50 protein-coding genes (1 of these 50 running past the window's edge) are annotated in these 57,671 nt (G+C 56.4%); 31 read left to right on the forward strand and 19 right to left on the reverse strand.

The genetic code is table 11. The features are described 5' to 3' along the window. The 3 genes from E8E78_RS17770 to E8E78_RS17780 all read right to left on the reverse strand — a co-directional run. The coding region (locus E8E78_RS17770) for an aldehyde dehydrogenase (protein WP_280313868.1) at positions 1-1,217 on the reverse strand (1,217 nt) is incomplete at its 3' end. A gap of 5 nt (positions 1,218-1,222) precedes the next feature. Then, positions 1,223-1,987: a fumarylacetoacetate hydrolase family protein gene (locus tag E8E78_RS17775; RefSeq protein ID WP_179027728.1), complete on the reverse strand. Its 765-nt coding sequence runs from the start codon at positions 1,985-1,987 to the stop codon at positions 1,223-1,225. 10 nt (positions 1,988-1,997) lie between these two features. Next, on the reverse strand, positions 1,998-2,657 hold the full coding sequence (locus tag E8E78_RS17780) for a fumarylacetoacetate hydrolase family protein (RefSeq protein ID WP_179027727.1): 660 nt from the start codon (positions 2,655-2,657) through the stop codon (positions 1,998-2,000). 317 nt (positions 2,658-2,974) lie between these two features. Here E8E78_RS17780 and hpaR point away from each other — a divergent pair, with 317 nt between their 5' ends. Continuing rightward, on the forward strand, positions 2,975-3,397 hold the full coding sequence (gene hpaR / locus E8E78_RS17785) for a homoprotocatechuate degradation operon regulator HpaR (RefSeq protein WP_159266359.1): 423 nt from the start codon (positions 2,975-2,977) through the stop codon (positions 3,395-3,397). A 198-nt stretch (positions 3,398-3,595) separates the two neighbouring features. Here the strand turns inward: hpaR and E8E78_RS17790 are convergent, their stop codons facing one another. From E8E78_RS17790 to E8E78_RS17800, 3 genes are all read right to left on the reverse strand, one after another. Further along, positions 3,596-4,447 carry a transporter gene (locus tag E8E78_RS17790; RefSeq protein WP_179027726.1) on the reverse strand — a complete coding sequence of 284 codons (852 nt, stop codon included), beginning with the start codon at positions 4,445-4,447 and terminating at the stop codon, positions 3,596-3,598. Positions 4,448-4,585: 138 nt separating this feature from the next. Continuing rightward, on the reverse strand, positions 4,586-5,098 hold the full coding sequence (locus tag E8E78_RS17795; RefSeq protein WP_179027725.1) for a 2,4'-dihydroxyacetophenone dioxygenase family protein: 513 nt from the start codon (positions 5,096-5,098) through the stop codon (positions 4,586-4,588). A gap of 43 nt (positions 5,099-5,141) precedes the next feature. Next, the gene (locus tag E8E78_RS17800) at positions 5,142-5,933 is read right to left on the reverse strand and encodes an SDR family NAD(P)-dependent oxidoreductase (RefSeq protein ID WP_159266356.1); all 792 of its coding nucleotides are present in this window, start codon (positions 5,931-5,933) and stop codon (positions 5,142-5,144) included. A 305-nt stretch (positions 5,934-6,238) separates the two neighbouring features. Between E8E78_RS17800 and E8E78_RS17805 the strand changes: the two genes are divergently transcribed. Further along, entirely contained in the window at positions 6,239-6,985 is a 747-nt protein-coding gene (locus E8E78_RS17805; protein ID WP_159266355.1) for an AraC family transcriptional regulator, read from the forward strand. On the opposite strand, the gene E8E78_RS17810 is transcribed toward E8E78_RS17805, so the two are convergent. Continuing rightward, positions 6,975-7,895, reverse strand: a complete 921-nt coding sequence (locus E8E78_RS17810) for a LysR family transcriptional regulator (protein ID WP_159266354.1) — start codon at positions 7,893-7,895, stop codon at positions 6,975-6,977. The genes E8E78_RS17805 and E8E78_RS17810 overlap by 11 nt on opposite strands. A gap of 113 nt (positions 7,896-8,008) precedes the next feature. On the opposite strand from E8E78_RS17810, the gene E8E78_RS17815 reads away from it, so the two are divergent. The 3 genes from E8E78_RS17815 to E8E78_RS17825 are packed head-to-tail and all read left to right on the forward strand — an operon-like array spanning position 8,009 to position 10,967. Beyond that, positions 8,009-9,070 carry an aromatic ring-hydroxylating dioxygenase subunit alpha gene (locus tag E8E78_RS17815; protein ID WP_179027724.1) on the forward strand — a complete coding sequence of 354 codons (1,062 nt, stop codon included), beginning with the start codon at positions 8,009-8,011 and terminating at the stop codon, positions 9,068-9,070. Further along, on the forward strand, positions 9,063-10,022 hold the full coding sequence (locus E8E78_RS17820) for a PDR/VanB family oxidoreductase (RefSeq protein WP_280313877.1): 960 nt from the start codon (positions 9,063-9,065) through the stop codon (positions 10,020-10,022). Before E8E78_RS17815 ends, E8E78_RS17820 begins: the two co-directional genes overlap by 8 nt. A 45-nt stretch (positions 10,023-10,067) precedes the next feature. Beyond that, entirely contained in the window at positions 10,068-10,967 is a 900-nt protein-coding gene (locus E8E78_RS17825; protein ID WP_159266351.1) for an alpha/beta hydrolase, read from the forward strand. An 896-nt stretch (positions 10,968-11,863) separates the two neighbouring features. Here the strand turns inward: E8E78_RS17825 and E8E78_RS17830 are convergent. Both E8E78_RS17830 and E8E78_RS17835 read right to left on the reverse strand, forming a co-directional pair. Next, complete coding sequence (locus E8E78_RS17830) at positions 11,864-12,631, reverse strand: class II aldolase/adducin family protein (protein WP_179027722.1); 768 nt, start codon at positions 12,629-12,631, stop codon at positions 11,864-11,866. Positions 12,632-12,765: 134 nt separating this feature from the next. Next, positions 12,766-13,827, reverse strand: coding sequence for an AraC family transcriptional regulator (locus tag E8E78_RS17835; RefSeq protein WP_159266348.1), 1,062 nt, complete (start codon positions 13,825-13,827; stop codon positions 12,766-12,768). A 604-nt stretch (positions 13,828-14,431) separates the two neighbouring features. Here E8E78_RS17835 and E8E78_RS17840 point away from each other — a divergent pair. Continuing rightward, positions 14,432-15,655: an OprD family porin gene (locus E8E78_RS17840; protein WP_244965072.1), complete on the forward strand. Its 1,224-nt coding sequence runs from the start codon at positions 14,432-14,434 to the stop codon at positions 15,653-15,655. A gap of 75 nt (positions 15,656-15,730) precedes the next feature. Here E8E78_RS17840 and E8E78_RS17845 read toward each other — a convergent pair whose 3' ends face one another. Next, positions 15,731-16,330, reverse strand: a complete 600-nt coding sequence (locus E8E78_RS17845) for a phosphohydrolase (protein WP_280313880.1) — start codon at positions 16,328-16,330, stop codon at positions 15,731-15,733. A gap of 122 nt (positions 16,331-16,452) precedes the next feature. Here E8E78_RS17845 and E8E78_RS17850 point away from each other — a divergent pair, with 122 nt between their 5' ends. Continuing rightward, complete coding sequence (locus tag E8E78_RS17850; protein ID WP_280313883.1) at positions 16,453-17,484, forward strand: AraC family transcriptional regulator; 1,032 nt, start codon at positions 16,453-16,455, stop codon at positions 17,482-17,484. A gap of 362 nt (positions 17,485-17,846) precedes the next feature. Next, complete coding sequence (locus tag E8E78_RS17855; RefSeq protein ID WP_159266344.1) at positions 17,847-19,181, forward strand: MFS transporter; 1,335 nt, start codon at positions 17,847-17,849, stop codon at positions 19,179-19,181. A gap of 117 nt (positions 19,182-19,298) precedes the next feature. Here E8E78_RS17855 and E8E78_RS17860 read toward each other — a convergent pair whose 3' ends face one another. Both E8E78_RS17860 and E8E78_RS17865 read right to left on the reverse strand, forming a co-directional pair. Beyond that, on the reverse strand, positions 19,299-20,213 hold the full coding sequence (locus tag E8E78_RS17860; protein WP_179027718.1) for a LysR family transcriptional regulator: 915 nt from the start codon (positions 20,211-20,213) through the stop codon (positions 19,299-19,301). 129 nt (positions 20,214-20,342) lie between these two features. Continuing rightward, positions 20,343-21,500, reverse strand: a complete 1,158-nt coding sequence (locus E8E78_RS17865; RefSeq protein WP_159266342.1) for a TonB-dependent receptor — start codon at positions 21,498-21,500, stop codon at positions 20,343-20,345. Positions 21,501-22,137: 637 nt separating this feature from the next. Here E8E78_RS17865 and dmpE point away from each other — a divergent pair. The 11 genes from dmpE (at position 22,138) to E8E78_RS17920 (ending at position 33,897) form a co-directional block, all read left to right on the forward strand. After that, on the forward strand, positions 22,138-22,929 hold the full coding sequence (gene dmpE / locus E8E78_RS17870; RefSeq protein WP_179027867.1) for a 2-oxopent-4-enoate hydratase: 792 nt from the start codon (positions 22,138-22,140) through the stop codon (positions 22,927-22,929). Continuing rightward, entirely contained in the window at positions 22,926-23,714 is a 789-nt protein-coding gene (gene dmpH / locus E8E78_RS17875; RefSeq protein WP_179027717.1) for a 2-oxo-3-hexenedioate decarboxylase, read from the forward strand. The genes dmpE and dmpH overlap by 4 nt, the downstream gene beginning before the upstream one ends. Before the next feature lie 25 nt (positions 23,715-23,739). Further along, on the forward strand, positions 23,740-24,993 hold the full coding sequence (locus E8E78_RS17880; protein ID WP_179027716.1) for an acyl-CoA dehydrogenase family protein: 1,254 nt from the start codon (positions 23,740-23,742) through the stop codon (positions 24,991-24,993). Between the two features lie 3 nt (positions 24,994-24,996). Continuing rightward, positions 24,997-25,254 carry a tautomerase family protein gene (locus E8E78_RS17885; protein ID WP_159266338.1) on the forward strand — a complete coding sequence of 86 codons (258 nt, stop codon included), beginning with the start codon at positions 24,997-24,999 and terminating at the stop codon, positions 25,252-25,254. Then, the gene (locus E8E78_RS17890; protein ID WP_159266337.1) at positions 25,251-26,168 is read left to right on the forward strand and encodes an acetaldehyde dehydrogenase (acetylating); all 918 of its coding nucleotides are present in this window, start codon (positions 25,251-25,253) and stop codon (positions 26,166-26,168) included. Before E8E78_RS17885 ends, E8E78_RS17890 begins: the two co-directional genes overlap by 4 nt. After that, a complete protein-coding gene (gene dmpG / locus E8E78_RS17895; protein ID WP_179027715.1) occupies positions 26,165-27,262 on the forward strand; it encodes a 4-hydroxy-2-oxovalerate aldolase in 1,098 nt (365 codons plus the stop codon). Before E8E78_RS17890 ends, dmpG begins: the two co-directional genes overlap by 4 nt. 365 nt (positions 27,263-27,627) lie before the next feature. Next, positions 27,628-27,909 carry a 2Fe-2S iron-sulfur cluster binding domain-containing protein gene (locus tag E8E78_RS17900; protein ID WP_233454345.1) on the forward strand — a complete coding sequence of 94 codons (282 nt, stop codon included), beginning with the start codon at positions 27,628-27,630 and terminating at the stop codon, positions 27,907-27,909. After that, on the forward strand, positions 27,906-28,382 hold the full coding sequence (locus tag E8E78_RS17905) for a heme-binding protein (RefSeq protein ID WP_159266335.1): 477 nt from the start codon (positions 27,906-27,908) through the stop codon (positions 28,380-28,382). The genes E8E78_RS17900 and E8E78_RS17905 overlap by 4 nt, the downstream gene beginning before the upstream one ends. Next, positions 28,375-29,865 carry a 2-hydroxymuconic semialdehyde dehydrogenase gene (locus E8E78_RS17910; RefSeq protein ID WP_179027714.1) on the forward strand — a complete coding sequence of 497 codons (1,491 nt, stop codon included), beginning with the start codon at positions 28,375-28,377 and terminating at the stop codon, positions 29,863-29,865. Before E8E78_RS17905 ends, E8E78_RS17910 begins: the two co-directional genes overlap by 8 nt. Before the next feature lie 114 nt (positions 29,866-29,979). After that, the gene (locus tag E8E78_RS17915) at positions 29,980-30,912 is read left to right on the forward strand and encodes a catechol 2,3-dioxygenase (RefSeq protein WP_159266333.1); all 933 of its coding nucleotides are present in this window, start codon (positions 29,980-29,982) and stop codon (positions 30,910-30,912) included. Between the two features lie 390 nt (positions 30,913-31,302). Next, a complete protein-coding gene (locus tag E8E78_RS17920; protein WP_179027713.1) occupies positions 31,303-33,897 on the forward strand; it encodes a LuxR C-terminal-related transcriptional regulator in 2,595 nt (864 codons plus the stop codon). Here E8E78_RS17920 and E8E78_RS17925 read toward each other — a convergent pair whose 3' ends face one another. From E8E78_RS17925 to E8E78_RS17935, 3 genes are all read right to left on the reverse strand, one after another. Continuing rightward, positions 33,898-34,845, reverse strand: coding sequence for a PDR/VanB family oxidoreductase (locus E8E78_RS17925; protein WP_179027712.1), 948 nt, complete (start codon positions 34,843-34,845; stop codon positions 33,898-33,900). Between the two features lie 62 nt (positions 34,846-34,907). Further along, a complete protein-coding gene (locus E8E78_RS17930) occupies positions 34,908-35,969 on the reverse strand; it encodes an aromatic ring-hydroxylating dioxygenase subunit alpha (RefSeq protein ID WP_159266330.1) in 1,062 nt (353 codons plus the stop codon). Between the two features lie 150 nt (positions 35,970-36,119). Further along, positions 36,120-37,199 carry an SGNH/GDSL hydrolase family protein gene (locus tag E8E78_RS17935; RefSeq protein WP_179027711.1) on the reverse strand — a complete coding sequence of 360 codons (1,080 nt, stop codon included), beginning with the start codon at positions 37,197-37,199 and terminating at the stop codon, positions 36,120-36,122. 47 nt (positions 37,200-37,246) lie between these two features. Between E8E78_RS17935 and E8E78_RS17940 the strand changes: the two genes are divergently transcribed. From E8E78_RS17940 to E8E78_RS17950, 3 genes are all read left to right on the forward strand, one after another. Then, positions 37,247-38,293 (forward strand): helix-turn-helix domain-containing protein, encoded by a 1,047-nt coding sequence (locus E8E78_RS17940; RefSeq protein ID WP_233454277.1) that lies wholly within the window; start codon positions 37,247-37,249, stop codon positions 38,291-38,293. A 99-nt stretch (positions 38,294-38,392) separates the two neighbouring features. After that, positions 38,393-39,091 (forward strand): NAD(P)H-dependent oxidoreductase, encoded by a 699-nt coding sequence (locus E8E78_RS17945; protein ID WP_179027710.1) that lies wholly within the window; start codon positions 38,393-38,395, stop codon positions 39,089-39,091. 53 nt (positions 39,092-39,144) lie between these two features. After that, the gene (locus E8E78_RS17950) at positions 39,145-40,710 is read left to right on the forward strand and encodes a methyl-accepting chemotaxis protein (RefSeq protein WP_218647993.1); all 1,566 of its coding nucleotides are present in this window, start codon (positions 39,145-39,147) and stop codon (positions 40,708-40,710) included. Positions 40,711-41,230: 520 nt separating this feature from the next. Here E8E78_RS17950 and E8E78_RS17955 read toward each other — a convergent pair. Both E8E78_RS17955 and E8E78_RS17960 read right to left on the reverse strand, forming a co-directional pair. Next, positions 41,231-42,502 (reverse strand): integrase arm-type DNA-binding domain-containing protein, encoded by a 1,272-nt coding sequence (locus E8E78_RS17955; protein WP_179027709.1) that lies wholly within the window; start codon positions 42,500-42,502, stop codon positions 41,231-41,233. 151 nt (positions 42,503-42,653) lie between these two features. Next, the gene (locus tag E8E78_RS17960; RefSeq protein ID WP_016500054.1) at positions 42,654-43,568 is read right to left on the reverse strand and encodes a LysR family transcriptional regulator; all 915 of its coding nucleotides are present in this window, start codon (positions 43,566-43,568) and stop codon (positions 42,654-42,656) included. A 206-nt stretch (positions 43,569-43,774) separates the two neighbouring features. Between E8E78_RS17960 and E8E78_RS17965 the strand changes: the two genes are divergently transcribed. The 3 genes from E8E78_RS17965 (at position 43,775) to E8E78_RS17975 (ending at position 48,047) form a co-directional block, all read left to right on the forward strand. Continuing rightward, positions 43,775-44,797 (forward strand): zinc-dependent alcohol dehydrogenase family protein, encoded by a 1,023-nt coding sequence (locus tag E8E78_RS17965; protein ID WP_059395590.1) that lies wholly within the window; start codon positions 43,775-43,777, stop codon positions 44,795-44,797. A gap of 515 nt (positions 44,798-45,312) precedes the next feature. Further along, complete coding sequence (locus E8E78_RS17970) at positions 45,313-46,698, forward strand: hypothetical protein (RefSeq protein WP_059395589.1); 1,386 nt, start codon at positions 45,313-45,315, stop codon at positions 46,696-46,698. Further along, entirely contained in the window at positions 46,698-48,047 is a 1,350-nt protein-coding gene (locus E8E78_RS17975; protein ID WP_059395588.1) for an aminotransferase class I/II-fold pyridoxal phosphate-dependent enzyme, read from the forward strand. The genes E8E78_RS17970 and E8E78_RS17975 overlap by 1 nt, the downstream gene beginning before the upstream one ends. On the opposite strand, the gene E8E78_RS17980 is transcribed toward E8E78_RS17975, so the two are convergent. Further along, positions 48,048-49,349, reverse strand: a complete 1,302-nt coding sequence (locus E8E78_RS17980; RefSeq protein ID WP_059395587.1) for an MFS transporter — start codon at positions 49,347-49,349, stop codon at positions 48,048-48,050. It lies immediately after the preceding gene. 66 nt (positions 49,350-49,415) lie between these two features. Next, on the reverse strand, positions 49,416-50,729 hold the full coding sequence (locus tag E8E78_RS17985; RefSeq protein ID WP_059395586.1) for an L-fuconate dehydratase: 1,314 nt from the start codon (positions 50,727-50,729) through the stop codon (positions 49,416-49,418). 101 nt (positions 50,730-50,830) lie between these two features. On the opposite strand from E8E78_RS17985, the gene E8E78_RS17990 reads away from it, so the two are divergent. From E8E78_RS17990 to E8E78_RS18015, 6 genes are all read left to right on the forward strand, one after another. Next, positions 50,831-51,778, forward strand: coding sequence for a LysR family transcriptional regulator (locus tag E8E78_RS17990; protein WP_049273231.1), 948 nt, complete (start codon positions 50,831-50,833; stop codon positions 51,776-51,778). Between the two features lie 34 nt (positions 51,779-51,812). Further along, positions 51,813-52,790: a LysR family transcriptional regulator gene (locus E8E78_RS17995; RefSeq protein ID WP_016500047.1), complete on the forward strand. Its 978-nt coding sequence runs from the start codon at positions 51,813-51,815 to the stop codon at positions 52,788-52,790. Positions 52,791-53,077: 287 nt separating this feature from the next. Then, entirely contained in the window at positions 53,078-54,619 is a 1,542-nt protein-coding gene (locus tag E8E78_RS18000) for an altronate dehydratase family protein (protein WP_016500046.1), read from the forward strand. Positions 54,620-54,654: 35 nt separating this feature from the next. Next, a complete protein-coding gene (locus E8E78_RS18005; RefSeq protein WP_280313891.1) occupies positions 54,655-55,713 on the forward strand; it encodes an Ldh family oxidoreductase in 1,059 nt (352 codons plus the stop codon). A gap of 20 nt (positions 55,714-55,733) precedes the next feature. Then, on the forward strand, positions 55,734-56,951 hold the full coding sequence (locus E8E78_RS18010; protein WP_059395508.1) for a fumarylacetoacetate hydrolase family protein: 1,218 nt from the start codon (positions 55,734-55,736) through the stop codon (positions 56,949-56,951). Between the two features lie 99 nt (positions 56,952-57,050). After that, on the forward strand, positions 57,051-57,671 hold the start of the coding sequence (locus E8E78_RS18015) for an MFS transporter (protein ID WP_049273226.1). It continues 687 nt past the right edge of the window; only the first 621 of its 1,308 coding nucleotides appear in the window; it begins with the start codon at positions 57,051-57,053; its stop codon lies off the right edge, out of view.

The following is a 57,671-nucleotide window of genomic DNA, read 5'->3' on the forward strand; positions in this document are numbered from 1 at the left end:
TACTCGGTGTCGTTGGCCAGTTGCAGCGCCTCGGCTTCGTCCTTGAACGGGATCAGGCACACCACCGGGCCAAAGATTTCTTCCTGGGCAATGCGCATCTTGTTGTTCACGTCGGCGAATACGGTGGGCTGGATGAACTGCCCCTTGGCCAGGTGCGCAGGCAGGTTGGCCGGGCGCTCCAGGCCCCCGGCGACCAGGCGTGCACCTTCTTCGATGCCAATGCGGATGTACCCGGTGACCTTGTCATAGTGCTGCTGGGTGATCATCGAACCGACCTGGGTTTTCGGGTCGGTCGGGTCACCTACGATCAGGCGCTTGGCGCGCGCCGCAAACTCTGCGACAAACTGCGGGTACACGCTTTCCTGGATGAAGATGCGGCTGCCGGCGGTGCAGCGCTCGCCGTTCAGCGAGAAGATGGTGAACAGCGCGGCGTCCAGCGCACGCTCAAGGTCTGCGTCTTCGAAGATCAGCACGGGCGACTTGCCGCCCAGTTCCATCGAGTACTTTTTAAGGCCTGCGGTCTGCATGATCTTCTTGCCGGTGGCGGTACCGCCGGTGAAGGAAATGGCGCGCACATCGGGGTGGCGGACCAGGGCATCGCCGGCGGTAGCGCCGTAACCCTGGATCACGTTCAGCACCCCGTTGGGGATGCCGGCTTCTACCGCCAGGCGGCCCAGTTCGTTGGCGGTCAGCGGCGACAGCTCGCTCATCTTCAGCACGGCGGTGTTGCCCAGCGCCAGGCACGGCGCAGTCTTCCAGGTAGCCGTCATGAACGGCACGTTCCATGGGCTTACCAGGCCGCACACACCCACCGGCTGGTACAGGGTGTAGTTGAGCATCTGGTCGTCGACCGGGTAGGTATGGCCGTCCATGCGCGTGCACACTTCGGCGAAGAAGTCGAAGTTGTGCGAGGCACGCGGGATCAGCACGTTCTTGGTCTGGTGGATCGGCAGGCCGGTGTCGAGGGTTTCCAGCTCGGCGAGTTTCGGCACGTTCTGCTCAATCAGCTCACCCAGCTTGCGCATCAGCCGGGCACGTTCCTTGGCCGGGGTGTTGGCCCACTTGGGGAAGGCTTCCTTGGCCGCAGCCACAGCCTGGGCCACTTCCTCGGCGCCGCCGCTGGCGACTTCGCAGATGGCGTCGCCGGTGGCCGGGTTGTAGTTGACGAAGGTGTCTTTGCTCTCGACCTCACGGCCGTTGATCCAGTGCTTGATCATGCTGCTCATGCCTTGTTGTTCTTGAAGAAGTCAGCTTCGCTGACGATACGGTTGACCAGGCGACCGACGCCTTCCACTTCCACCACCACTTCGTCACCCGGCACCACATCGGCCAGGCCTTCTGGCGTGCCGGTGGCGATCATGTCGCCCGGTTGCAGGGTCATGAAGCTGGAGAAGTATTCGATGAGGTGCGGGATGTCGAAGATCATGTCCGCGGTGGTGCCTTCCTGCTTCAGCTCACCGTTGATCCAGGTGCGCAGCTTCAGGTTGCTGACGTCTGGCACATCGGCCGCATCGACGATCCACGGGCCGACCGGGGTGGTGGCGTCGCGGTTTTTTACCCGCAGGTTGGGGCGGTAGTAGTTTTCCAGGTAGTCGCGGATGGCGTAGTCGTTGCACACGGTGTAGCCGGCTACATAGTCCAGGGCGTTTTCACGCTTGACGTTTTTTGCCGGCTTGCCGATGACCGCGACCAGCTCGCACTCGTAATGCATGTACTCGACGTTGTCTGGGCGCCAGGTGACCTGGTTGTGGCCGGTGTAGGTGCCCGGCGACTTGATGAAGGCCAAGGGTTCGGTGGGTGGCGCGAAGGCCAGCTCCTTGGCGTGGTCGGCGTAGTTCAGGCCCAGGGCGAACATGCTGCCGGTGGCCGGTGGCAGCCAGGTGACCTGGTCCTGATGCACTAGGCGGCCATCGGCCAGGCGCAGGTGATCGTCTTCGACAGTAACGTCATGAACCTGGCCGTCGAACTGGATACGGGCGTGTTTCACAGGTAATTCCTCACTCGGCGACGATGTAGTTGGTCAGCTTGCCCAGGCCGTCGATCTCGATATCGACGCGGTCACCTGGCTGGACATCGACGCGGCCCTCGGGGGTGCCGGTGATCACGATGTCGCCGGCGTGCAGGGTCATGAACTCACTCAGTTCGGCAATCAGTTGCGGGACGCTGCGTACCATGTTGGCGGTGCTGTTCTCCTGAGCGACTACACCGTTCACATACAGCTTCAGGGTCAGCTGATGTGGGTCGGTGATGGCTGATACCGGGACAAGGTCCGGACCTATGGCGCAGAAGCCGTCGCGGCATTTGGCCTTGACCGCAGGGCGGTAGTAACTGTCTTCCGGCAGGCTGTATTCATTGACGATGGTGTACCCGGCCACGTGCGTCAGCGCATCGGCCACGCTCACTCGGCTGGCGTCCTTGCCTATCACAACGCCTAGGGCAGGGCCCGGCTGGAGGCGTTCGCCGCCAGCGGGATGGATGACTTCTGCGCCGTGGGAGTTACGAGTGTTCGGGGTCTTGATGAACAGTACCGGCTTAACTGGCGCCTGTTTGTAGGGCGGCTGTTCGAACTCGGTAAGACGCTGCTGCAGCAGACCGTTGTAGTTCAGCGCTACGCCGAACAAGGTGCCGTTTGCAACGTCATGCAACGCATGGCTCATGCTTCTCTCCTGGCAGGTGGGGCAGCGCGCTGCCCCCAATATTCGTTAATGTGTTAACGTTATAGTTAATATGTTAACGAAGGTCAAGGGCTCTGCTGCCGATCTGACGCGAGGCAGCCGTCGTTGACCCTCACCTCAGGCTGAAAAACCCTGGAACCGATGTGCCGCGTCCGTCCTGCTCATTCAAAACTGTCTTCAGGCTCGGATGGAAAATGTGTGCTGCTTGTTGTTGGCGGTGACCGGGGGCATTCACAGTATTGTTGTTGATCGTTGATAATGACTCTATTCTTGCGAACTTCCATTACTAAGGTCCCACCATGTCCAGTACGCCACCTTCACTCACATTGAGCCTTCTCCAGGCCAGGGAGGCTGCGATGGCATTTTTCAGGCCATTGCTTAACGAACATGATCTGACCGAGCAGCAGTGGCGTGTTATCCGCATACTCAGCCAGCAAGGCGAGCTTGAGAGTCATCAGTTAGCCCAGTTGGCCTGTATACTAAAACCCAGTATGACAGGCGTTCTGAGTAGGCTAGAACGAGACGGGTTGGTGCTTCGGAATAAAAGTTCACAGGATCAACGGAGAGTCTTTGTCTCCCTTACTGAGGTGGGTGAAAGATGCTATACCTCTATGCGCGAGGGAATGGAGCGTAACTATCAGAAAATCCAATCTCAGTTTGGAGAGGCTAAGCTGCAGCAGTTAATGGATCTGTTGAATGAGCTCAAACGTATCGAGCCTTAAACCCGCACGCGATGTGCGACGCTGCCGCGTGGATCAAGCCGTCACGCGGCGCGTGCTGGTTAAAGGTTGCATTGGCGGCTAGGAGCTCGTAATCGCAGGCAGATAATTTCCTGCCCATGAACGGCACCAAACCTATGCGCCATCATTCATGTGACACTCTTGCGGCAAGTGGTGCTGAAATTCTTGATGCTACGGCGCTTAATAAGCGTATACGAATCTAAGCTGAAGAGAATTTTCCATTTTAGCCCCTTCACTGACTACCGTGTCGTGCATAAGCTGACCAAGTACTTGGACTTGGGGGGTAAGGGACGTGGCCAATGAAAAAACCAATGCTCCGTTATTTCGGTTGGTGGTTAAGGTGGTTCCCGAAAGTGAAGTTTTACTGCCCCAACTATGCCGATAGGTGACTGCAGCCCAAGTGTCTGGCGTTAAATGGTACCGCAGGTGGTTGTGAAGCTGGAATAATGGATCCTTGGAACTGCGTGTATGAACGCTTTTAGAATAAAATTCGGTTTCTGCAATGACATCCCAACTGATTTTCGAAGATAGTCTGCGTAGGTAGGCTATCTGGAAGTCTGCGGCATATCGATCATCGCTGAGAGAAAAACCTTCATTGCGGTGGCTACCGGTAGGGGCAGTGAAAAATGCCGACCAGCCCAGGTACCTATCGCGCTGACGATCAGCGATCGTCCAGACCGTTGCGCCAACTGATGCATCGCCAACCCCCGACATTTGATTGTTGTCGCCAATCCGCTGCCTGCCATAAGGGATAAAGAATTGCGGGGCCCATGTGTAGCCGGTGTTGAAAAACTGAGCGAAATGAACGTACTTGAAAACCCCTAGATCTAACTTCAGATCAAGTTTTTGCGGGCTCTTCTTGCCGTTGGTGTAATAGTCTTCAGCTCGGAGGTTTTGCTGGTAGAAAATCAGAAGGTCAGTGCCATTAGGTAATGCGGTGTAATCGCCGGGATCCGGTTTTACATCTGCCCAAAGCACATTTGAAAGGGCGAGTAGGCTGAAACTCGCAGCAAGGCGCTTAGTGTGTAACATTGTCGTCTCGGCTGTTATTTTTATTATTGATGAGTGCTATTCTCAGTCTCCAAGTGCGGAGCTGATCATGCTTTGATAAACGGATGAGCGGGCATTTAGACGCCAGCCTCTGTTGTGAGGCTGGCGCTTGTCATTTATTTAGTGCTCTTGAAAGTAACCAATTTGTCCGCCAGTAATGAACGCTGGGATGTGATCATTTTGGCTTCGGAGGGCTTTGGTCCAATCGTCATGCTGACTTTGAGCATCCAGCACACCAGTGATATTGCCGTGATCGTCGAGCAGTAGCATAGCGCCATATATGATGAATACGACATCAGTTTCTTCGGTGTTGTGGTCGGCGACCTTTAGCGTATGGACCGAACCTGGTGGCTCATAAAGGTACGAGCCTGCGGTGCTCGATGGCGACCCAACGTGCTCCAAATAGGTCCATTCACCCTTCAAGGTGTAGGCATGCACCGCGCCGGTATGTTTATGAGGGGGCAATTGCACGCCAGGAGCAAAGCTGATCCGTACGGCGAATACGCCACCCTCGACATCTGCCTGAAGTAACTTCAGGTTTAGACCTTCCGCGTAGTAGTCGCGGGCGAAGGGAAACGCGTCGGTGTCTACGTGCAACGACATAGGCAGTGGAGCATTCATAGAAGCGGTCATGGGTATCTCCTCGTTATTATATTTTGGCTTGAACTTACAGTGGCTACCCGTTGTAGGGAATTGTGGCCAGCGTGCCGCCATCAATCGGCAGTGCAACGCCATTAATGAAACTTGCATCGTCCGAGAGTAGGAAAACTACGCCAGCCGCGATTTCCTCAGGCTGTGCAACGCGATGCATTGGCGAAACGCTGCCCATGCCTTTCAGGCCTTTATTCAGGTCGCCGTCAAAGGTCTCATGAATGATTTTTCGCAGCATGGGGGTATCAACCATCCCAGGCATTACGCAGTTCAAACGAACATTTGTGCCAGCGAGGTCGGCGGCACCTGTGCGCACCATCCCCAGCACGGCGTGTTTAGCTGCGGTGTATGCGATCGAACCAGCTAGTCCACGTGCGCTCGCGATGGAGCCGGTGTTCACGATGGAGCCGAAACCTTGTTTCACCATGATCGGCAAGACATAGCGCATTCCAAGGAAGACACCTTTCAAGTTGACTGCTATGACCTTGTCAAAATCAGCCTCCTGAAACGTCAGAACTGAGCACATAGGCCCTTCGATGCCGGCGTTATTGAAGAAAAAGTCGATGCGGTCAAAGGTGTTGCTTGCCTGGGCAACGTAGGCCTGGACCGATGCGTCTTCAGAAACATCGGCTACCGCAAAGTCGCATTCGCCACCCAGTGCGCGGATCTCGTCTACCAACGTTTTGAGCGCGACTTCATTGCGGTCGACAAGCAGGAGCTGGGCTCCTTCGGCAGAAAGGCGTCTAGCGGTTGCACTGCCGATACCACCTGCCGCGCCGGTGATAATGCCCGCTTTGCCTTGAAAGTTACCATTCATCGTGTTGCTCGCTTTTGTTGTTGGTTTGAGCAGACTATAAGCATGATCGAGCGGTTGTTAACATGTGCATGAAAATTGCCCGGTAGGATTTGGTAAGCGTGGCAGGAATTGTCATCAGTAAAATGGGAGTGCAAATGCCTGGAGTACTTGAACGAAGCGAGGGAGCGTCAGCGTTTGAAGCCCTTCGATCAAACCCTAACGCGGAGTTGAAGTGGCGACTGGACGATGCACAGGGCAGACCAGCGGCGGCGATGTGGCATGCGAATGATCTGGAGCTCAGCGAGGCTGCCCTTGAGGAGGTCCGATTGACCTACCACATTGCGGGTAGTACCCGAGTCGACAGCATTCACCAAGGACGAAGAGCATGTGCGGGCGTCAAAGCGCGCTCCTTGGCCATCACCGGGCCCGGCTCTTACGAATGGCGATTGCACGGCACGCTTGATTTCGCGCAGCTTTATCTCTGGCCAGACAGTTCCGGCGAAGATGAGTCAACACTGGCAATCAAGCCCATGCCTGCCTATTTTCGTAATGCTTTAGGGGCTAAGGATCCTTGGATCGAAGGACTTTTCTTGATGCTCTTGTCCTATCCCCTCGAGGAAGGGCACCGTCGAGCGGAACTGCTGCGTGGTATGCACGAGAAGATCGTGGAGCATTTGCACCTGCGATACTCCACCTTGGATCGGCCCTCAGGCGTCAGCCGCCTGACGGTGCAAGGCGGCCTCTCCTCGGAGGTGCTTAGGCGAGTGCAGCAGGAAATGGCGGAGCATCTGTCGGATCCCCTACGGGTATCAGACCTCGCAAGACTCTGCGGATGTTCGGAGAGTCATTTTTATCGCGCTTTCAAAGAGTCTGCAGGCCGTTCACCCTATCAATACCTGCTGGATCTCCGTGTACAGGTCGCGCGCGACCAACTCGCGAAATCGGATGTGCCGATTTCTGAAATTGGCCGTAACGTGGGTTTCCCCAACGCAGCGAAATTCAGCGCGGCATTTGCGGACCGACAAGGTGTCACGCCAAGTGCTTACCGACGCCTCAATTCCATCAGCTCATGAAATTGTCAAAAAGCTCTTTCGTCATCTGGCGAAGCCAGATATTCGCGGGGTCGTGATGGTGTCGGGGATGCCAATACTGGCGCAGGGAAAATTTCGGTAGTGGCATCGGGGGCTCCAGCATTCTAACGGCATTGTAACGTTCAAAAACCCGGGCCAATTCCCTGGGCACGGTCGCGACCAAGGTAGGGTTGTTTTCAAGGATCATCGGCACCATCAGGAAGTGCGGAGTGGTGAGGTAGATGTCGCGTTTTACTCCCCCTTCGTCGATCGCCCGATCGTACAGGCCGCTTCGATCCGAGAGCGTCACAGATACATGCTGCATGCTAAGAAAACGTTCGATCGTAAAATCAGTTTGGGTCATCGTGCTCTTGTGGCTCACGATGCAGGCGAAGGTGTGGGGGAACAGTTCTTGTCGGAACAATTCGGGCGCTTCCAGATATGGCGAACCGAGTGCCAAATCGGCGTCTCCTGACTCCAGGCAGGCCGCAATTTTCTCGCTGGGGGCCTGGATCGTGCGGATGCGGCAGTGCGGAGCGATGCTTCGTAATCGCTCGATCAAGCGCGGCAAAAAAACCAACTCTCCCATATCGCTCATGCAGAAGCTGAAGACCCGCCGGGATGTAGCGGGATCGAAAGAAGCCTGAGTCATGAGCTTTACCCGCACAGTAGAGATGATCTCTAGCACCAGCGGGGCCAAGCCTTCTGCGTACGGGGTAGGGCGCATAACATCGCCAACTCTGACAAACAGGGGGTCGGCATAAAAATCTCTCAACCGACGCAGCGCGTGACTCATGGCGCTCTGGGTCAAGCCAAGCTGATCAGCGGCCTTGGTGACGCTGCCTTCACGTAATAACGCATCGAATGCAAGAAGAAGATTCAAGTCGAGTTTTCTTTCATGTATGTCATGCATGCTGTGTATGCGCCGTATGATCTGTGCGCATGCATGATCAGGTCATATCATCAATCTGGCAAGCCACCCCCGCGGTGGATATCTATAAAAAGAATTGGTGATGAGGTCTTTGTATGCTTCTGAAAAACGCCTGGTATGTGGCCGCTTGGTCGTCTGAGGTCCCCAGCGGGGGCTTTCTCGCCCGCACGCTTTTGAACGTTCCTGTGACCCTTTGGCGAGATACCAGCGGCAAGGCAATTGCGTTTGAGGACCGTTGCTGTCACCGCGGTGCTCCTCTGTCAAAGGGTCGCCTGGAGGGCGACAGTGTGCGCTGCATGTATCACGGCCTGGTATTCGACACCAGCGGTGCATGCATAGAAATCCCCGGTCAGGATCGTATTCCCCCCCAAGCCAAAGTGCGGACATTTCCGATCGTGGAACGGCACAAATGGATCTGGATCTGGATGGGCGATGTGGCACTCGCTGACGAGTCGCTAATCCCAGATACGCACTGGCTGGACGATCCCGAATGGAGAAGCTTGGAGGGGTATACCCACTATGCGACCAACTACTTGTTGATTGCCGATAATTTGCTCGACCTTGCCCACTTGCCCTATGTCCATCCGACTACTCTGGGCGGTGACGAAGCATATGCAGCCTGTATTCCTGAAGTTAAAAAGCTTCCCAATGGTGTACGAGTCACCCGTTGGGGGGAGGGCATCAAGCCTGCTCCTTTTGTGCAGAATGTGAAGAACTACCCTGGCATGGTGGACCGTTGGAACATCTACGACTTTATTCTTCCAGGTATTTTCCTGATGGATTCGGGCATGCAGCCAACGGGATTGGGCGCAAAGGAGGGCGCGCGCGTTGACGCGGCAGAATTCCGTAGTACCCAGGCACTGACACCGGAAACGGATACCTCGACCCACTATTTCTTCGCACAACCTCACAACTTCTCGCTGGACGAGCCTGCGGTAACAGAGGCGATCCATCAGCAGGTGATCACGGCCTTCAAGGAAGACAGTGAAATGATCCACGCCCAGGATCACAGTCTTAATTTGATGCCTGACTTCAAGATGATCCCTATTGGGGCCGATGCAGCGCTGTCCTACTTCCGCTGGCTGGTCGCCAAAACCTACGCCGCCGAGCAGGCAGCGTCGAATCCAGTACAAATTCAGGAGGTCGCTCGTGGCTGAGTGGCGGGAGGTCCGCATCGAGTCGGTCGCTCAGGTAGCAGAGGGCATTCTCGATATCCTGCTCTGTCCAATCACTGAGCAGCCGCTCGTACTCGCTGAGCCAGGCGCGCATATTGATGTGCGCCTGCCTAATGGTCTTATCAGGCAATACTCGATTCATCAGTGTCACGGCGCGGGTGGAGGCTACCAACTTGGCATCGGGTTGGCAGTTCCATCCAGAGGAGGCTCTTCGTTCATCCATGAGCACTTCAAAGCTGGACAAACTGTAGAGATCAGTGCGCCGCGCAATCATTTTGGTTTGGACACCAACGCTCCCGGCTATGTGTTTATCGCGGGTGGAATTGGCATAACCCCGGTCTTGAGCATGATCCGATGGTGCGAGGTGCACGATAAGCCCTGGCAGTTGTTGTACTGTGCACGTAATAGGGCTCGTGCCGCTTACTACCAGGAGATACCAGCAGATCGGGTGACATTGCACCTTGATGACGAGCATCAGGGGCGGCCGGATTTGAAAGCCTTCATTGGCCAGGCCAGGCCAGGAGAGCATCTGTATTGTTGCGGCCCTGCACCACTAATGGATGCAGTTGATGATGTAGCCCGGGCGGTGATGCCGGCTCAGAATATTCATTTTGAGCGATTCTCCGCGCCTGTTGCAGATGTTGATTCGCAGCGAAACGGCCAGGACTCGAGCTTCACGATCGCATTGGCTCAGAGTGGCGTGGAATATACTGTGCCTGCCCAATCCAGCGTATTGGATGTGCTTGAAGCAGTGGGCGTATCAATGCCTTATTCCTGTCGGGAGGGGCTCTGCCGTACCTGTGAATGCACCGTGCTGGAAGGGGAGGTCGACCATCGGGATTACGTACTGAGTGATCAGGAGCGCGACAGTAACCAGGTGATGTTGCTGTGCGTCTCGCGGGCGCGATCCTCCAAGCTTGTATTGGATCTATAGTCGTACTTTTCCCGATGCAGTAGATCATGGTTATCGGAGTTTCTTATGAAATCAGCTGAGCTTAATGAGATCCATGCGCTCCTGAATGCTCGCAAATCAACCCCTCCAGGGTCTCTTCAAGAGGCGCGGAAAGGGTATGATCAACTGTGTGCAATGTTTCAGCCGCATGCGAGTCTCAGGTTTGAGTCGCTTGAACTGGGAGGGGTGCCAGCACTTCGTGGTGCCACTGCCAACTGCCCGACGGTGGGTAACACGATACTGTACGTCCATGGCGGTGGTTTCATGGTTGGCAGTGCAGCAGGTTTCAAAGGCCTTGCTGGCTCACTTGCGCTTCACGCAGATGCCCAGGTTTTTGTTCTGGATTATCGTCTCGCACCCGAGTATCCATTCCCTGCCGGACGAGATGACGTCCTTCGGGCCTACAAGGCGTTACTGGCAGCGGGGATACCTCCCCAAAAAATTGCTCTGGCTGGTGACTCTGCGGGCGCGCAACTTATTCTAAGCAGCCTGCTTGAGGCTAAGGCCCAAAACGTGAGTCTCCCTGGCGCCATCTTGGCGCTCTCGCCTTGGGTTGATCTAACCCTTTCAGGGGGCTCGCTCTACAGTAAGGCCGATGATGACGTATTCCTGTCTGCGGCCAAACTCACCGGATGCGCCCAGGCTTACTTTGGAGCGGGCAATGCTTCCGACGAGGCCAGCGTCGTACTGACGGGGGACTTGCAGGAGTTTCCACCGTTGATGATTCAGGTCGGTTCTGCAGAGATTCTCCTGGACGATGCGCTCCGCTTGGCCAATCATGCCATTTCAAATAATGTGATGACCCGTCTGGAGGTTTGGCCAGACATGTTCCACGTCTGGCACGCTTTTGCTCCAAGGCTACGGGAGGGGCGAGAGGCTCTGGCTCAGGCTGGTGAATTCTTGAAACAGCATCTCCAGTCTCACTGAAGCCATCAATTAGGCCGGTCGCTGTTCATGACCTGAACAGCTGCTGGTGGTTTTATGCAGAAGGTCTATTTCAGGCCGAAACTTAGGCCTTCTTGCTAGCCGCATGCTCCCGCGCACTCTGCAAAGAGCCTTCGAGCAAACGTGAGTTGTCATAAGTGCGTCTGATCGTGCAAGCGACACGAGCTTTCCGAAGCAGATTGGGAGATGGTCGAAGACCTCTTCACCGCTTATCGAGTACATGTGGTTGAGACCACGGATCCTTACGCGATCAATTTCAACCCTGTCGCGAGCAAAATCGGATTTTCAGAAGCGTGCTGGTCGAGACTATTTAGTATACGCAATTGAGCAAGGCCACCCCTATCAGAATGGTTAGATCCGGGAGGACATTTGAGCTGAGGTGGAAAAGTTACGGAGGTCTGACCTGTTGGTCCTGAACTCCCCCATCTATTGGTTCTCAATGCCTGCGATGATTAAGGGGGGGCGAAAAGGTCTTCCTATCGAGGCTTTTCTATGGGCTTCGACGGATTTTTAATCACGGCGGCATGGAGGGAAAGCAAGCGCTGGTCTGTGCCAGACTGGTGGCCGGGAAGCGATGTTCGGATACCCTGGAAACTATTCTGACGCCTTTTCTCAAAGGCCCCTTAGGCTACGCTGGGGTTGACGTGCTTGAAAAATTTTTCAACTTCCATATTCCATACTTGGATAGCAGCGTACGCAGCGAGGTTTAGGCCGAGTGGCAGGCCTGCCTAGTGAACCTGTCCACTCGCCAAGCGCTACCTATGCCAGACCTTGCGCATTACAACGAGCGGCTGCAACTGCGCTAGCAAGTCCTTCGATCATGGATCACAACGCTTTTGGTTGAATTTAATAACCCAGAGTTTCGTGTGGTCACGGTATCAATACCGGTAGCTTATATCAACTCTGTCGATCAGGCGCGTCATGGCGGCGAAAACGTCTTCCCCTGCACCGTATTTCGGATGAATGCTCAGGTTTTCGCGAACGCAGCTCTCAAGTACAGGTTGCGGTATATTGATCGGGATGCCCATGCTCATAGTGGCTAGTTGAACTTCACAAGCTCGCTGTACCAGCCACATGAGCGAAAAAGCTTCGGCTAGCGTATGGCCGATGACGACCGGGCCATGATTTTTCAGGAGCAAGATCGGCTTGTGTCCTGCGCTTTGAACAATTCGCAAACCTTCATCCGCATGGACGGTTATGCCTTCAAACTCATGATAGGCCACGCGTCCGTGCAACATCGCGGCGTAGAAGTTGCTGTAGCTGAGCCCTCCCTCCAGGCTGCAAACCGCGAGGGTAGGGGTAGTATGCATATGCATTACACAATGCCCAGTAGGGACATGTTGGTGAATTGCCCCGTGGAAAGTGAAGCCTGCCGGATTGATCGGCCAGTCGGATGCTTCAACAAGGGCCCCATTGACGTCGACTTTTATCAGGTTTGAAGCGCGGACTTCACTGTAATGCAGGCCGAAGGGGTTGATTAAAAAGTGCGCGTCCGGCCCTGGGACACGTAAAGAAATGTGATTATAGATGGACTCCGACCAGCCCAAGTAATCAAAGATTCTGTAGCATGCTGCGAGTTTGACCCTGGCTTGCCATTCGAGCTCGCTGTATTTAAGAGGGCGGTTGAAATAGTGTGCGGTGGACAAGGCGAGTCTCCTTGCAAAAAGTGGATGGTAGAGATTGATGAGGCGACATTTGCAGGTTGCAGGTTAGCGAGCTCAAAAGGTTCAGCGGTAGCCGAATTAAGCGCTAAATATCCACATCCGGCTGGAAACTCCTGTCAGCGGCGTAAGGTTTCAGAGGGTAGCTCGGAGAATCGGTTTCTATAGGCTGCACTGAAGCGCCCTAGATGAGTGAACCCACAGCGCTCGGCAATATCGGCGATAAGCGTGCCGGGTGGTGATTCTCTCAAAAGTTCGCGAGCATCTTGCAGTCGGAGCTCTCGCAAATAACGCATTGGGGTGGTCTGGTGTGATTTTGCGAAGCTATCGCATAGGGCGCGTACACTCGTATTGGCAGCGCGCGCGATTTCTCCCAGTGTCAGAGCACGTTGGCGCTGCTCGTGAATGAAGGCCAATGCTATTTTTACCTGTTTGGGCAACACAGATTGGTGGCGAGTCGTTATGAATCGCGCGGACTTGTAGTACTCCTCCAGTGCAAACATAAGTACTAATTCGCTGATGCAATGGGCGGTACCGTGATTTGCAGCCTGAGACGGTGAAGTCGCGTTGCAGAGAAGGACGTTCAGCAAGCCTAGCCATCTGATCTGTGCTTCACCGCACGCCAGGGCAGGATTGAAATCGAGGGGCGAGGCATGGTCATGCCCATATACCTCCAGATGCTTGGACCTGAGCAAATCCTTGGGAATACGGACGTGGACTCTCCAGCTGTCCTCGCTGAACTGCTTACTTGCGCTGCAATGACTGCCGTCAAACATGACTAAGCCCGCACCGCCGGCGCTCGCACCTTTATGGTTACGGGTCTGTGCCCAGCCCTGCAACTGGGTGCTAATAAGTAGCGTTCCTGTTGGTGACTGTTGGAGATCCACCTCTGTGCCAAAACTAAGGCTTGCCAGTTCCAGACTATTGAATTTGCAGCTGTGCAGGTGCATGTCGAAGGTGGCACGGTCTTTCTCTACGGTGATGACGTTACCGCTGTACACGTTTTCAAGGCACTGTGACGCCTCTTTCAAATCTGCGCTGCTATGGGAGTTTGACCACGACGCAATTGCCGCACGGGCTTGCACTTTTAGCGTGTGGATGAGCGCGCCCTGCAGGTGATGATTCTCGCCCTGAGCAGGCTGGGTATTATGGCCAAGGATGGCCGGACGCAATCTAACCATTGTTCATACCTCAAGGGTCGCCAAAGGCTTGCAGGCTCCGTAACTGGCCCTTATGCCAATGATTCTCAAGCAGCCACCAAGCTAGACCTCTAGCGAGGTGGCACCTTGAGTGGTGCCGGACTGCCATGAAGGCAAAACGTCATTCTCATGGTTTGGCGAGCGAATTTGCCATGAGCGTCGTTCATGGGGCGTATGTGCAATACGGCATAGAGATTCGCGTGATGTCAGGGTTAATATGAAAACAATTTAAATCACAATAATAAAAAATGAGTGATTGCCTCTATGTTATTCCTGTCCCTATTCCTCATGCTCCCTCCCTTGAATGTGAAGTCGCCAATTACTTACTGCAAATCGAATCCAGCGCATTTGTCAGTGTGCGATTAATCCGCGCAGCGCATGCCCCGTGTGTGTTGGATGCCAGGCAAAATTATGAGGTTCGCGCCACCTGAGCGGCTGTGGCTAGAGATTATGGCCCGGCTCGAATACGCCTAATCGATGCCTGCGCATCGTTGTTCGTATGTTTCAATTAAAGCTGTTTGTAGAACAAAAATAATAATTTGAGGGTTTTAACGTGCGTGCTATGTCTATCCCTGTTGTCATCTGCATGAGTGCCGGCAGTGTTGTTTTTCCCTTTGAAGTGCGTGCGGACTGGCTTGATGACAGCTCAGGCTCGCTTGAGTTTCGAAATTTTTATATGAATCGAGACTTTAGACAATCCGGCGCACAGCAGAGCAAAGCCGATGAGTGGGCTCAAGGCTTTATCTTCAAGATAGAGTCTGGGTTTACACCCGGCGTGGTCGGACTAGGGCTGGATGCGATAGGCATGTTGGGAGTCAAGCTTGATTCGAGCCGCGCTCGGCGTGGAACGGGACTCTTGCCATTCGACCATGATGGAGAGCCGGTAGATGATTACAGTGAGCTTGGTTTGAGTGCAAAACTGAAATTGTCCAAAACGGTGCTCAAGGCCGGGACCTTGATGCCTCAATTGCCCGTAGCGTCCTATAATGATGTACGCCTACTTCCCTCAACATTTACAGGTACATCGGTTTCCTCCCAGGAAATTGATGGATTGACCTTCAATGCGGCACGCTTGGAAAAGCAGAATTATCGTGATTCCTCGAGCAATGACGAGATGAGCTATGGTGGCGTTAACAGCAGTCATTTGGATCTGGCGGGCGGCAGCTACGCGCTAACCGAGAGCTTGTCCGCATCCTACTATTACGCCGAGATGAAGGATATTTACCGGCAAAACTATTTTGGCTTTGTTCATAATTATCAACCCGCTTCGGCTTTGAGTATCAAAACGGATCTACGCTTATTTGAAACTACAGGGGCTGGGAGCAAGAAACTACGTGGACCGACAAGAGTGGATGGGGGGGCCATTGACAACAGATTCTTGAATGGCATGGTGGCTGTCGGGTTCAAAGCCCATCGCCTGTCACTAGGGTTTCAGACGCTGAGCGGGGAGGGAGACTTCGCCTATCCTGGGCTGGACCCATATTCGGTGAATCTCGGTACCATCGACGTATTCACCCGTGCCAACACTGATTTGTGGCAGGTGCGCTACGACTACAATTTCGTCGCTCAGGGAATACCCGGTTTGACATTCATGACACGTTATTTCGACGTAAAGCACATCGAGACCGCATCGGTGAAAGGGGGTACGCAGTGGGAACGTGACTCCGATCTCATCTACACAGTGCAAAGTGGAACGTTTAAAGGCCTAAACATCAGGCTGAGAAATGCATCGCTGCGATCGGGAAATGGTCTCTCCACAGCTATTGATGAGAATCGGATTATCATCGGTTACAGCGTGGCCTTGTGGTAACCCCTTAGCCATCGTGGGCAGTCAGCAGAAGCCCTGCATATGATGCAGGGCAGCAATATCAACGAGTATCAAACCCTACACGGCGGCATCGGATTGCCTGGGGGCGATGGCCCTCTTGTAAATCGAGTGTTTCGGCTTGGCAAATAGCCGCTTCAGCATGGGTTCAAAAAAATCAAGCGGGAGGTGATCGTAGTCTGGGTCAAAACTGGGGGCGTCATATTTTGCGCAAAAGTCGATCGTATATTGATACTGCGGGTGCTCTCTAAATTTCTCCCTAAGATGACGTTCCATACCCAGAAAATGGAAGAAATAATAACCTTGAAAAATTCCGTGATTCTGAATCATCCATAGATTCTCACTACAGATAAATGGCTGAAGAATAGCCGCAGCTATATCAGGGTGGTTAAATGTGCCCAGTGTATCGCCTATATCATGCAGCAAGGCACATATTACATACTCCTCATCGCGGCCATCTCGGTATGCGCGAGTGGCTGTCTGCAGCGAGTGGGTCATACGGTCAACCGGAAAGCCGCCGAAATCACCTTCCAGCAATCGCATATGGGCCATGATACGAGATGGCAGACCTTGGGCGAACGTAGCGAGATCAGCTGCAATAATAGCCCAGTCACTTTCATTGCCGTCTTTTAAATGGGTAAACGTTGCGAGTTGGCTCATGATTATCCTCAGTCAGCAGAAACGAGAGCGATCAAATTTAAACGTTCTCGCGTCCGTAGCTTTGGCATTTATGGACAAATTCGTAATCTTGCGAACACACTCAACCCGAAATGGAGGCTGTCATGTACGCACGGACAACATCTGCAAGCTGGGCTCTAGAAGTTGTCAGATTGCTCGAAAATTTTGGCTTGGACTGCATTTCGCTGCTTGCAGAGCTAGGTGTCGAGTACAGCGCACTCGATGACCCCCAAGCACGGTTGACGCAAGACACACTGACTCGACTTTGGAGGAAAGCGGTCGAGGTAAGCGGTGATCCATCAGTGGGCCTTGCCTTGGGCAGAGCTGTAGGGCCTAGGTCATTTCACGTCGTAGGGTTGGCGATGATGACGAGTGATACATTGCGTCAGGGCTTCGAGAGGTTGGTTCGGTATCAACGAGTCATGTCTGAAGGAGCGGAATTGAGCCTGGTGTCACTAACGGAAGGCGAGGCTTTGATCCTGGGGATGCAGGGAGACCGGCTACCGGTTACTCGTCATAGTATCGAGGCGCCCTTAGCGGGGGTTCTGTCTATAGCTCGGGCCCTGTCAGGACAGACACTGTGTCCGGTAAAAGTCCTGATGATGGGGCCTCGCCCGGCAGATATCGGTTCATACCGAGCGATGTTTCGATCGCCGCTGTATTTCAATGCGTCTGATTACGCGCTGATTTTCAAGCGTGAGGATGTCGAAAAGCCACTTCGTTCGGCGAACCCTGAGATCGCTAGGTGCAATGACGCATTAGCGGATGACTACTTACGGGGCCTATCCGGCTCACGGGTAACCTATCAGGTGCGACGAGTCCTGCGAAAACTCCTTTCTGAAGCTGATGCGACAAGACAGCGGGTCGCTAGTGAATTATGCGTTTCGGGACGAACGTTGCAGCGTCGGCTTTTGAATGAAGGGGTGAGCTTTCATGCCCTGCTCGATTGCACGCGTCGGGAGCTTGCACTTGAGTACATGGCCCAGTCAGATGTGCCGCTGGTAGAGATTGCAGAACGGCTAGGTTTTAGCGATGCCACCAGTTTTAATAGAGCATTTCGGCGATGGTTTGACATTTCACCTGGAAGATACAGGAATTTACTCAATCAGGACCATGAGAACGTTTGCGGTTGTTAATACTGGTAACTGCCTGCGAGTGGCTCTTGCACGGTTGCCTTCCGTGCCCAGTTCGCTTTACATCGACGCTCCCGCAGGCCATGCATACGATGCATTGTATCCATTAGTCTGGTGATTATGCAGTGATCCACGTATGCAATAGTATCCTTGGAGGGCCGCGCTGGTTACAACATGGCGGTAATTTTAACAAAAACAATAAAGTTGGGCGTGCAATGTTCAATGCTATCAGGCTGAAGCCACTTTGATTGGCTCCAGGACGGTGTTCACTGGTTTAGTAGGCCCCTAGTCGAGGCTGGTGCGAGCGTTAGATTTGTGCTGCTCAGACTTTGGGTGGGCATTTATAATAAGAAAGGAGAAATCGATTGAATACTACAGATCCACGCGTCTCTGTCAGGCTCAATAAAATGAGCCGGTTCCAACTGTCTCTGGTGCTGTTCTGTGTACTATTAGCTGCGCTAGACGGGTTCGACGTTCTGGTTATGGCCTTCGTCGCGCCGGCGCTTGCTAAGAGCTGGCAACTCAGTGCAACTGCGTTAGGAGGCTTGTTTAGTGCAGGGTTGATTGGTATGGCCTGCGGTGCTTTCTTTATCGCTCCGCTAGGTGACAGGTTTGGTCGGCGTCCAGTGGTTCTAGGTTGCCTTCTATTGCTCACTATCGCCATGTTTGCATCTGCCTTTACTGGCAGTTTTACCACGATGTTCATTGCCCGCCTACTGACGGGTATTGGTGTCGGCGCAATGTTGACGACAGTCAATATTGTGATCACTGAGTTTTCCAATGACAACCGTCGGAGCCTCTGCAACGCTGGGATGTCAGTGGGTGTGCCACTTGGCGCAACGCTGGGTGGGTTACTGTCGGTTGCGTTGATTCACGCTTATGGCTGGCAGGCGCCTTTTATCTTCGGTGGTGTTCTGGGGGCGCTTTTACTTCCTGCGGCGTGGAAAATATTTCCCGAGTCTTTGGATTTTCTAATTGAAAAACAGCCATCTGCCGCTTTGCAAAAACTCAATACGACATTGGCTCGGCTAGATGTGCAACCAATGGCCGAGTTGCCTGCGCGATCTGAGCTTGCATCAGGAAGTTTGCCGTTGGTTGGCTTGTTTAGTGAAGGTTTACGTACAAGGCTACTCTTAGTCTGCGCACTTAATTTTTGCATTCTGATGACGTTTTATTTTGTTTCAAGTTGGATTCCAAAAATCTTGTCGGACGCAGGGCTGAGCATTTCCGGTGGGATTTCTGGTTCGATGTTATTGAGCTTGGGTGGAATGGTCGGCTGTCTGGTGTATGGTTTGTACGCTACAAAGGTAGGCACTCATCGACTCGCCGCCCTCGCACTGATCGGATTGTTCGTCATGATGCAGGTATTTAGCAACATGGAATACAATCACTACTTGTTAATTCCTGTTGCGCTGGTGTTGGGGTTCTTTCTTTATTCGACCGTCACGACACTTTATGTCATCGTGCCGCTTGTGTTTCCCCCTGCACTGAGAAGTACTGGAACCGGTTTGGCAATGGGGGTCGGACGAATTGGTGCCTTCTCGGGACCGTTTGTAGCCGGTGTATTGATTGATGCCGGATGGTCACGAGGGGAGTATTTTCTTTTGCTAGGAATGCCAATTTTAGCGTCAGCGCTGATGATCTACGCCTTATATTCCTCCGCCCAGAAAGCAATCAAGCTACAACCCCTGGCTGAGTGAATTGTAGATAGGAGGACCATGCTGCCTGGACTCAATATCTCCAGTCATTGAGGACGTCATGTACGGTGGGCAGCATGGTGCGCTTGGTAATACTTCACAAAACCAAGCCTGTTCAAATTAATGTTTGCGCTTACTGGCAGCATACTCACGGGCCACCGTCAAAAAACCTTCCAGCAGCCTAGAGTCATCATGACTGCGTCTGATCATGCAAAGATCAAAAGTAGCGCGGTCCTGATCTTTGACCGGAAGGTAAACGACGCCAGGAAGGTGAAGATTACATGATGAGTCTACGACGAAGCTCAACCCAACCCCAGCTGACACGAGGGAGACCGCCGTCACAACATCATCTACTTCCTGGGCAATCTTAGGATGGACATTTTGGTCATGAAACATGCTCAGGAGATGATCAATGAATCCGGGCCTCGGACTACGGGGATACATTATCAACTGCTGACCATCAATCTCCGAGAAATTGACATCATCACGTGTAGCGAACGGATGAGATTCGTGCACAGCCAGATGGAGGTTCTCAGTCAAAAGAACCTCCCAGGAAAGGCCAGGCTCTTCCTTGAAGAAACGATTGAACCCTACCGTAAGACGCCGCTCCTCAAGCGCTTTGATTTGGCCCGCCCGATCTAGGTTGTGCAAAACGACTTCGACTTCCGGGTGCAATTGCCTGAAGCGTTGTATGATCCTAGGCACAATATCCAACATCACCGAACCAAAGACCCCCACATCAAGCTGTCCAAGTTTTCCCTGGCCTGCTAGCCGGCTTCGCTCCAACGCCTGCTCCGTGAGAGCCAGGATATTGCGAGCATCCTCCAGAAGTGATTTACCCGCGTCAGTCAGCTCCATGCCACGAGATTGACGGACGAAAAGCTTGGTTTCAAGAAGATCTTCAAGCTGCCGAATCTGCCGTGTGAGAGGGGGTTGAGTGATGTTTAAAGATTCCGCAGCCGAGGTCAGGCCGCCATTCTGGGCCACCGCTACGAAATACCGGAGATGGCGTAACTCCACAGCATTTACATTCATGCTCGCCTCGCTTGTCTTGTAAGCCCGTTATACCCCAAGTCCTCCGGACTCACAATTTGCCAAGCCGATAGGGACGCGTGATCAGCCAGCTTACCTCGGGTAAGGCACCTGGCTGATCATTGTGGACCCCTAGAACTTCCAGCCGTATCCGACCGTAACGGTGTAGAAGTCAGATTCGGTATCAAACCCTTCGCTAGGGCCTTTACCATTTACCTTGGGACCAAAGTCATATTCGAACGTCAGGTTCAACTCGGAGTTTTGTGTCAGCCTACGGGTTACGCCGGTTGTGACTGCTGTAGTATTGAGACCACCCAGGATCGCGTTTTCGGCGGCGTGATTTTCGGTCGTGTGAAGGCGTGCATGACTGACGCCCCCTCTGACGGTCCAATCGTCGTTAATTTCGTAGGCCGCTCCCGCTTTGACGACGGTCTGTGAACGCCATCCGAAGCCCTGCGCGAAAGCCTTAGCTTCGTCCCAATCTATGTATTGGAGGTCCAAAGCCATCGTCCATCGATCGGACAGCTTATACGACGCGCCGACAGCGTACTGCTCGGGACTGTCTGCAGAGCCGCCCCATTGAGATAGAAGGTCGTCTTTGTAGCCCGACAGCTTACTCATTTCGATCTTAGGGGCGTAGCTGGCACCTATCGCCCATTGGTCATTGATTTTCCATAGGGCACCGGCCCTCCAACTCGTGCCATGGGAATACTCTTTTCCGTGGTATGGGTTTTGCCCTCCAGGAAATCCGCCGGGCAGCCCTTGGGCCTCGAACTCTTGAACTGCATAAACGAGCGACAGGCCAAGCGAGAGTCCATTGTCGAACGTGTAAGTCGCGGTCGGCAGTACCTCGAATTGCTTCAGCGTGCCTCGAGTACGACGAAAACCGGGCACCGGAACGAGAGGGTCCTCGTATCTAAAACCCACGCCACTCGCATACGTGGAAACGCCAAATGTCACCTTGGGAGTGACTTGAAAATTCACTCCGAACTCGGGAATGGCCAGAAAAATGCTGCTGTCATGCTGGTTAGAACTTGATCCGAAGTCAGTATCGGAGGTCGCATAGAGCATTTGAACATCTGCATCGAAGCGATTGCCTACCCAAGCCATACCGGCAGGGTTGTTGGCAGCAGCGATTGCATCTTGCGGCAGGGCGACTGATGCGCCGCCCATGGACTGAGCTTTTGCGCCATAGCCCACGAGGTGAGTACCCACGTTCGCGTGCGAAGGTTGGGAGCAGAGGAATAAAACTGGAGTGAGAGAAGCAGCAAGGATAGTTTTCGTCTTCATCAGTAGTACCTGTTGTTATTTTTATATGGATAATGCAAAGCTTTTATCTATTTGCCAGAGGTGAAATTATGTAACCTCTAGTGATCTCCGCTGGCTTTTCCAGCTACCGCGTAATGGTTATTTTCCAGCTCGTGAATTATGATGCGAATATCCTGAGGTTCATAGGATGTTACTGACACAATCGCATTCGTAATTTCCAGCATCATTAGCTTTTTCTCTTCGATGCTGGTCTCTCCTTCGATGATGTTTATCGTAATTATTGGCATATCTCTCTCTGCATGTAAGGGCTGATTTAAGTTCTCTGACTAAGGAACAAGTATCGTCCCTTCTCTGATTTTATTACTCGCACAGAAGATCCTAGTCAGGCTCGAGCCATAGCGTCAAATGCCTTTGGCGTCGCACATTGATACCTAATCAGTATGGGCTAGAAAATATCTGCCAGTCCCAGGCGGTATGGGTGATCTGCCTTAAAGGTATTAGACGGTATGGGTTCAGGCGCCTAACCTCGGATTGATCGTACGGTTCTATTTGAGCGCGATTGCCGAACCTGAAGTGTCGGAAGGCGCCCGGTCCCGCTTCAAGAATGATCCGCTACGTGCGAACTCAAAAAATAAGAGGGGCGTCAGTTCAAATGGCCATCAATATCAGCAGCATCAAAGCGTATGGAGATGAGCTTTACTCAGCTCTTCTAGATCGGCGCACCATCTCACCGCTTCGGGATCGCGAACCTTTGACTTTGGAGGATGCGTACCAGATCCAATGTCACATGGTTGCACGCCGCATCGAAGCAGGTGAACGGATAGTAGGGAAGAAAATAGGCGTCACCAGCAAACCAATCATGGATTTGCTGGGTGTATATCAGCCTGACTTCGGCCAGCTTACTTCCGGGATGGAATATCAGGAGGGTGAAGATATTCCGCTTGGCACGCTCATTCAGCCACGTGCTGAAGCAGAGATCGCGTTTGTCCTGAAAAACGATCTGAACGGCCCCGGTATCACTGCGATCGATGTGCTTCGAGCAACGGATTATGTGGTCCCCTGCTTCGAGATTGTTGACTCGCGAATCTCTGACTGGAACATCAAGATTATCGACACGGTTGCAGACAACGCCTCGTGTGGCGTTTTCCTTCTGGGCAAAAATCGCATCTCTCCCAAGAAAATCGACCTCAACGTAGCTGGCATGGTTTTGAGGCGCGACGGGGAGTTGTTCAGTACCGCTGCAGGTGCCGCTGTACAAGGCGGCCCGGTGAACGCTGTTGTGTGGCTAGCCAATACCTTGGGCGCCCTTGGGATCCCGTTCCGCGCAGGAGAGGTCATCCTTTCGGGCTCACAGTCCTCATTAGTGCCTTGCGTGGCGGGCCAGACGCTGACCTGTGAGGTCGCGGGACTGGGTTCATGTTCGGTTCGTTTTGCAGGAGGTGAGGCATGAAAATGACATCCCAGGTCATTTCTGAGCTCGCAGACATCGTTATCCATGCTCAGGATCGCGCTCACACCATCACCAAGCTGACCGATCAGTATCCCGACATGACGATCCCCGACGCATACGCGGTCCAGGACGAACTTCGCCGTCGCTGGATTGAACGCGGTGATCGGGTGATGGGCTACAAAGCCGGACTGACGTCCAAGGCGAAGATGCAGCAAATGGGAGTTCATATTCCCAGTTTCGGGATACTGACCAACGCCATGTCGCGTCCGGAAAATGGAGTTGTCCAGATTTCTGAACTCGTACACCCCCGCGTCGAAGCCGAAATCGGATTTGTGCTGCGCAGTGAACTGCGCGGGCCTGACTGCACGATTGAAGAGGTAATCGAGGCGACTGATTTCATCATTCCTGCCGTTGAGATCATTGATTCCAGGTATGAAAAATTTAAGTTCGATCTCACCAGTGTCATTGCTGACAACGGGTCTTCAGCACGCTTCGTAGTGGGCGGTCGCCCCCGAGATGTCAAAGACCTGGATTTACGAACCATTGGGGTCGTGATCGAAAAGAACGGCGACATTCAAGCCGTCGGAGCCAGTGCTGCAGTGCTGGATCATCCAGCCCACGCGATCGTGATGCTTGTTCAACATCTGGCGGCGCGGGATGAAGTTCTGCCTGCCGGCAGCTTTGTCATGACTGGCGGGATTACTGAGGCGATCGCGGTTGAGAAAGGCGACAACGTCCTCGCTCGGTTCCAGGAGATGGGAAGTATCTCGTTCCGTTTCGCCTGAATGCCCAGCCTTTGAGGAGTTGATCATGACCGCTATTCAAAACAATACAGCTAAAAAGACGGCCGGCCCTACACGCCAGCAACCGCGGATGTACCACGACCTTATGACCCCTGCTGAAGCGCTGGGCATCCGAGAGGAGGTGCGCGCGTTTTGTGAGAAACACGTTGCCCCGGTGGCTTGGGATATCGGCCATCGAGAGGAGTCGGTTGAGGCCTTTCCGAGGGTGCTGTTCAAGCAGATGGCGGATGCTGGACTTTTCAGGATTCCATTCGCGGCTGAGGTAGGAGGCAGAGGCCTGAAGCATCGAGCGACGGCTACGGCGATTGTTATCGAAGAACTGAGTTATTTCAGCAACAGTGTTGCCGCAATTTATGACGTGCACTGCATTCTGGCTGGGCATGCCTTGGAGTGGGCAAGTGAGGAACTTCAGGCACGCTACTTGGCTCCGCTGCTCGCTGGAGAAAAAATCGGTAGCTTCGCTACCAGTGAGCCACTTGCGAGTACCGATCTGTCTGTCGACGCTTTGGTGACCGATGCGACCTTCCATGAGGATCATATCGAGATCAACGGCCATAAGCGCTGGATCACCAATTCGCCTGTCGCATCGTTTGTTGTTCTGCTTTGTCGCGATGGGGAGCGGATGACAGAGGTCGTCGTCGACCTGGATGCCGCTGGAGTGACAGTTGGTGCGCCCGACAAAAAGCTCGGGAACCACGGCCAACTTACTGCGGATATCGTCTTCAACCAAGTGCGCGTGCCTCTCTCCAACGTTGTAGGCGATCGGGGCGATGGGCTCAAGATCGCTCTGCAAGTACTCACCTACGGCCGCATCGGTATCGCCGCTAGCGGTGTTGGGATGGCGCAGAGCGTCTTCGATCATTCCGTAGATCGTCTGAAATCTCGACGTGTATTTGGTAAGCCGCTAGGGGCTCAGCAGCACTGGCAGTTCCGCTTGGCAGAGCGGGCCATGAGTATTGAAAACGCCCGCAACCTTTACCTCAAAGCGTCCTTGCGTATGGATGACGGGGTGCTGTTCCCTGAGCCAGAGGCGGCAATGGCTAAGTGGTATGCGACGAACCTTGCAAGTGAGTTCGCTCGTGAAGGCATCCAGATATTCGGCGGATACGGGTTCACCAAGGAGCTCGCCCACGACGGTTCGCGGTATCACGTCGAGGAGGTCTATCGCGACTGCAAGATCGCCGAAATCTATGAAGGGGCAAACGAGGTCCAGATGTGGGTCATCGCCCGCAGCATCTTTGGAAAAGAGATCACGGGGTAAGCCATGCCAATTATCGAATTTCACCTGATGGTAGGTCGCACTCCCGACCAAAAGCGTCAGCTGCTCAGCGCAGTAACCGACACGGTCGTAGATGTTTTGGGCGTTCGTCCAGACCAAGTCCGGATTTTGATTCACAACGTCACGCCGGAGCATTTCTCAATGGCCGGCATAACCGCAGCAGAAAGAATGGCTCGCACTGTGGGTTCAGGTGCTCCTGTAGCCGCAAGTCTGACAGCCGCAGAGAAAGGTGATCAGCAATGAGTAAAAAAATAAAATGCGCAATCATCGGTTCCGGAAACATCGGTACCGACCTGATCTACAAACTCAAACGCAGCGACTTGCTCGACCCGGTTTGGATGGTGGGCATTGATCCGGAGTCGGAAGGCTTGGCAAGGGCATACGATCTGGGCCTGAAAGTGACACATGAAGGTGTCGACGGTCTTCTCCCCCACGTACTTGCTGACGGGATTCAAATCGCCTTCGACGCCACCTCGGCCTACGTGCATGCAGAGAACTCCCGCAAGCTCAATGCACTCGGCGTATTGATGGTCGACCTGACACCGGCGGCCATCGGTCCGTTGTGCGTTCCACCCGTCAACCTTGAATCGTTGGCAAGCGAAGGGGTGATGAACGTCAACATGATCTCCTGCGCAGGCCAAGCGACGATCCCAATCATTCGATCAGTGTCCAGGGTTCAATCGGTTGAATACGCTGAAATTGTGGCAAGCCTTTCGTCTCGTTCCGTAGGTGCCGGCACCCGAGCGAACCTCGACGAGTTCACCTTCACTACGTCTGACGCCCTAGTTCGCGTTGGTGGGGCGAAGCGAGGCAAAGCGCTCGCGATCATCAATCCTGCCGATCCACCGGTGATCATGCGCAACACCATCAGTTGCCTCACCGAGGACAAGCCGGACGAGGAAGCAATCATCGCTTCGGTGCTGGAGATGATTAGCCAGGTCCAGAAGTATGTACCTGGTTACCGTCTCGTAAACGGCCCGGTGTTCGATGGCAAACGCGTGACCGTATTTATGGAAGTCGCGGGCTTGGGCGATTACTTGCCGAAATACGCTGGCAATCTGGACATCATGACCGCTGCTGCAGCTCGAACCGCTGAGATGTTTGCAGAGCAAATCCTGTCTGGGCAAATCAAGTTGAAAGCTGAAGAGGTGGCATGATGAGTAACGGTCAGAGCTTGAAAGGTCGCAAAGTCATTCTGCACGACATGTGTCTTCGTGACGGCATGCATGCCAAGCGTGAGCAGATCTCCGTGGAGCAGATGGTTCGCGTTGCCACGGCGCTGGATGGCGCCGGTGTTCCCTATATCCAAGTAACTCATGGTGGCGGCCTTGGAGGGAACTCACTCCAGCATGGGTTCGCGTTAGCCAGCAATGAGGAATACCTGCGGGCAGTGGTTCCCAAAATGACCCAAGCTAAGGTTTCCGTGCTGCTTATTCCTGGCTTGGGAACGATGAAAGAGCTGCAGTCCGCATATGACTGTGGTGCGCGTAGCGTGCACGTCGCAACGCATTCAACCGAAGCAGATACTTCGCCACAGCACATTGCCTATGCACGAAAGCTGGGCATGGATACCACCGGCTTTCTCATGATGGCACACCTGAACGACCCCGCTGGCCTGGCTCAACAAGGCAAGCTGATGGAGTCTTATGGCGCACAAACGGTTTACGTCACAGACTCGGCTGGCTACATGCTCCCAGAGGATGTGCGCACTCGGGTTGCAGCGCTTCGTGATGTCCTTCATCCGGAAACGGAAATTGGCTTCCACGGCCACCATAACCTGGGCATGGGAATCGCAAACTCCATCGCAGCGATTGAAGCAGGCGCCTCTCGGATCGACGGTTCTGTGGCAGGTTTGGGCGCCGGTGCCGGCAACACTCCGCTGGAAGTGTTCGCTGCAGTCTGCGACCGCATGGGCATTGAAACAGGAGTAGATCTGTTCAAGCTGATGGACGTCGCAGAGGACGTGATCGTGCCATTGATGGATCATCTGGTACGAGTGGATCGCGAGTCTCTGACGTTGGGCTATGCGGGCGTCTACTCCACCTTCCTTCTGCCAGCCAAGCGCGCCGCCAAGCGTTTCGGGGTTTCGGCCCGTGACATCTTGGTCGAGCTGGGCCGGAAGAAGATGATCGGTGGACAGGAAGACATGATTGAAGACACTGCTATGACCATGGCGAAGGATCTTGGCCTTTTGAATAGTCGTGGCGAATTGATCAGTGCTGGTTCGTTAGAGAACGTTCTACCGACGTAACCAACTCCCCGCTGAACCTTTACCAGGCTGCTCAATACGCAGCCTGGCACTGTCAGATCGCTTACGGCAATCACGTGGAGCGACCGCTCTGTTCTCCAATTTGCTCGGGATCTTCGATGCGATAATGCCAATCGAATCGGAATGTCCTCTAAACTACCTGCTATGCGGACTGGGTATGGCGGGGCGGAAATAAAGGTATTAGACGGTATTGTAAATATTGAGTACGGTTAAGCCATCACAAAAATAAATAAGGTCTCATCGAGCCACTCGACTGAGACGGAGGGCACTCCATGGTTTTCAAAGTTGATGTTGACGGCTCGAGCGGTTCCATCATCTGTAGAGAAGGTCAAAGCGTTCTGCTCGCCATGACATCCCAGGGTGGGCAATGCATCCAGGTTGGCTGCCGCAGCGGAGGCTGCGGTGTGTGTCGAGTCCAAGTCCTCTCGGGGCATTACAAGACCGGCAAGATGAGCGCTTTTCAGGTTAATGCCGAGGAACAGAGTCAAGGTATCGCACTGGCTTGTCAGCTGTACCCTGAGTCCGACCTGAAGATCCGTACAATCGGTCGTCTGATTGCGATCCTTCCCAAATCGTCCCCTTCCATCGTTTATTCCGGTCCCGTATCACCCATGAGGCGGCGCGCATGAGCACCTTCCAGGTTGTCCCGCGCCAACCGCTATTTATCAGGCAGGCTGTCATCACTCACGGGGCAGCAACATGCCTTATCCAGGCAGCGATTCGGCACGCTGAAACGATCGGGATAAAGATAAACGTTGCTGTCGTCGACAGCACCGGCACTTTGGCGGGCTTCTTGCGAATGCCGGGCTCCTTCTCTGTCTCGAGTGAAATGGCATGCCGTAAAGCACGCAGTGCTGCCGGCTTGGGGTTCGATGCTCAAACCGCTGAAAGCATTTTGGGATTGGAAAATATGAGGGTCCGAGAAGCGATGCTTCTTCACCCTGACTTTACCCTCGTTCGAGGTGGCCTTCCGATTTTTATCCAAGGCGAATTAGTAGGCGCTGTCGGTGTATCCGGTGGAACTGAAGTGCAGGATGACGCCTGCGCAAAGGTGGCAGTCTCGGCCGTTTTGAATCTACAAGGAACAGATAAAGATGAGTAATTCAGCATCAAATCAATCGTCGACTGTGCAGTTCCGACACTTCATCGATGGTAGCTTCTGCGACTCTTCGGACAACCGCACATTCCTGAAGCGTAACCCAGCCGACAATCGTATTGTCGGACATGTCGCAGAAGGTGGGCGTTCAGAGATCGACCGCGCCGTACAAGCCTCTCGTACCGCTCTGGAAGGCCCTTGGGGCAAGATGTCAGTGGAGGAACGTTCTGCGTTGCTCTACAAAGTGGCGGATGAAATCAATCGCCGATTCGATGATTTCGTTGCAGCAGAAATGGCAGACACCGGCCAGCCAAAATCAATGATGGAGCACGCCTTCATTCCCCGCGGTGCAGCGAATTTTAAAATCTTCGCGGACGTCGTAAAGAATGTGCCTAACGAAAGTTTTCAAACACCAACCCCTGATGGCGCAGGGGCTCTCAACTACGCGATTCGCGTTCCCAAAGGCGTGGTCGGCGTCATCTGTCCTTGGAACGCGCCGTTGTTGCTGATGACTTGGAAAGTGGCCCCTGCACTGGCGTGCGGCAACACTGTCATCGTCAAGCCGTCCGAGGAAACTCCTGGTACTGCCACTTTGTTGGGCGAGGTCATGAGCGCCGTTGGTATTCCAGACGGCGTGTACAACGTGGTTCACGGTTTCGGGAAAGACTCAGCCGGAGAACTGCTCACGCAGCATCCTGGCGTGGATGCAATCACCTTCACCGGTGAGACCCGCACCGGCGCAGCGATCATGAAAGCAGGTGCCGACCTGATCAGGGATGTTTCCTTCGAGTTGGGTGGCAAGAATGCGGGAGTAATCTTCGCCGATTGCGACTTTGATGCCGCTGTTGATAGCGCCGTCAGGTCGGTCTTCCTCAATTGTGGTCAGGTCTGTCTTGGGACTGAACGCTTGTATGTCGAGCGCCCTATTTTCGATCGCTTTGTTGCTGCGTTGAAAGATCGCGCTGAGACCTTGAAGCCAGGCCATCCCGAGGCGAAAACCACCACCTTGGGGCCACTCATTAGCCAGGAGCATCGCAACAAAGTGCTCTCCTATTACGAGAAAGCTCGCCAGGAAGGGGCCACTGTCGTGACAGGAGGTGGAGTGCCTAAACTCGAAGGTGAGCTGGCCGAAGGTGCCTGGGTGGAGCCAACCATTTGGACCGGCTTGCCAGAGACAGCTGCCGTCGTCACCGAGGAGATTTTCGGCCCTTGCTGTCACATCGCACCATTCGATTCCGAGGAGGAAGTGATCCGCCGCGCTAACGCCACGGAGTACGGGTTGTCTACCACCATATGGACCAAAGATCTGTCGCGAGCTCACCGCGTCGCCGCGAAAATTGATGTCGGTATCACGTGGGTTAACTCTTGGTTCTTGCGCGATCTGCGCACACCGTTCGGTGGCTCGAAACAATCAGGTATCGGTCGCGAAGGTGGCGTGCACTCGCTGGAGTTCTACACCGAATTGCGGAACATTTGCGTAAAGCTGTGACGCTACAACGGTTCACCGAAAGTGCTTGCCTGCGCTTTCGGTGAGCTCTGACCGCATAGCATCGAAAAGCGTAGTGTTTCCTACGAATTCAAATAAAAAGAGAGGAAGGTTGCAATGGCCATGAAGGGTTTACTACGGGTTGGCGAGGTCGCCTTGCGTGTCATGGACATGCAGGCGGCTCGTGACCACTATGGGCGCTGCATCGGGCTGCTGGAGGTCATGGAAGATGATCGTGGGCAGTTCTATTACAAAACCTGGGATGAACATGATCATCACAGCTTGGTTTTGCGCCAAGCGGATTCCCCAGGCATCGACTACTTCGCCTTCAAGGTCTCAGATGAGGCTGCGTTGATCGATCTTGAACAAAAAGTGCAGGCATTCGGTTTGCAAGTCGAGCGCATCGAGGCCGGTATTTACCCGAAGAGCGGTCGCCGCATTCAGTTCCAACTGCCAAGCGGTCACACCATGCAGCTCTATGCCGAAAAAGAGCAGTTGGGCAATTCTCTTGGCTATCACAATCCAGGCGTGATTCCTGATGAGGGAGTGATTCGAGGAATGCGTCCAGTCCGGCTGGATCACTGCCTCCTAGGCGGCGTGAACATTGAAAAGAACATCGAGCTTTTCCACAACGTGTTCGAGTTGGGTATCAGCGAAAAGCTTATTCATCATGAAACCAATGCGGTAATGGCGGTGTTTTTCTCCGGCTCCACCAAGCCGCACGATATTGCTTTCGTTCTCCAGCCCGAGCCAAACATGCTCCATCACGTGTCCTTCTTGCTTGAATCGGTGACGGACGTCTACCACGCTGCGGACTGGATGGGAAGAAACCGAATCCCAATCGACGTAGGCCCAACACGCCATGGCGTGACTCGAGGCGCTACGGTGTATTTCTTCGACCCTTCGGGGAACCGCAACGAAGTGTTCACAGGAGGTTACGTCTACTACCCAGATGTACCGACTCTGGTATGGGATACCTCAGATATAGGCCAAGCGACGTTCGCTCAGGACAATACGCCACGTGAGAGCTTCCTGACCGTGCTAACTTGATAGGGGATGGGGTTTATCTCGTGCTATGCGCCTGATTAGGGTGCCGGAGAGGTGTGCACCGGGTGGTTACCACAGACTACCCTGTGTAGACTGGTTGTATTCCTCAAGCCGACTATAAAACAGATAAAGGCGTATACATTGATGGCTGCCGTGCTTCCTGCTGAACTCAAACCAGACATCCCTAGCAGGCTCATAGCTCAAGTGCTGCTCTAGGCCTCATATATGAGTAGCCCTCTCGCGACAGGTCGCCTGGTTCGTAACAAAATCGCCCCTCCGTCTCAGCGGTCGGGTTTGATCACGCGTGAAGATTTGCAGCGCAGGCTTATGGATCAGAGTGACACTCTGGTCACCCTCATCTCAGCCCCTGCTGGGTACGGAAAAAGCAGCTTGATGACTTCGGCTTACCATCAGCTGATCAGTGATGGCAAGAACGCCTGCTGGCTGAGTCTTGATGCCTACGACAACGACATCATCCGTTTTGCCAGACACCTCACCGCCGCAATCAACCACTCCCAAATCACAGATGCAGAGCGCGATGTTGTATCTCATCTCGGTGAATACCAGGGGATGGCGATAGGGGCAGACGTGCAATTTCTCGCGGAAGAACTGCTAGAGCATCTCTCGTCCTTACGCACCGTTGTTCACCTATTTCTCGACGACTTGCACCTGCTTGAAGACGGGCCGGCACTCAGCCTGCTTGGCGTTATTATTTCGAGTGAGCACCCCAACCTCAGATTCGTGATCGCATCGCGAGAGGTTCCGTCATTACCACTCGCACGCCTGCGCGCGCGGGGTCAACTTCACGAACTGGAGGCAAGCGCGGTCGCTTTCTCCGCCGCCGAAGTCAGGACCTTTCTGAAGCAGTCTTTCGGTCCAGAGCTCCCTGAGCACCAAATCGAAATGCTACTCGAGAAAACCGAGGGGTGGCCGGCGAGCTTGCAGATGGTGTCGATTGCGATGAAGTCTGCGCCTGATGCTCACGAATTCATCTCCAGGCTGTCAGGAGCGGACAAGGACATTGCCGATTTCCTTGTCGAGGAGGTTCTCGCTAAGCAACCTCAACCGATGCAACGTTTCCTTCTCGGAACGTCGGTGCTGAGATCACTGAACGCAGATCTGGTTAACGCCACTCTTTTGGGAACCGATGCATCTGCGTTGATAGAAGAGGCCGAGACCAGGAATTTATTTTTGCTCAGGCTTGATAGGGAGCGCTCCTGGTATCGTTACCACCACCTGTTTGGGGAGTTACTCCGTCGTGTCTTGACGGAGCGCTTCCCGGAATCTGTAGAGGGTTACCGCAGGAGGGCTGGAGAATGGTTAGCAGGACATGGTCGAACAGTCGAGGCGATCGAGCAGGCCTTTGCAGTTAGAGACCAGGCTTGGGCGGGGGGACTACTTGAGTCCACGTGCGCTGAGTTGTTTGCAAGCGGCCAGACAGCGATGCTGCAGCATTTGGCGGATCAGTTAGACGAGCGCGAACTCCAGAAGCTACCCGGACTTCAGTTGGAATTGGTATGGGATAGCGTAATCCGCTGGCGCTTCAAGCATGCACGTGAGCTGCTCAACAAAGCCCAGAAACGCCTGACAAGCCCTCAAAACCCTTCAGCGCTCAATCCGGCTGAGAGCTTCGACATGCAGCAGCTTCAAATGAAGTCCTTGCACCGCGAAGGCATGCTTCAGGCGTTCACCGACCGACTTTTAAATGCTGCCCACTCATCCTCAGAATGGCTGGCTACATATGCGCATCACGACCCCTACATGGAAGCCTCTTGCAGGACGGCACTATGGATGTGTGATAGGCAGCGGTTCGTCTGTGATGCCTCGGCGGCTGAGGCTGAGGAGTTGCGTCAACTCTTCAATGATGCTGGTGCAAAGTTCGGTACCGTATTTCTGGACACGGTGGCGGGCGGAGTCTTTCACGAGCGTGGCCAGGTCGAGTCGGCCGAAATGTTCTTCAAATCTGCGCTGGATACGGCGATTCGGATTCAAGGCGAAGCGTCTTCTCTAGCAGCAATGGCAAGCGCGCAGCTGGCAATGAAGCGGTACTGGAACAACGATGTAGATGAGGCGTCAACGATCTTGGTAGGGCTCGTTGGCCAACCACTTGAGTTCGGCCTGCTTGACTCCATCATTGCTCGCCAACTGACACTGGCCAGGCTGGCCAGAATGAATCGCAATTTCGCCGATGCGCATGATGCATTGGACGTTGCAGATGAGTTGGCTAATCGCTTCGACCTGCCCAGATTGCATACAAATGTCTTGTCTCTTCGTGTTCAGCTTCACATCGAGCAAGGGCACATCCATTACGCACAACGATTGGTCGAAGCGCACGAAGAATTTCGTGAGCACAGGACGCTAGCTCCCGATGGGTGTGTGACCATGAGTAAGCTGCTGATCACGCTGGCTTACTCAAGAGTTGCGCTCGAATCTGGTCACTATCCGGATGCGATAAAGTTGCTTCGTCGGTGGGGCACTTGGATATTGGAGCGCCAATGTGTTCTGTCATTCGTTCAGATCGCACTCCTTCTCGCGAGACTCCTCTGGCGCTCGGGTGACGTTCTCGCTGCTAGACGAACGATGATAGACGCCTTGATGAACGCCCGGGGCAATTTCTCTCGAGTCTTCCTCGACGAGGGCCAAGAGGTTTGTTCGATATTGCAAGATCTTGCGCAGTCCAATCCCGAATTGGAAGCCCCTTGGCGAGGTTGGCTCAATTATCTGCTGCAGGAATTTGGTTCGGATGTTGACCTCCCACGGGTACTTCCCGCAGCTGTCACTGGCGTTCGCTTGGAAAGCCTGTCTGACCGCGAAATGGAAATAATCAGACTGACTGCACGCAACCTGGCAGCCCAAGAGGTAGCTCACGCTCTTGGGCTAACGGAAAGCACCGTCAAATGGTACTGGCAGCGAATTTTCGAAAAGCTGGGCGTTCGTCGTCGCAAGCTTGCCGTCCGAGCAGCGAAAGAACGTGGGCTGCTGGTGTAGTCACAACTCCAGCTCAAGCGTGTCCGACAATGCTCGCGATACGCAGATCATCATGCACGAATTCGACTCACGTTCGGCTTTGGATAATACGCTGTCTCGATGATCTGGAACCCCCTTGATCACGCCCGTTCTGCAGGTTGCACATAGGCCCTCACGGCATGAGTAAGGCACCCCCTCATCCCGTTCCTCCAAGACATCCAGAATGCTTTTTCCGGGTGGGACCTCGAACTCTGCGCCCGAGAGCATGATGACTTTGAATGGCTTATCCTTGGTCGTATCCACTGCAGTCGCAGTGAACCACTCAAAGTGAACGTGGGAAGGGGCTCGCCTACACTCGGCCGCCTCTACAGCCTTCATGAGGGGCTGCGGACCACAGCAGTAGATGTGCGCTTGAGGATCGATATCGATCAGCGCCTGCGTCGGCTGGAAGAAACCGGGCTCTTCATCGTCGAAATGGAAGGTGCAATTATTCGGTGCGAGCGCCTTGAGTTCTTCATAAAAGGCGGTACGTTGCCGGTTGCGTGCACAATAAAATAACCGCCACTTTTTCCCCTCTCTTATGCACGTCTTGATCATCGCCATTATGGGTGTGACACCGATGCCGCCGGCGACGAATACGTGCTCCGCAGCATCTGAAGCCATGGGGAAATTGTTACGCGGGGGGCTACATTGGATCGTCATCCCTACCCGGACGGTTTGGTGGATGCTTCTGGATCCACCCCTGCTTTCCTTGGCCAAACCAACGCCAATGCAATAGCGCCCGCGCTCTGCTGGGTCGTTGCACAGGGAATAGTGACGGATCAGGTTGCCCTGCAGGTAGATCTCAATGTGCGCGCCGGCGGTGAAGGCGGGAAGATCTTTTCCTTCAGGATGTTTGAGTTCCAGAACCATGACATCTTTGGCTTCGCAGCTGATGTCGGTGACTTTTAGGGTAAGTTTCTCATTCATGACGGCGATCTCTCGAATCTTAAAGAGTCACGAGCCCATGACCGGGCTCGTGACGTCGTACATCAAGCCATTGACGCTATCAGTGACTCTGATTGAGAGGTTTCTTCCTTGATCAATTTATCGAGCACCCAAAGCATCTTTCCGGGCCCGGCATCTGCAGCGATATCGAACGTCTTGAAGTCGGGCTTCTCTTCAATACGCTTCTGTTGACCCTCGAGCATGGCCTTGTCTTCATTGAAAGCTTGGTCGAGCCCTTCCTTGAGGAGGTCGCTCAGTCCAGGTCGGTCGGTCGCCTTACTCACACCCCAGGAGTAGTAGTAGTCCACCGATTTCTCGTCCCGCGGCGTGATCGCTTGGCAACTCCAGGAATCGAGAACCAGCATTCCATCTGACTCACCTTCAGTGGCAGTACCAGCCATGAAGACGCGGAAGTGCAGAATCCAGTTACACGGGACGGTTTGGGTGATGTCGAAGTGCGCATCACACATGAACCCAGGCGGGAAAAGGTGCTCCACGAACTTAGGAACAGGAACGTTACGCACCCAATAGTCAGTTTTGATGCCGCGAGGCAGGACTTTGTGATGAGGTTTGGCCAGGGCCTGCGCCCACCCCATGGCGATGGTTGCATCGTGAGTGAAGGAGCTGTGTGAGAGGTCTGCCAGGTTGGCATTTTCCAGACGATAGTCAGCATCGATCTGGATGTAGCAGGGACGCGTGTTGTAATCAGGGTGACCCGGCCCAACCGCATCTGTGATCAGGCTTGGGTCGGCCTTGAGGGGATCTCCCATCCATACCCAGATCCAGTTGTCTTTTTCGACAACCGGGAATACACGCACACAGGCTCGTTCCGGGATGTTGGATTGACCAGGGATTTCGGTGCATTTTCCATCAGCCCCAAACTTCAGGCCGTGATACATGCAGCGCAGCTCATCCCCTTCTTTGGCACCCATGGACAAAGCGGCTTGGCGATGAGGGCAGCGGTCTTCCATCGCGACCACGTCGCCGTTCAATTTGCGGTACAGGACTACTCGTTCACCAGCGATTTTGCGCGCGATAAGGGCAGTTTTACCTTGCGAGACTTGATAGTCCCAACCGGCACAATACCAAGCATTTTTTAGAAACATGCTTCCTCCAATCAGGTTTGCTGTCTTCCAGCTGTTATTTTTGTTGGTCGAACTCTTGGAGCAATGCCGCTGAGCGACATGTGTGTTTAACGTTATCCAGTCGACAGGGGGGGGCGCACCCACCTTTTGGGTGGGCGGAGAAGGAATAGGTCAGTTTCCGGCGAGCAGTTGCGAGTCACCGGAAAGGAAATCACGGTGATGGTGGTAGAAGCGCTCTCCGATCAGTTGATAACCCTCAGCGCTAGGGTGCAGGCCGTCAACCAGCAGCTCAGCATCCGCAGGACCGAAGAGCGCTAGGCCATCTTGATAACTGATATTGTTGTCACCCTTCGAGATGTGAGCGTCCACTGCGGCCTTGAGCCCCTCGCGGATCTGCTCCAGGGATAACCCGCCGTTTTCCCCTACCTGTTCACGGGCGGGCGAACAAATAGGCGAGACGATCACAATGGGCAGCGAGGGATAGGAGTCACGTAGAATGGAGATCACTCCGTGGGCGGAATCATTCAACGTTCGCTGGTTGAGGGCACCACCATCCCAAATGTTGATACCAAGCTCTAGGACGACCGCGTCTATGGACTGCTGGGCAATGATTTGAGCCGCCAATGCACTGAGGAGGCAGGACCCAGCCCACCCCATGTTGGTGATTCTGATGTCCGCCAGCTGCCCAGCCACTGCGGGCCATGCACCAGAGCCACCATTGGCCTCCATCCCATGGGTAATCGAACTGCCATGGAATAGTACATGGCGTCGATCGTCAGCCCATGGTTCCCAAGCCGCCTCTGAATCCACCTCCAGCGAATTTATGACCTGCAACGAGGATTGCGGAAACCAAATTTCAACGTCCTTTACCGCGTCTCCCAGGCCATCGATAGTGAGGATTGCGTGTGGATCACCCTCGGGAATTGCTCCTGGGGTGAGGAACGAGCCACCATGGGCAGCTACTTGGCGGACGATTGTACCATCGACATACACCTCGAAATTCCGTGCCCACTGCTCTGGCCCAGTGAGGAAAAGCTGAGTTTGCGACGTCACCAGCTTAAGGGTCGTGCTGTTTGTCTTCAGCCTCAATCTTACGCCGGATGTCATGGAGGCGGTGAGACTGTTGAGTGGATCCAGCATGAAGCCCATGGACGGGTCGAACCGGACGGGCTGGACACCTGTGGGCTGATCAACGACACCAAGGTGACCGTGCAGGAGCGTTGAGAGAGCTGACAAAGGAATGGTTTTCATAGGGGGCTCGTTGGCAGAGAAACGATGGAGAGACCCGAGTCTATGAATTGCCAAAGGAGCCCTGTAGTGTAAAAAAAGCCACTATCTATGCGAATAACGACAATATGCCAAACGCAGCGATTCTGCTCTACGACGGTTGCTATGCCTCCAGCGCGGGAGGTGTGGCGGATATTTTGCAAGTGGCCAACGCACATCTCGCGCAAAATGTTGCTGCTCACTTGCGGTACTCATGGGATTTCATTTCGATGGATGGAGGTGCGGTGGCGGCGAGCAATGGCCTTGCCTTCTCTACCCGAAAGCCTCTCGCTGATGAACAGTTTGACTTCGTCTACATCCCCGCCAGCCATTACCGTGGCTATAAGCATTTCGTCGATCTGCTGGCGTCGCTCGGAGCTACCTACGATTGGCTAACGAAGCAATGGAGTAACGGCGCACAGTTAGCGGCTACCTGCACCGGCACATTCTTGCTAGCAAAGACGGGCCTTCTAGACGGTCGTACCGCGACTACCACTTGGTGGTTGGAGGAGCAATTCCGCTCATGGTTTCCCAATGTCGATCTGCAGATGAAATCCATATTGACTGAAGTCGACGGATTGTTTTGCGCCGGCGCGCTTTCTTCGTACCATCTTCAGTCAATCAAGCTCATAGAACGCTACTCTGGCGCATCACTGGCGTCGCTATGTGCCAAAAGCATGCTGATTGATGTGAGTCAAACCCTTCAAACCCCTTACCTGCCGTTGCTTGCAAACAGGGCGCATACGGACACCGTCGTACTGCGTGCTCAAGCGTTCATGCAGGAGAATTTTGCGGGTCGAATCCGCTTGGCTGACCTTGCCGACCGCCTTGCAGTGAGCGAGCGTACGCTGATCAGACGGTTCAACAATGTGCTAGGGCAATCTCCAGTCTCATACCTCCAGAACCTCAGAATTGAGGCCGCCAGGTCATTGCTCGAGACGGGAGAAATGCAGATAGAAAGCGTTGCTGAAGCGGTAGGGTATCAAGACAACAGCTCGTTCGTTCGACTTTTTCGAGAAAGGTTGGGGCTCACCCCTGGCGCATACCGGAAGAAATTTCGCCTTGCCATGAGTAGTTAACCGCGATGTCGTTTTCTGCATAGATTGCGTCATTTTAGCCACTGGGTGGTCTCCAGTGAGCCGCCGTATTCTCAGGCTTTTCCTGATAGGCGAAAGACGATGAATGTACTGATAGTTCACGCGCACCCTGAGCCGCAATCATTCACTTCCAGTCTCTATGCGGATGCAGTTGAGTACTTCTCGCAATTAGGGCACAAAGTTGAGACTTCAGACCTGTATGCGATGAATTTCAACCCTGTTGCCAGTAGCGATGATTTCAAGCAGCGCACAAATCCCGACTATTTGGTTTATGCCCTAGAACAGAGAAACGCCGCCAAGTACCAGCAGTTTAGCTCAGACATTGCTAATGAAGTAGATAAGGTCCTTCGTTGCGATCTTCTTATCCTTACGTTTCCTATTTACTGGTTTTCCATGCCAGCGATTTTAAAAGGATGGATAGATAGAGTTTTCATCTCTGGGACGTTCTATGGAGGAAGGCGAGTTTTTGGGGACGGCGGTATGGTCGGGAAAAAAGCGTTGGTTTGCGCAACGCTTGGTGGCAGGGAAGGCATGTTCGGGCAGCGTGGAATTCATGGAGACCTTCAGACCCTGCTGCGGCCCCTACTGAAAGGTTCTCTCGGATATGTAGGGTTCGATGTACTGGCCCCTTTTGTTGGCTTCCATATCCCCTATCTCAGCACAGATGAAAGAAAGCTGATTCAACTCAAATGGCGTGAAGCTCTGGCAACCCTGTCTGAGCGAAAGCAATTATTGATGCCAAATCTTAGCGACTACGACGAAAATTTCAGCCTCCGGTAGTTATTCGTGTCATTGTTTGTCGATCCAAATCATAAAAACTATAGGAGCCACCCATGAAGTCTGCCTACAGTTTTTTTTCACATTTTAGTGTCAAGACCAAATTAGCCATTGGATTTGCTTCAGTCATTTCCGTAGGACTTACCTGTATGGCTTCTGGTTTTTTTGGCGCATACACGCTTTCCGGTCTGATCACACAAGCCGGGTTGGTATCTGAGTTCAAGTTCAAGCTTGAAGCGCTCCGCAGTGCGGAGCAGCAATATTTATTAGCCAGAGACGCGAACTCTCTTGGTGATCGAAATACAAAAGAGTCAGCCGCCGAAGCGCAGCTGTACCTCATCCAGGAAAAGCTGAGTACCGATTATGACCAGCAGGTTGCGGTACTTAATCAGGCTTGGGCCAAGCATGACGCAGCTTTCCAAGCTTTATTTTCATCGCCGAACAGCGGTGAGTCGGCATCTGAACAAAATAATCGAGATAATTTCGCTGGTCTAGACTCGGCCTTGGGCTCGCTTCAAAAACTGATGCAGGATAGCATCTCGAACAGGATTTTATTGGTATACGTCCTGCTTACCGCCACTGCAGGTTTAGCGATGCTCGTCAGCGTTGTTGCAGTATGGTTGCTATCTCAGCAACTGGTGTCTGGACTCAAGCATCTACTCGCCCAAGCTCGCCAGATCGAAGCAGGAGACTTGCGCGAGGTGCGTCTAAATTCAAGAGGAGATGAGATCGGTCAGCTTCAACGTGCCACTCAGGCGATGTCCGACGGCCTTCGAGAGTTGGTTGCCCAGATTAGCCAGGGAGCAGAACAGCTCGCTGTCGCTTCGCAACATCTGGCTCACGAAAGCGCCGAGGGGCGGGCAGAGCTCGAAGCTCAGACGTCAGAAGTGGAGCACGTCTCGGTTGCCATGAATCAACTGGTGGTAACGGTACAGCAGATCGGAAGAAGCACCGAGGAAGCAGCAAAGACTGCGTTCGCGGCTGATCAGAAGGCACGAGACGGCAATCAGGTAGTCGGGGTTGTGTTAAATCAAATTGAGCTGCTTTCCCAGGATATGGATGAATTGGGAGAGGCTATGAAACATCTGCAGGATGGTAGCGAGCGTATCGGCCAAGTCGTCAACGTAATCAAGGATGTTGCTGATCAGACTAATCTATTGGCGCTCAATGCTGCGATTGAAGCCGCTCGAGCAGGTGAGCAAGGTAGAGGCTTCGCAGTTGTCGCAGATGAGGTTCGCGCCTTGGCGCAACGTACACAGCATTCGACCAGCGAGATTGCGGAGCTTGTCTTGGCAATTCAAAAAGGTGGTGAGAGAACCGCCCGGGTCATGAATCGGAGCCATCAGCGAACCTTGGACGCGGTTCAACAAGCTGAAAGCGCACGTGCGGCACTCAATGAGATCAACGTTTCTGTTGCTACCATTCAGGCCATGAACCAGCAGATCGCCTCTGCTGTTGAAGAGCAAAGCGCAGTCGCTGATGTCGTGAGCGGAAATGTGTCCAAGGTTAGGAATATGGCAGACCGCTCAAGCACTAAAGCTTCACGAGTCCTGGACGCTGTACGGGAGCTGGCCAAGCTAGGGGAGGGGCTCAAAGGTGCCGTCCATCGCTTCCGTCTTTGACTGTCACCTTGATCGAGCCCCACTTCGTCGTTTTCGGTGCGCACGCCTTCGACGACTTCCTTGAACACCGCCGGCGAGCGGTCGCCTTCACCGGCTGCCGGGTTGCGGCCATGGATATGAACCACGGCTGCACCGGCCCTAGCCGCCTCCAGGCACAAGCGGGCGATCTGTTAAGGACTGACTGAATAGTCCGGACACTTAGGGTGCAGCGGGCCATCAGGGTTACTGCACAAGGTCCGTCCTACCCCAAATATGCCGTTCTAGAGCGGCCGGGCGTCGGGATTTGGATGCCGGTGGTCGGGGGTGGAATCACACTTCGAATCACTACGCTGCATTCGAACTCAATTTTCTATCTTGTTGATTGTTATAACTTTATTTTTATCGAGCTGGCTAAAACGCGTGAGTTCGAATCCCGAGTGCTCCGCCATACTCACAAAATTGAATTGGCTCTTCCTGGTAGGGCAGTTGTTGCGGTCGTGGCAGGAAGGAAGTGCAAGTAGGATCTGTACTTTCCCGACAACTATTCTGCTGTTGTATGTTTGGAATTTTTTCGAAGCCGATCGAGGTAGTCCGCCCAATGCTGCGCCGCTTCTCGTCGCTGCGGCAGCAACTGCGCGCGCGCATACACGGCACCCAGTGCGCCTGGCATGCGGTGCGATAACGACAACTCCAGTACAATCGGATCGATACCTAAATGCTCGTGAGCGATAGTGCGGTAGGTGGCGCGGAAACCGTGCGCAGTGATGCGGTATTCCGGCCAGATCCGCTGGTAGGCCTTGGCCAGGGATGTGGCGTCAACTGGATAGCCTGGGTAGACCGGCGATACAAAGACCCAGCCATTGCCCGCTTCATCCACCACCCGCCGTTCATGTAGTTCACGCAACAGCACAAGGGCTTGCTCCGGCAGTGGCACGATGTGTTTGCTCTTATCTAGATGGCGTGTTTTCCCTACTACATAGCGCCAGTCGGCGCTGACCAGATCGATGTCTTCCCAACGCATTTTCACCAGCTCGCCGGGGCGAACGGGCAGCATGACCAGCAAGCGCATCGCAATGCTCACGCTGCTCGGGCTGAGCTCATCTAGACGAAGCAGAAGGTGACCCAAATCGGCTGGTCGTTCGATCGCTGGATTACTGGTCACCACATGGCGCACCTTGAGCTCTTCGGTGTTGCTCAGGGCCACGTTACGCTCCACCCAGCCACGCCCCTCAGCGAAACCGAGCACGGCACGGATGATGGTACGCACGCGCTTGGCCATGGCCAGTGTGCGTGCTCGGCGCAGGGTAGCGATGATCTCGATGATGTGGTCCAGTTTGATCTCGCTGACGGGAATGTTGCCGATGGTGGGCAGGATGTGATTGTTCAAAGCGCCGCGAAAGCCCGCGAGGGATTTGCTCACGAGGTCGTGCGACTTGAAGGCCAGCCACTGTTCGGCGACGTAACTGAATGTGCGCTCCTCATTAAGTAGCTGATCGGCGATTTTCTTGCGTTTGGCCTTCAGCGGGGCGACGTGATGAGCTACGTTCTGGCGCGCGGCTCGGGCCAAGTCGCGCGCGTCTTTCAAGCCAATGTCGGGATAACGGCCGATCGCGTACACGTTTTCCTTGCCGTTCAGGCGATACCTCATCCGCCAGTATTTTGCGGCAGGCTTGTTCGACTTCTGCGAGGCCTGAACATGCAGGTAAAGACCGGGTACCTCGCCGTCGGCGTACTTGCCGGGTTCAGCAATGGCACGCAAGAAGGCATCGCTGAGTTTACGCCGCAATGCAGGCGTGGGGAGGGAAGTCGTCATGTGCGGGTACTTTTTTTCGAAACAGGAAAAGTACCCAAAAATATACCCGCAGGAGCGTTGGAAACGAGTGGAATACGACGGACGGCCTTGGACGTAAAATAAGATTAAGACACTGATTTTATTGGTATTTTTGGATCTTGATGGAATTCAGTCACAAGCTATCGGGATCCCCAAAAAACATCTGTATCCGCGACCGCAACCACCGCTCCGCCGGGTCGTTGTCCTGCGCCCCGCGCCAGGCCATGTGCAGTTCGAAACTGCGCACGGGTATCGGCAAGTCTTCGGCCCGCAGCCCGCCCGCAGCAGTCAGCACATCGGCGGTGTAGTCCGGCACAGTGGCCACGATATCCGTCCCCGCCAGCAAGCTCCCCAGCCCGTTGAACTGCGGCACCGCCAGCACCACGTGGCGCTTGCGGCCGAGTTCTTCCAGGGCTTCGTCGATGAAGCCGGACAGGTCGCCGGCAAACGACACCAGCGCATGCGGCCGCGCGCAGAAGTCGTCCAGGGTGATACCGCCGGGCACGCTGTCGGCGCGCAGTAGCTTCGGCATGCTGCGGCGCAGCACCTTGCGCTTGGCGTTGGCCGGCAGGTCGCTGGTGTAGCTGACCCCCACCGAAATTTCCCCCGAGGCCAGCAGGGTTGGCATCAGCAGGTAGTTGACCCGCCGCACCACCAGCACAATGCCCGGTGCTTCGGCGCGGATACGCTTGAGCAACTGGGGCAGCAGGGCGAACTCGGCGTCGTCCGACAGGCCGATGCGGAACACCGCATTGCTGGTGGCGGGGTCGAACTCGGCGGCGCGGCTGACCGCAGTGGAAATCGAATCCAGTGCTGGCGACAGCAGGGCGAAGATCTCGTGGGCCCGTGCGGACGGCTCCATGCTGCGGCCGGTGCGCACGAACAGCGGGTCGTCGAACAGGTTGCGCAGGCGCGACAGGGCCGCGCTGATGGCCGGCTGGCCGAGGAACAGTTTTTCCGCGGCGCGGGTCACACTGCGCTCATGCATCAGCGTTTCAAACACGATCAGCAGGTTGAGGTCTACACGACGCAGGTCGTTTCGATTCATCGGTGCGCTTCGCCTAAAGTGGGGCAGGGGTGAATCTTACGGCCAAAGGCTGTTACCCTGCACGGGTTTAGGGGGACCAATTGCAGGGAAAGTCAGGTGCCCAATCGATGACAAGCATGTCGACTATTAATGACCACTGATGGTCTAACCGTCAAAGCCCGGATAAAGTCAGTGGTAATTAGAGGTTCACAAAGGCGAGGTATGCGATGTCCCGCATGATCCGTTTCCACAAGTTCGGCGCTGCCGATGTGCTCCGTTGCGAGGAGCAGGCCGAACCGTCACCCGCTGCCGACGAGGTACAGATCCGCGTCGAGGCGATTGGCGTCAGTTGGTATGACGTGCTTTGGCGCCAGAACCTGGCGCCGTCCCAGGCACGCCTGCCGGCGGGCATCGGCCACGAAATGGCCGGGGTGGTGACTGCGGTCGGTGAAGGGGTCGAGGACATTGCGGTGGGCGACCGGGTCGCCAGCTTCCCGGCCACCAGTGCCAATGACCACCCGGTGTACGGTGATGTCATCGTGCTCCCGCGCACCGCCATTACCCGCTACCCGGATGTGCTCACCCCGATCGAGGCCAGCGTGCACTACACGCCCTTGCTGATCGCCTATTTTGCCTATGTTGACCTGGCACGTGCCAAGGCCGGGCAGACGGCGCTGGTGACCGATGCCAGCCATTGTGCCGGCCCCGCCTTCGTGCAATTGGGCAAGGCCCTGGGGCTGAAAGTGTTCGCAGCTACCAAAGAGGCTGAGCAGCGTGACTACCTGCTGGGCCTGGGTGCCGACAAGGTGATTGTCACCGAGGAGCAGGACCTGTTACTGCAGGTAGGCAAGTACACCGATGGCCGCGGCGTGGACATGGTCCTCGACGGCATGGGCGGGCCGCAGATGTCGCTGCTGGGCGATGTGCTGGCGCCGCGTGGCAGCCTGGTGCTGTATGGCCTGCAGGGCGGTAACCAGACGCCTTTCCCGGCCTGTGCAGCCTTCCAGAAGAATATCCAGTTCTACGTGCATTGCATCGGTAACTTCACCGGCAAACCGGAACTCGGCATCAGCCAGGACCAGGTGGCGTTGCAGCGTGCCTTGCGCGACATCAACCAGTTCACCGCTGACCAGCTGCTGACACCGCAGATCATCAAGGTGTACCCGTTCGAGCAGGTGGTGGAGGCACATCGTTACATGGACCAATGCCCGTGCGGTGGGCGAGTGGTGCTGGATATGGCGCAACACTGACCGCGGTTCGCAATGCTGATAAGCCCGGGCAGAGTCCCGGGTTTTTTGTGGGCGAGCAGAATTATTTCAGCCCTAATAAAAAGACCATTCCTACATTGAAGTCAGACGTGGACTACATATAAGGCAATGGCCTGTGATTGCGTGGAAATATTCCGCCAACTATTCAGCCTTGAACGCTTCCTGCTAGAGGTTCAGTGTGTCTCTGCAATCTTGCTGAATGGTTTTTTTACCTCGATCTGTATCTTCTATTCGCTCTGCATCCCCCGATAATAGCCCCATGATAGTTTGCGCAAGGAGCGTGGGATGAGCATGGCTATGCCTGAGGATCGGCTATGTGTGGTAGCGACGGGCCGTCGCGGCATTGATGTTTTTTCGATGGTCTGGCGACAGTGATGCGTTACGTCATTACTTCAATTTGGTTGTAGGGAATTTCTTCGGGGTAAGCACAGGACGTATTGAAACTTGAACACAAGATTCAGCACGCGTTGGCTGCATGAAGTTGATGAGGTGATTTCGTGACGGCTATTCACGATCAGGCAATGCACTATATCTACCAGCAAGTGCTCGAGCGCTTGTTGAGCCAGATGTCGCAGGCGCAGCGGGCATCCTTGCAATTGCTGATACAGCGATTGCTGGTGGCGGCAGGTGGGCTCGAGTGCATCGGTACGTTCCGCGTGCTGGTGCTGCAGGGCGGCGATTGCCGCAGTGTCCGGCTGCTGGCCATGCTGCGTGCGGCGCAACTGAGCATCGCCCTGCGTGCGCCGGTAACCTTTCAGTTGCGGGTGCTGGTGGTCAGCCTGCCGGTGGCCGCCAGCGATACGCTCGAAGGCCACGAGCGGAGTTTCAGTGCCCTGTTCATGCAGGATGACCCGCGGGTTCAGTTGCAGATGATCGAAGGGCGCGACGTGGTGCCCTTCAGCCGTAGGCCTTCGGCTGCGCCCGAACGTGGGCTGCTGGCGAGGAACGCCATGCTGATGTTTGGTCACATGGTCGATGCCAGGCCCGAAGCCCTGCTGGGTAGCCGCCTGCATCTGGAGCTGGCGGATGCCGTGTGTTGTGCACTGCAGGCACCGACACCGGCCGACGTCTTGATCACCGCCATTCCCGTGCGCCAGCGGCGCCGATACCTGGCCTGGGCCCGGCGTAGCCTGCGCCTGGCAGGGGAGCGCGGCCCGCATGTGTTGCATCAGTGCCTGGCGACGCTGGCCCACGGGTTGAGCCGGTTGCAGGCTGTTATCGAAGTCTCTCCGGGCAGCCTGGCGAAGCCGACACAGTGCGCTGTCACGGAGGAGGGTCCGTTGCGGGTGATTGCCATGGATGACCTGCTGCCGCAGCTGCTTGAAGGGCAGCAACTTGACGCGATGCTGGGTGGTGGGCTCGAAACGACCGAGGATGCCTGGCCTTTGTCGGCATTCGTCGACCCGTATGCGCCGGCACAATTGCGCGAGCTGCGTGCACGCAGCCTTGAGCTGCCGGCTGCTCGCCCGGCGTTGCGGCTGGCAGACCATTCGGCCGACAGTAAGCCTCGCGATGTACAAACGCTACCGCTGGGTAAAGCCTACGGTATCAACCAGACCCAACTGGTGTGCCTGCTGTTCAGCCCGTTCGCCCGGCAGGGGAAGAAGCTGGAGCGTTTTCTCCAGTGTCGGCATGCCGACATGCTGGTAGCGCTGCCGTACCTGCACCGAGCCTTGCAAGGCAAACCCTGCCCCGATGCGGTGAGGGACTGGCTGGTGAATACCAGTGGCCTGCCGCTGGGGCAGTTGCGGGCGATCTATGAAGGGCGCACGCCGCTGACTGCCTGGCGCTTGCAGAGCCACCTGGCCCGCCGCGACGTGCTCCTCAGGCTGCTGCCAAGGCCGTCGTCGGGGCGCCGCCGTGGCCCAGCGGCGTTGCCTTGATGGGGCAAGCGGTTCCTGGCGAGTTCGCCTATCGCAAGGTGTATCGCTACCTGGAAGCGTTGATCGAGCAGGCCTCAGGCGGTGGCCCCTGCAAGTTGCCGTCGCTGCGTGCAATGTCCCGGCGGCTGCGGGTTTCATTGGCTACTGTGCAGAGTGCCTACAACCTGCTGGAGGAAGAGGGCCGCGTCCAGTGTCTGCCAAGGTCCGGCTATTACACTCAGGTCGCTGCCAAGGCAGCGCCCATGCACCCGCAGTCACCTTTGCCAGTGCAACCATTGCTGGAGCGTATTCTGCTAGGCCACGAGCGGCGCTTGGCCCGTCAGCGCGCCAGCGGTGTTGCACCGAGGGCAACACTCGGCGACACCCGTCTGCGCAATGCCGTGGCTGAGTCTTATACCCGTTCCTCCAGCCTGTACTGGCGTGCCGAGGACGTTCAACTGGCCCCTGATGTGCAAGCGTTGCTGGATACAGTGCTCGTGGGGCTTGCCTTGCAGGGCGGAACGGTACTGGTGCAGTCGCCCTGTTGCTGGCAGGTGCTGCACGCTTTGGCACGTGCCGGCATGCGGGTGCTGGAAGTACCTGCAGATAGCCGCGGCAACCCGAACCTGCGGGCCTTGGCCCGGTTGCTGGGCGCCGAGCCGGTGTGCATGCTGGTCATGCCGTCTTGCCTGGGCATGCCGCAAGGGCGGCTGGTGTCGCCGCACTACCAGCAGCAGCTTGGTCAGTTACTGGGCCAGCACCCTGTATGGTTGCTGGAAAACGACCTGGACAGTGAACATTGTTACAGCGGGCCGCCACGCACGCGCTTGCGCGACTGGGTCGACCCTCGCTCGCTGTTGGTATTGGGGGCATTCGAGACCGCAGTGGGGGCCGAGGCACCTTACGCCTATGTGCTAAGCCATGACGCGGCATTGGCCAAGGCATTTGCCGAACGGGCCTTTCGGCTTGCGCCGCTGCGCCTGCAAGCGCTTGCCCTGATGTTGGGTAAAAGGCAAATCGAGATACACCTGGTAGAGCTGCGTACCGAGCTGGAAAGGCGCACGCAATATCTGGTACGCGCGCTGGCGTTGCAGTTCGGTCAGCAGGTGGCGATGCAGACGCCCCAGGGGGGGCGCATGCTGTGGGTGAGTTTTCGCCAACCGTTGCGGTGGGATTGCATCGTTGCGGCGCTGGCAGGTTCCGCCTTGCATGCACTGCCGGGCAGGCAGTTCAGCCTGCAGGGGCGTTACCAGCAGTGCATGGCACTGGTCTGGCTGGGCGACCAGCCAGATGACCTGCAACAGGCGGTGGAGCGCTTGGCGCAGGCACTGGAGCCGCGCTGCGGGCGACCTGCCAGCGTTTCACGCTGACTATGCCTGCTCTTGCCCCTGGCGCAAGCGGGTGCTGAGCACCGCTGCCAGCACCAGCAATGCGGCAATGATCCACAAGCCGTTGCGGGTGCTGCCGGTGGCCTGCTCGATCAGGCCCATCACCGACGGCCCGACGAAGCCACCCAGCAGGCCGCAGGTGGTGACAAACGCAAGGCCCGCCGCCAGGGCGTTGCCACTCAGCCGGCTGGACGGGAAGACAAACAGGATCGACTGCACCACGAACAGCATCAGGGCGGTCAGTGAAAACCCGATCAGGCCAATGAACGTGTTGGCCAGCGACGCCAGCAGCAACCCGGTCGCCATGGTCAGCAAGCCGCAGAACAGCAGGGTGCGGCAACGGCGTGGCGAGGTGGCCAGGCGCGGGAAGGTGGCAGCACCGATGGCAGCCGCAATCCACGGCACGGCAGTCAGCATGCCTATCTGGAAGGGTGATAGCGCAGCGTAAGTGCCGATGATACCCGGCAGGAAGAAAATCAACGTGTAGATGGTGATCTGGTGCACGAAGTACACCGCGATTGCCAGCCAGATCTGCCGGTCGCGGAACATCTGCCCCAGTTTGTTCTGCTGTGGCGCGGCAGCCCGTTCGGCGGCCAGGCGGCGTTCGATGTCCTGGGCGTCGGCGGCCGACAGCCAAGGCGCCGAAGCCGGGCCATCGGGCAGTTTCTTCCACACTACATAAGCCAAGGCCACGGCAGGCAAGCCTTCGAGCACGAACAGCCACTGCCAGCCATGCCAGCCCAGTACGCCGTCCATTTCCAGCAGCGCACCGCCCAGCGGGCCGCTGAGGATGTTGGCCAGGCACACGCCCAGCAGGAAGTAACCCGTGGCGCGGGCGCGCTGTTCGCGGTCGAACCAGTAGGTGAGGTACAGCATCACCCCGGGGAACAGGCCCGCTTCGGCCACCCCCAGCAGCAGGCGCATGATGTAGAACGACGTTTCTCCCTGGACGAAGGCCATGCCCGCCGAGAGCAGGCCCCAGGTGATCATGATGCGGGTGATCCAGAAGCGCGCGCCCACCCGGTGCATGATCAGGTTGCTGGGCACTTCGGCCAGCGCATAGGTCAGGAAGAACAGGCCGGCACCCAGGCCATAGGCCGCTGCCGACAGGCCCAGGTCAATGCCCATGCTGGCTTTCGCCAGGGCGATGTTGGTGCGGTCAAGAAAGCTCATCACGTAGACGACGATGAGCAGTGGCATCAATTTGCGCAGTAGCAGGCCGTTCAGGCGCTGCTCGGTGGTGGCGGCAGGGGCCGAAGCCGCTGCGCTGGTGAGGGTTGTCATTGTTTTTTTCCCCGTGAAAAGTGCTGGTGGTGTGCCCCTGGTTGGGGGCACACCCAGGCCTGTTGTTCAGGAACGGTTGATATCGAGCCACACCGCGCCGTTGGGGTACTGGTAGCGCTCCAGGGTCTCGGCATGCATTTCGATGCTGTAGCCTGGGCGTTGCGGCGGCATGTAACGCCCATGGCGGATCACCACCGGGTCGATGAAGTGCTCATGCAGGTGGTCGACGTACTCCAGTACCCGGTTGTGCAGCGAGGCAGACACGGCGATGTAGTCGAAAAGGGCGATGTTCTGCACATATTCGCACAGCCCGACGCCGCCGCCGTGCGGGCACACCGGCACGTCGTACTTGGCCGCCATTAGCAGCACGATCAGCACCTCGTTCAGGCCACCCAGGCGGGCGGCATCCAGCTGGCAGAAATCCAGCGCACCGGCCTGGAACATCTGCTTGAACATGACCCGGTTGTGGCAGTGTTCACCGGTGGCGACACCAATCGGCGCGATGCGTTGGCGAATGGTGGCGTGGCCGAGGATGTCGTCCGGGCTGGTCGGCTCTTCGATCCACAGCGGCTCGAAGGCGGCCAGGCGGCGCATGTTGGCAACCGACTCCTCCACGCCCCACACCTGGTTGGCATCCATCATCAGGGTGCGCTCCCAGCCAATTTCGTCGCGCAGGATGCTGGCGCGGCGGATGTCTTCTTCCAGGTCGGCGCCGATCTTCTGCTTGATGTGGGTCCAGCCATCTTCCACGGCCTCGCGGGCCAGTTTGCGCATCTTCTCTTCGCTGTAACCCAGCCAGCCTGGCGCGGTGGTATAGCCGGGGTAGCCTTCGCGCAGCATCTGCGCCTCACGCTGGGCCTTGCCTGGGGCCTGGCGGCGGAGCAGGGCAATGGCTTCCTCGGGGGTGAGCACGTCTGTGACGTAGCTGAAGTCCAGGCAGCGCACCAGTTGCTCGGGCGTCATGTCGGCCAGCAGTTTCCACACCGGCTTGCCTTCGCGCTTGGCCCACAGGTCCCACACCGCGTTGATGATGGCCGCGGTGGCCAGGTGGATCACGCCTTTCTCGGGGCCCAGCCAGCGCAGTTGGCTGTCGCTGACGGTAAAACGGTGCCAGAAACCGCCCATGTCGGCGGTAATCTCTTCGAGGCTGAGGCCGACGATCAGGGGGGCCAGTGACTGCACCGCTGCCGCGCAAATCTCGTTGCCGCGGCCAATGGTGAACGTCAGGCCGTGGCCTTCAAGGCCCTCGGCGTCGGTGTGCAGCACCACATAGGCTGCCGAATAGTCGGGGGCGCTGTTCATGGCGTCGGAGCCATCCAGCGACAGCGAAGTAGGAAAACGAATGTCGCGAACGCTCAGGTGGGTAATACGTATGCTCATGGTCGACTCTTGTTCTGCTCAAGCGCTGGGAGACCTGACTGTAGGTTGTGGAGCGATACAGGCATAATCGCCAATTCTTAATCAGCGATACCGGATTCGATATGTCTCGCTTGCCAATCGACCCAACCCTGGCGCCTGCCAGCCTTGGTGCATTGAGAATCTCCAGCCGCCAGATCACGCTGCTCAATGCGCTGGGCGAGTTCGGCAACCTGCGCCGCGCCGCTGCGGCGATGCACACCACGCAACCGGCGGCCAGCCTGTTGCTGCAGCAGCTTGAGGAACGCCTTGGCGTGCGTTTGTTCGAGCGCTTGCCGCGCGGCATGCAAGCAACGCTCTACGGTGAGGTGATGATCCGCTATGCACAAAGCGCGCTGCATGAGTTCGAGCATGCCCAGGCGCAAATCGCCGAACTGGCGCGCGGGGCCTCTGGCCTGGTGCGGGTGGGCAGCGTCATGGGCCCGGTGCCGGGCGTGCTGACCAAGGCGGTACTGGCCTACAAGCGCGACCACCCCAAGGTGCGTATTTCGCTGGAAGTGGGCACCAGCGATACCTTGCTGCCCGCGTTGCTGCGCGGCGATTTCGACATGGTCGTGGGCCGCCTGCCAGACCAGAGCGACAGCCAGGACCTGAACATCGAGCTGTTTGAAGGCGGTGAGCAGATGCGCGTGATTGCCCGCGCCGGGCACCCTCTGGCGGCTGCTGTCGGGTTGCAATTGAGTGACCTGGTGGCCCTGACCTGGATCCTGCACCCCATCGGCAGCCCGATGCGCCGCCGTGTCGAAAGTGCGTTGCAGGCCGGGGGCATGGTGCAGTCACTGGACATCGTTGAAACCGCCTCGATCCTGGCCACCACCGCCATGCTCGAAGCCTCCGAAATGATTGCGGTGGTACCCAATGACGTGGCCGAGCATTATGCCCGCTATGGCATGGTTGCCATCCTGCCGGTAGAGCTGCCGCTGACCATGGCCAACCTGGGCGTGCTGACCCTGCGCTCGCGGCCCAACTCGGTTGCCCTGGATACCTTGCTGCGCTACCTGCGGGCGCAATAACCCTGCCTTTTCACCTGCCTGAGGCCTGCTGCCGATGTCGCCGGACCTGACCCATTCCAGCTTTTGCAACTGGATCCGCTACAAGCACCTGGTGCTGATCGACACCCTGGCGCGCACCCGCAACATGCACGCAACCGCTACGCGCATGAACCTCAGCCAGCCGGCCCTGAGCAAGATGCTGCGCGATCTCGAAGAGCAGTTCGGCTTTGCCCTGTTCGAGCGCCTGCCACGCAGCATGCCGCCCACCGAGCTGGGTGAATACGTGGTGCGTTATGCCCAGGGTGCGTTGGCCGAGTCGCAGCAATTCGTCGACCAGGTCAACCGCCTGCGCAACGGCGGGCACGGTTTTATCCGCGTCGGCGGCATCTTTGCCGCCACTGCGCTGGTACTGCCGCAGGCCATTGCCGCGATCAAGGCGCGCAGCCCACTGCTGTCGATCGAAGTGGTGGAGCATTCCAGTGATCACCTGCTGACCATGCTGGAGCAGAACAAGCTCGACATCATGATTGGCCGCTTCACCGAAGAGCGCTTCAGCCAGCTGTTCGACTTCCAGCCCCTCGAACCCGAACCGTTCAGCCTGGTGGTCAACAGCGAGCACCCGCTCAACCAGCTGGAAAGCCCGCCACTGTCGGCGCTGGGCGACTGGCCGTGGGTGCTGTACCCGGTGGGCACGCCGATCCGCAACCGCCTGGAACAGGCGTTCCGTGTGGCCGGTATTGCCACGCCCGTCGACAGCGTCGAGACCATCTCCATGCCGATGTTCCTGCAGCTGCTGCAATCGGCGCCGATGATTGCCATGTTGCCGCGTTCGATGGTTGCCGCGCAGCTGGCCAGCGGGCAGTTCAAGGAGCTACGCAGCCCCTTGCATGTACCCGCGCTGGAGTATGGCGTGGTCACCCGCAAGGATGAACCGCTGAGCGCTTCGGCCCGGGCGTTTGTCGAGATTTTGCTGGAAGGCGCCAAACAGCGACAGAAGGAAGGTACGGCTGCAACTGCCTTGGACAAGACCTGATGGTTCACGGGGGTCACCTGTGGGAGCGGGTTTACCCGCGAAGCAGTCGACGCGGTGCATGGCACCGGCTGCGCCGGTGTTCGCGGGTGAACCCGCTCCCACAGGATATGTGCTGGCTTGAGCACTTGGGCAGTCTATTGGGCGATCAAGGATCACCGCCCGATCACAACTTCCGATAACCACTGGTTATCGCTTGATCGGATCATCTCATTGGGAATGCTGCGCAAGGCTTCTTACAGTGGCAACAGCCATAACAAGAAGCCCGCCGCACCGCCCTGAGAGGTCCCATGCAACTGATTGCCAAGTCCGGTGACCTTGCCGTCATCCGCCTCAACCCGCTGGACAACGTGCTTATCGCCCGCCAGGCCTTGCCGCAAGGCCTGCACCTGGATGCCGAGGCGATTACCGTCCGCCAGCCGATTCCTTCGGGCCACAAGCTTGCGACCGAACGCGTGGAGCAGGGCCAGCCGCTACGCCGTTACGGGCAAATCATCGGTTTTGCCTCGCAGGCCATCAATGCCGGCGATCACGTGCATGTGCACAACGTGCAAATGGGCGATTTCGCCCGTGACTATGCCTTTGGTGTCGACACTCGCAGCCAGCCTGGCAGCGAAGCGCAGTTCCAGGGCATCGTGCGCGCCGATGGGCGGGTTGCCACCCGTAATTACATCGGCATTCTCACCTCGGTGAACTGCTCGGCGACCGTCGCCAGGGCTGTGGCCGACCATTTCCGCCGTGACATTCACCCCGAGGCACTGGCCGACTACCCGAATATCGACGGCGTGGTCGCCCTGACCCACGGTGCCGGCTGCGCAGTAGACCCCAGCGGCGAAGCCCTTGGCTTGCTGCGCCGCACCCTGGCCGGGTACGCCGTGCACCCCAACTTTGCTGCCGTACTGATCATTGGCCTGGGCTGCGAAACCAACCAGATCGAAAGCCTGCTGGAAACCCAGGGCCTGCAAGCCAGTGCGCAGCTGCGGGCCTTCACCATCCAGGGCATCGGCGGTACGTCAAAAACCATTGCTGCCGGCATCGAGCAGGTCAAGAGCCTGCTGGCCGAGGCCAACCACGTGCAGCGCCAACCGGTCAGCGCACGGCATCTCGTGGTCGGCCTGCAATGTGGCGGCTCCGATGGCTACTCCGGCATCACCGCCAACCCGGCACTGGGCAACGCCGTGGACCGCCTGGTGGCGGCCGGTGGTACCGCCATCCTGTCCGAAACCCCGGAAATCTACGGCGCCGAGCACCTGCTGACCCGCCGCGCGGTCAGCCGTGAGGTGGGCGAAAAGCTGGTTGCGCGCATCCGCTGGTGGGAAGACTACTGCCAGCGCATGAACGCCGAGCTGAACAACAACCCTTCGGCCGGCAATAAAGCCGGGGGCCTGACCACCATCCTCGAGAAGTCCCTGGGCGCAGTGGCCAAGGCGGGCTCCAGCAACCTGGTCGATGTGTACCAGTACGCCGAGACCGTGCGTGCCCAGGGCCTGGTGTTCATGGACACCCCTGGTTACGACCCGGTCTCGGCCACTGGCCAGGTGGCTGGCGGGGCCAACCTGATCGCCTTCACCACCGGGCGTGGTTCGGCTTACGGCTGTGCCCCGGCACCGTCGATCAAGCTGGCGACCAACAACCGGGTGTTCGAACACCAGGAAGAGGACATGGACGTCAATTGCGGCGGTATTGCCGATGGCTCCACCAGCATCGAGGAGCGTGGCGCGTACATCTTCGAGCAGATGCTGCGCATTGCTTCCGGGGAACGCAGCAAAAGCGAACAGCACGGATACGGGCAGAACGAGTTCGTGCCTTGGCAGATCGGCGCCGTGACCTGATTGACCGCTCCCGCCCCGCTTACGAGATAACAACAATGACTCAAGCCACACATCACAACGTGCAAGCGCTCACCACCTTTGTCGAGCAACTGTTCGAAAAAGCCGGTGCCGATACCGAAGTCGCCCAGGTGGTGACCCGGGTTCTGCTCGAAGGTGAACTGCTCGGGCACCGTACCCACGGCCTGAACCTGGTCAGCCGCTACATCGGTGGCATGCAGCAAGGCAAGGTCAAGGCCCGTGCACAGGCACTGGAACAGGTGACGGACAGTGGCATCGCCAGCGTGTTCGATGGCCATTACCTGTTGGGGCCTTACTGCGTCAGCCGTGCCCTGGACTGCGCGGCAAAAGGTGCGACTGCGCAGGGCATCGGCATTGCGGTGGTACGCCGTGCTTCGCACATTGGCTGCCTGGCCGCCTATCTCAAGCCCTATACCGACCAGGGCCTGGTGGCCATGGTGTATTCATCGGACCCCTCGGTGGGGCTGGTCTGCGCCCACGGTGGCATCGACCCGATCTACACCCCCAACCCGATTGCTGCCGGTATCCCGACCCAAGGCGAGCCGATCCTGCTGGACGTGAGCATGTCGACCATTACCCTTGGGCTGGTTGGCCAGTGCCGCGATGCCGGCAGCCGCCTGCCGCACCCGGTACTGGTGAGCAATGACGGGCAGCTGAGCGACGACCCGGTCGATTTCTTTACCCCCCCGCAAGGCAGCATCCTGCCCCTCGGCGGCCAGGCCTTTGGCCACAAAGGCTTTGCCCTGGCGCTGCTGGTCGAAGCCCTGACGTCCGGCCTGGCCGGCCATGGGCGCAAGGATGCCCCTGAGCAGTGGGGCGCCTCGGCCACCGCCGTGGTCATCGACCCGCGCTTCTTCGGCGGCCTGGAAGCGTTCACCGATGAAACCAGCTTCCTTGGCCGACTGGTACTCGCCAGCCGCCCGCTCGACCCTGCGCGCCCGGTGCGCTTGCCTGGGCAGGCTGGCCTTGCCCTGCGCCGCCAGGCCCTGCAGCAGGGCGTGAGCCTCTCGCCACAGCTGCTGGCTGACCTTGATCGCCTGGCCGGCCAACTGCAACTGCCGGCACTTTCCCAATGATGCACAGTAAGGGTACACAGATGACTGATCGATCGAACGCCAATCAACCGCTGCCGCTGAGCCAGGATGCCAGTGTGTTCGACAGCGGCAGCTGGGTAGGGCGGGTGTGGCTGGCGGACCAGGGGCCGGCGGTGGTGCTGGTGAAAGCCGGCGCGGTCTACGACATCAGCACATACGTGGCGACTGTCTCAGCCCTGCTTGAAGTGGCCGACCCGGTCGCCTACCTGCGCGCCTTGCCGCTGGCCGAACCGCTGGTGGCGCTATCGGTGTTGCTGGACAACAGCGACCCCGCCCAGCGCGACCCGCGTCAGCCATGGCTGCTGGCGCCTATCGACTTGCAGGCGGTGAAGGCCGCTGGCGTAACCTTCGCCACCAGCCTGCTGGAACGTGTGGTGGAAGAGCAGGCCAAGGGCGACCCGGCCAAGGCCGATGCCATCCGTGACACCCTGGCCAGCCGCATCGGCGCCGACCTGTCGCAGATCGTGCCCGGCTCGGCGCAGGCCGAAGCGCTGCGCAAGGTGCTGGTGGAGCAGGGCCTGTGGTCGCAATACCTGGAAGTGGGCATTGGCCCGGATGCCGAGGTGTTCACCAAGGCCCAGCCGCTGTCGGCGGTTGGCCACGGTGCCGATATCGGCATCCACCCCAAGTCCAGCTGGAACAACCCTGAGCCGGAAGTGGTGCTGGCAGTGTCCAGCGATGGCAGCATCAAGGGGGCGATGCTCGGCAACGACGTTAACCTGCGCGACTTCGAAGGGCGTAGCGCCTTGCTGCTGTCCAAGGCCAAGGACAACAATGCCTCCACCGCACTGGGCCCGCTGTTGCGCCTGTTTGACGAAAGCTTCGGCCTTGACGATGTGCGCAACGCCGAAGTGGACCTGCGGGTTGAGGGCGAGGACGGTTTCATCCTGGCTGGCCGCAGTTCCATGCGCCAGATCAGCCGCGACCCGCAAGACCTGGTGCAGCAAACCCTCAACGAAAACCATCAGTACCCCGACGGCATGGTGCTCTTCCTCGGCACCCTGTTCGCCCCCAAGCAGGACCGTGACCAGCCGGGCAATGGCTTTACCCACAAGCCGGGTGATGTGGTGACCATCAGCAACCCGCAACTGGGTACCCTGTGCAACCGCGTGACCACCAGCGACCAGGCACCGCAGTGGGCGTTTGGCCTGCGCGCGTTGATCGACAACCTCGGCCGGCGTGGCCTGCTGGAGGTTGCAGCTACCGCCCGCCAGCCTTGAGCGACACGCTGCGCAAGGGAGGGGCGCAGGAACATCGATGGATCGCCAAAGCGCTGACAGCGCGGCAACAATAATAATAAAGGTCGACACATGAACCCTATGAAGAAGTACCAGCGCATCACCGTTGTGTTCCTGCTGTTGATCGGCATCGTCAACTACCTGGACCGTAGTGCGCTGTCGATCGCCAACACCTCCATCCAGAAAGACATGATGATCAGCCCGTCGCAGATGGGCATCCTGTTGTCGGCGTTTTCCATTGCCTACGCCTTTGCCCAGTTGCCAATGGGCATGATCATCGACCGCCTGGGCAGCAAGGTCGCGCTCGGCGCCTCGCTGCTGGGCTGGTCGGTGGCCCAGGCGGCGTTTGGCATGGTCAACAGCTTTGCCGGTTTCATGGGCTTGCGGGTGCTGCTGGGGATTGGCGAGGCACCCATGTTCCCGTCGGCGGCCAAGGCCCTGTCGGAGTGGTTCGATGCCAATGAGCGCGGCACGCCGACCGGCGTGGTCTGGTCGTCGACCTGCCTCGGCCCGTGCCTGGCGCCGCCCTTGCTGACATTGTTCATGGTCAATTTCGGCTGGCGTGGCATGTTCATCATTACCGGCGTGATCGGTATGGTGCTGGCGGTGTGCTGGCTGACGTTCTACAAGAGCAAGGCGCGTTACCTGGCGGAACTGGAGGCCGAAGGCAAGCCGCTGCCAGCGGAACACAAGGCGCCTGTG

The organism is Pseudomonas sp. BN505 (genome assembly GCF_029873175.1).
Lineage (GTDB): Bacteria > Pseudomonadota > Gammaproteobacteria > Pseudomonadales > Pseudomonadaceae > Aquipseudomonas > Aquipseudomonas putida.

Coding starts and splice junctions, on each gene's coding strand:
- E8E78_RS17890 (WP_159266337.1), top strand. CDS start 25,251: ATGAGTAAAAAAATAAAATGCGCAATCATCGGTTCCGGAAACATCGGT.
- E8E78_RS17985 (WP_059395586.1), bottom strand. CDS start 50,729: ATGAGCATACGTATTACCCACCTGAGCGTTCGCGACATTCGTTTTCCT.
- E8E78_RS17850 (WP_280313883.1), top strand. CDS start 16,453: ATGTACGCACGGACAACATCTGCAAGCTGGGCTCTAGAAGTTGTCAGA.
- E8E78_RS17920 (WP_179027713.1), top strand. CDS start 31,303: ATGACTTCGGCTTACCATCAGCTGATCAGTGATGGCAAGAACGCCTGC.
- hpaR (WP_159266359.1), top strand. CDS start 2,975: ATGTCCAGTACGCCACCTTCACTCACATTGAGCCTTCTCCAGGCCAGG.
- dmpG (WP_179027715.1), top strand. CDS start 26,165: ATGATGAGTAACGGTCAGAGCTTGAAAGGTCGCAAAGTCATTCTGCAC.
- E8E78_RS17950 (WP_218647993.1), top strand. CDS start 39,145: ATGAAGTCTGCCTACAGTTTTTTTTCACATTTTAGTGTCAAGACCAAA.
- E8E78_RS17795 (WP_179027725.1), bottom strand. CDS start 5,098: ATGACCGCTTCTATGAATGCTCCACTGCCTATGTCGTTGCACGTAGAC.
- E8E78_RS18005 (WP_280313891.1), top strand. CDS start 54,655: ATGACTCAAGCCACACATCACAACGTGCAAGCGCTCACCACCTTTGTC.
- E8E78_RS17790 (WP_179027726.1), bottom strand. CDS start 4,447: ATGTTACACACTAAGCGCCTTGCTGCGAGTTTCAGCCTACTCGCCCTT.
- E8E78_RS17945 (WP_179027710.1), top strand. CDS start 38,393: ATGAATGTACTGATAGTTCACGCGCACCCTGAGCCGCAATCATTCACT.
- E8E78_RS17995 (WP_016500047.1), top strand. CDS start 51,813: ATGTCGCCGGACCTGACCCATTCCAGCTTTTGCAACTGGATCCGCTAC.
- E8E78_RS17845 (WP_280313880.1), bottom strand. CDS start 16,330: ATGAGCCAACTCGCAACGTTTACCCATTTAAAAGACGGCAATGAAAGT.
- E8E78_RS17975 (WP_059395588.1), top strand. CDS start 46,698: ATGGGGCAAGCGGTTCCTGGCGAGTTCGCCTATCGCAAGGTGTATCGC.
- E8E78_RS17915 (WP_159266333.1), top strand. CDS start 29,980: ATGGCCATGAAGGGTTTACTACGGGTTGGCGAGGTCGCCTTGCGTGTC.
- E8E78_RS17860 (WP_179027718.1), bottom strand. CDS start 20,213: ATGAATGTAAATGCTGTGGAGTTACGCCATCTCCGGTATTTCGTAGCG.
- E8E78_RS17810 (WP_159266354.1), bottom strand. CDS start 7,895: ATGCATGACATACATGAAAGAAAACTCGACTTGAATCTTCTTCTTGCA.
- E8E78_RS17935 (WP_179027711.1), bottom strand. CDS start 37,199: ATGAAAACCATTCCTTTGTCAGCTCTCTCAACGCTCCTGCACGGTCAC.
- E8E78_RS17880 (WP_179027716.1), top strand. CDS start 23,740: ATGACCGCTATTCAAAACAATACAGCTAAAAAGACGGCCGGCCCTACA.
- E8E78_RS17885 (WP_159266338.1), top strand. CDS start 24,997: ATGCCAATTATCGAATTTCACCTGATGGTAGGTCGCACTCCCGACCAA.
- E8E78_RS17900 (WP_233454345.1), top strand. CDS start 27,628: ATGACATCCCAGGGTGGGCAATGCATCCAGGTTGGCTGCCGCAGCGGA.
- E8E78_RS17780 (WP_179027727.1), bottom strand. CDS start 2,657: ATGAGCCATGCGTTGCATGACGTTGCAAACGGCACCTTGTTCGGCGTA.
- E8E78_RS17800 (WP_159266356.1), bottom strand. CDS start 5,933: ATGAATGGTAACTTTCAAGGCAAAGCGGGCATTATCACCGGCGCGGCA.
- E8E78_RS17865 (WP_159266342.1), bottom strand. CDS start 21,500: ATGAAGACGAAAACTATCCTTGCTGCTTCTCTCACTCCAGTTTTATTC.
- dmpH (WP_179027717.1), top strand. CDS start 22,926: ATGAAAATGACATCCCAGGTCATTTCTGAGCTCGCAGACATCGTTATC.
- E8E78_RS17925 (WP_179027712.1), bottom strand. CDS start 34,845: ATGAATGAGAAACTTACCCTAAAAGTCACCGACATCAGCTGCGAAGCC.
- E8E78_RS17815 (WP_179027724.1), top strand. CDS start 8,009: ATGCTTCTGAAAAACGCCTGGTATGTGGCCGCTTGGTCGTCTGAGGTC.
- E8E78_RS17930 (WP_159266330.1), bottom strand. CDS start 35,969: ATGTTTCTAAAAAATGCTTGGTATTGTGCCGGTTGGGACTATCAAGTC.
- E8E78_RS17905 (WP_159266335.1), top strand. CDS start 27,906: ATGAGCACCTTCCAGGTTGTCCCGCGCCAACCGCTATTTATCAGGCAG.
- E8E78_RS17840 (WP_244965072.1), top strand. CDS start 14,432: ATGAGTGCCGGCAGTGTTGTTTTTCCCTTTGAAGTGCGTGCGGACTGG.
- E8E78_RS17965 (WP_059395590.1), top strand. CDS start 43,775: ATGTCCCGCATGATCCGTTTCCACAAGTTCGGCGCTGCCGATGTGCTC.
- E8E78_RS17910 (WP_179027714.1), top strand. CDS start 28,375: ATGAGTAATTCAGCATCAAATCAATCGTCGACTGTGCAGTTCCGACAC.
- E8E78_RS17955 (WP_179027709.1), bottom strand. CDS start 42,502: ATGACGACTTCCCTCCCCACGCCTGCATTGCGGCGTAAACTCAGCGAT.
- E8E78_RS17825 (WP_159266351.1), top strand. CDS start 10,068: ATGAAATCAGCTGAGCTTAATGAGATCCATGCGCTCCTGAATGCTCGC.
- E8E78_RS18010 (WP_059395508.1), top strand. CDS start 55,734: ATGACTGATCGATCGAACGCCAATCAACCGCTGCCGCTGAGCCAGGAT.
- E8E78_RS18000 (WP_016500046.1), top strand. CDS start 53,078: ATGCAACTGATTGCCAAGTCCGGTGACCTTGCCGTCATCCGCCTCAAC.
- E8E78_RS17960 (WP_016500054.1), bottom strand. CDS start 43,568: ATGAATCGAAACGACCTGCGTCGTGTAGACCTCAACCTGCTGATCGTG.
- E8E78_RS17990 (WP_049273231.1), top strand. CDS start 50,831: ATGTCTCGCTTGCCAATCGACCCAACCCTGGCGCCTGCCAGCCTTGGT.
- E8E78_RS17980 (WP_059395587.1), bottom strand. CDS start 49,349: ATGACAACCCTCACCAGCGCAGCGGCTTCGGCCCCTGCCGCCACCACC.
- E8E78_RS17835 (WP_159266348.1), bottom strand. CDS start 13,827: ATGGTTAGATTGCGTCCGGCCATCCTTGGCCATAATACCCAGCCTGCT.